This window comes from Pseudomonas sp. FW305-25 (genome assembly GCF_017351415.1).
GTDB lineage: Bacteria > Pseudomonadota > Gammaproteobacteria > Pseudomonadales > Pseudomonadaceae > Aquipseudomonas > Aquipseudomonas chlororaphis.
This window is the reverse complement of the sequence record NZ_JACNDE010000045.1, coordinates 1-48,510: the sequence shown is the minus strand read 5'-3', so window position 1 is coordinate 48,510 and position 48,510 is coordinate 1. Positions and strand designations below refer to the sequence as shown.

The following is a 48,510-nucleotide window of genomic DNA, read 5'->3' as shown; positions in this document are numbered from 1 at the left end:
AGCGACGGGAACACCGCGCGGGTGAAGTCCGAGGTCTGCGCCAGGCTGGCGGCGATCATCGCCGACAGCGCCAGCACCGAGCCGGACGACAGGTCGATGCCGGTGGTGATGATCACCTGGGTCACGCCGATGGCCAGCAGGCCGATGATCGACACCTGCAGGATCATCAGCACCAGGCGCTGGGAATTCATCAGGAAGCTCTGGTCGCGCACGATCCAGCCGAACAGCTCGAACACCAGGCCGATGCCGATCAGCACCAGGAAGATGCTCAGCTCGGTGGGCAGGCGCCGGCGCGTTCTGGCTGGCGCCGCCGCGGGTTTGTTTTCCAGTATCGCGTTCATAAGCCTTCACCTTCTTCTTGTATGGCCGGCGGCGAACACACCTCGCCGATGGCCTTGATACGTTTGCCGGCTAGTGGACCAGGGACATCCCCGAAGCCAGTTGCATGACCTTCTCCTGGGTCGCTTCAGCGCGGTCGAGGGTGCCCATCAGCTCACCCTCATGCATGACCATCACCCGGTCGCTCATGCCCAGCACTTCCGGCAGCTCCGAAGAAATCATGATCACCGCCATGCCTTCGCCGGCGAGGTAGGCGATCAGCCGGTAGATCTCGGCCTTGGCGCCGACGTCGATGCCGCGGGTCGGTTCGTCGAGGATCAGCACCCGCGGGTTGGTCATCAGCCAGCGCGCGAGCAAGGCCTTCTGCTGGTTGCCGCCGGACAGGGTGTCGATGCACTGCTCCAGGGACGGGGTCTTGACCCGCAGCTTCTTGCACATGTCCTCGCACAGGGCGCGCAGGGCCTTCTGCTGGATGAAACCGTTGCCGGCATAGTGCGGCAGCACCGCCATCTCCATGTTTTCCAGGACCGACAGGCAGGGAAACAGGCCGCTGAGCTTGCGGTCCTCGGTCAACAGGGCAAACCCCTTCTCGATCGCCATGTGCGGATCACTGATGCGCACCGGCTGGCCGTCAAGGCGGATCTCGCCGCCGTCGCTGGGGGTGATGCCGAAAATCGTCTCGGCCACGTTGGTGCGGCCCGAGCCCATCAGCCCGGCGATGCCGAGGATCTCCCCGGCGTGCAGGTCGAAGGACACGCCCTCGAACACCCCGTCCAGGCGCAGGTCGCGCACCGACATCAGCAGCTCGCCTATGGGCTTCTCGCGCACCGGGAACAACTGGCTCAGTTCGCGGCCGACCATCATCGAGATCAGGCTGTCGCCGTCCATGCTGTCGGCCCGTTGCAGGCCAATGTAGGCGCCGTCGCGGAACACCGCCACTTCATCGGCGATGGCGAACACTTCGTTCATCTTGTGGGTGATATAGATGATGCCCTTACCCTGGGCCTTGAGGTCGGCGATGATCGAGAACAGGTGCGCCACCTCTTTCTCGGTAATGGCCGAGGTCGGCTCGTCCATGATCAGGATGTCGGAGTCGTAGGACACCGCCTTGGCGATCTCCACCATCTGCCGCTCGGCGATGCTCAGGTTGCCCACCTGCTCCTCGGGGTCGAGGTTGATCCGCAGGCGTTCCAGCAGCAGTGCGGTGCAGCGGTGCATCTCGCGGTGATCGACCATGTGCAGGCCGTTGAGCTGCTCGCGGCCGATCCAGATGTTCTCGGCGATGCTCATGTGCGGCATCAGGTTGAGTTCCTGGTGGATCATCGCGATCCCCGCCTGCAAGGCCGCCAGCGGCGTCTCGAAACTCACCCGCTGGCCCTTGAGGCGCAGCTCGCCGGCGTCCGGCTGGTAGATCCCGGCGATGATTTTCATCAGGGTCGACTTGCCCGCGCCGTTCTCCCCCATCAGCGCCAGCACCGTGCCGGGGCGCACCCGCAGCTGCACATCGGACAGGGCGACAACCCCGGGGAAACCCTTGCTGACGTTGATGACTTCCAGCAGGTAAGGCTGCTGCTCGGACACAGACTGGGCAGACTGAGCGGCGGGCTGCACAGCCGTCGTCGGGATGCTCGAAGCAGTCGCTGAAGCGAACATGATCAGGTACTCCATCCGCGGGGCAGCTGGGCCACCCCGCCGGCTTATGGTTGTTGATGGAACGGACGGGCTATTTGAACCGGGCTTATTTGAACTGGGCGACGTTTTCCGGGGTGATCAGGCGATACGGCACCCACACCGCCTGCTCCACCGGCTCGTGCTTGGCCATCTTCACCGCGGTGTCGATCGAGCCGTCGGCCTGGCCCTTGGCATCCTGGAACACCGAGACCGCCAGGTCGCCCTTCTGCACCGCGCGCAGGCCATCGGGCGTGCCGTCGACCCCGGCGATCAGCACGCTGCCCTTCTCCACCCCGGCCTGTTTCAGCGCCATGGCGGCGCCAATGGCCATTTCATCGTTGTTGGCCACCACCGCATCGAACTGGCGGCCCTGGGTCAGCCAGTCGTTGACCAGGGTCATGGCCTTGTCCCGCAGCCAGATCCCGGTCTGTTCCTGCTCGACCTTGATCCCCGGGTACTTGGCCAGCACTTCCTTGACGCCCTTGGTGCGGTTGGTGGTGGAGTTGTTCGCCAAGTCGCCCAGCAGGATCACCACCTCGCCCTTGCCGCCCATCTTGTCGGCCAGGTACTGCATCTGCATCTGCCCGGCCTCCAGGTCGTTGGAGGCCACGGTGACCACGCCCTTGGGCAGGTTCAGGTCGTCCGGCCGGCGGTTGACGTAGACCAGCGGAATCCCGGCCTTGACCGCCGCTTCGGTGATCTTGCGGGTCGCCGCGGTGTCCACCGGGTTGACCACGATGGCGTCGACCTTCTGGCTGATAAAGCTTTCCACTTGGCTCAGCTGCTTGACCACGTCGGCCCGGGCGTCCTCGAACTGCAGCGTGACGCCGTCCGGCAGCGACTTGGCTTTGTGGTCCATGGATTCACGCAGGTAGGTCAGCCAGGTGTCGTCGAACTGCGACATGCTCACGCCGATCTTCAGGTCGGCGAACGCCGTGCCGCTGCCCAGCAGCAGGGACAGGGCAAGCGTGGCGAAACGGGTCTTGGTCTTCATGAAAGGTCTTTCTCCACATTCTTGTAGGTTTTATGGATAAGGCGCAGAAACCACTCAGTGAGGCAGACGCACGATCGGCGCGCCGGGCATGCAGCACACCAGCGCGCCCTTGCGTTCGACGCAAAGCAGGCGGACCAGGGACTGGACGACAAAGGCATGCCGGGGTGTTTGGCGAGGTGTTCGACTGGACAATGGATGGCGGCGCGGCAATGCGCGGCGAAGCAGGTGCACAACGGAACTGAAGGTTTTCATCGACGGTACCTGTTTTGTTTTTGTTGGCGGGTTTCACTCGGTTCAAGGCGGATCTGAAATCGGCCTGTGACGCTGGCGAAACCCTGCTAGTCGGCAACCTGGAAATGACTTTATTGGAAAATAATTTCTATATCAACTCATTTTAGAATTTTATTCCAAATTCATTCTGCAACCGGAAATCGGCCATTTCCACCACCTGGCGCTGGCGCCAGCTCAGGCGCGCGGCGTCCAGCACGCGGGTGGTGGCCAGGGCCTCGGCCGCGGTCACCGGCAGCGGCCCCTGCCCTTGCAGCGCCGCCTGCCACTGTTTATAGAACTGCAACCAGTCGCCCCGCTCGGAAGCCACCCGCTCACGGATCTCGCCCTGCTCGAACCAGCCCCAGCGACGGTGTTCCTCGACGCCCCAGCGCTCGCCCTCGGTCTGCGGCGACAGGCCGGCGACCAGCGCCTGCTCCTGGCCATCCAGGCCCTCGACCGTATAGCTTCCGGCCGAACCGCTGACCCGGAACCGTGGCCCCTGGCAGTTCTGCAGACAACTACCGGATAAATGTGAAACCACGCCATTGGCATGGCTCAGGGCGAGAAAAAAACCGTAGTCGCAGGTCGGCGCCTGGGGGGCGTACTGCAATTCGGCGTAGACCCGGGTCACCGGGCCGAACAGCTGCAAGGCCTGGTCCACCAGATGGCTGCCGAGGTCGCGCAGGAACCCGCCGCCGCTGGTATTGCCCACGGCCTGCGGCACATAGCGCTCGACCCGCGACTCGAAGCGGCTGACGCTGCCCAGGGCGCCGCTGGCGATCAGCTTGCGCAGGGTGAGGAAGTCCGAGTCCCAGCGCCGGTTCATGTACACGCTCAGCGGCACCCGACGGGTTTGCGCGGCCTCGATCAGCACCTTGGCCTGTTCGAGGTCGCTGGCGAAGGGTTTGTCGCTGACCACCGGGACACCGCGCTCGATGGCTTCCAGCACCAGCGCCGCACGACCCTCCAGCGGGGTGGAAATCACCAGCCCGTCGATCCCGGCCGCGACCAGTTGCTCGATGCTGTCGAAGGCCCGCACCCCGGGGTGCTCCGCCGCCAGCAACTGCCGGCGCTCGGCCGACAGGGTGACCACGCCGACGAAGGTCGCGCCGGGCAGGCTGGCAATCAGCGGCGCGTGAAAATGTCGGCCACCATGGCCGTAACCCACCAAACCAATGCGCATCGCAAAGCCCTCCTTATATAGAACCCGCCGTATTGCTGTAGGAGCGAAGCTTGCTCGCGATGAACCCGAGGGCGCCGCGTTTCGTCAGAAAATACGTGTCATCGTTAACGTCCATCGCGAGCAAGCTTCGCTCCTACAAAGGGCGGTATGTGAAATACCGGCCGCCTTGGCTCGTCAGGCCACAGGGCTCGTTTCAACGGCACAGCTCGCTGCTGACCCGCTCCAGCATCATCCGGTTGGATTCGTCCGGGCGGTCTTCCCAGGCGAACACCGAGACCGTGGCGATGCCGTCGAACTGGATCTCGCGCAGGGTATCGAAGAACGCCGTCCAGTCCACCTCGCCCTGGCCGATGTCCAGGTGCTGGTGCACGGTGGCGGTGACGCCCGGCGGGTTGACGATATAGCGCAGGCTCGACGACGCCTTGTGGTTGTAGGTGTCGGCGATGATCAGGTGGCTGAGCTTGCTGCCCGCGTACTTGAGCATCGAGGCGATGTCGCCCTTGCCGTCGTCGTAAAAGAAGGTGTGCGGCGCCGCGTACAGGTAGTTGATCCAGTCCCGGTCGAAGCCGCGGATGATGTCCACCGACTCGTTGTTGCGCTCGCAGAAATCATAGGGGTGGGCCTGGATATCGAGCTTGATGCCCTCGCGCTCGAACTCCGGGATCAACTCGTCCATGGAGCGCATGAACTGGTTCTCGCACACCAGCGGGTTGTCCGACTGGCCGGTGAACTCGCTGTTGACCAGCTCGCAGTCCATTTCCACGGCGATCTGGATCGCCCGCTTCCAGTTGCGCACCGCCGCCACGCGCAAACCTTCGTCGGCGGCGGCCCAGTGGTACATCGGCAACAGCGAAGAGAGCTGCACCCCGCTGTCGCCGAGGGCCTTGCGAAACGCCTTGATCCGCGCCCGGTCGACCCGGGGCGCCTTGTAGAACGGCAGGAAATCCTCACGCGGCGACAGCTCGATGTACTGATAGCCCAGTTCGGCGGCCTTGTCGGTCATCTGGCCCAGCGGCAGGTGGCGGTACATGTAGGGGTCCAGTGCGATGCGCATTTTAGTGTTCTCCCCGAATCTGAAGTGGTGACCTGTAGCCGCTGCCGCAGGCTGCGATAAGGCCGAAGGCCTTCAGCGATCTTGAGGCCTTGCGCGCCCTTCGGTCGGGATCGCAGCCTTCGGCAGCGGCTACAAAGTTGCTGTGTCCCTTGTAGGAGCGAAGCTTGCTCGCGATGGAGTCGGATGCGCCGCGTTGTTCCAGACAGACCGCATCATCGTTAACGTCCATCGCGGGCAACCGGCCGCTCCTACAGAATCAGCCATAGAACGCCGGGCGCGGCGGTTGCTCGACCTTGACGATCCGCCCGCTGTTCTGCGCCTCGATGCAGGCATCGGCGGCCACCGCCGCGGCATAGCCGTCCCAGGCCGAAGGGCCACCGACCTGCCCGGCCCGCACTCCGTCGATAAAGGCCTGCAGCTCGACGTCATAGGCGGCGATAAAGCGGTCCTTCCAGTCCATCAGGATCGTGTTGGACAGCTTGGCCTCGCTGCGCAGCTGCACCTGGGACGGCTCCGGCAACTTGGCGATGCCGGTCTCGCCCACCACTTCGCACTGGATGTCGTAGCCGTACTGGCAGTTGACGAACACCTCGACGTCGATGCGCGTGCCCTTGGCGGTTTCCAGCAGCACCACTTGCGGATCGCGCAGGTGCGCCAATGCCTTGCTCGACTTGCGCGGGAACACCACCTGCACCGACACATAGTCGTCGGCCAGCAGCCAGCGCAGCACGTCCAGCTCATGGATCAGCGTGTCGGTGATCGCCATGTCGGTCTTGTAGTTCTCGCCGACCCGCGGGTTGCGGTGGGCGCAGTGCAGCATCAGTGGCTCGCCGATCCGGCCGCTGTCGATCACCGCCTTCAGGGCGCGGTAGCCGGCATCGTAGGGGCGCATGAAGCCCACCTGGACCAGGCGCTTGCCGTGGGCCATCTCGGCCTCGACTATCTTGCGGCAGCCGGCGGCGGTCACCGCCAGCGGCTTCTCGCAGAACACCGGCTTGCCGGCGGCGATGGCGGCCAGCACGAACTCTTCATGGCTCGGCCCCCAGGAGGTAACCAGCACCGCCTCGACTTCCGGCGCCTTGATCAGCGCATGCCCGTCGGGATACACCTCGGCGGCGATCTTCAGCTCGGCCACCACCTTCGCCGCCTGCGCAAGATTGATATCGGTGACCGCCACCACCTGGCTGCCCAGCAGGGTCTGGCTGCAACGACGGATATGGTCCTGGCCGATGGCCCCGGTACCGATGACGCCCAGTTTCAAAGACATGAATGCACTCCTGTTTTTTGTTCGAGCAATAGGTTGTTCGAGCCTGTTGTTATTCGAGCGATCAGTACTGCCGGGCCTTGGCCAGGCGTTCGTTGAGTTGTTTGGCCACCGCGTCGGTACGGGCGCTGGTGGACACCTGCGCCACCCCGACCCGCCACCAGGACAGGTACTTGTGGATCATGGTCTTGGGCAGGACCTTGATATCGATCAGGGTCGACACCGTCTGGGTCCGCGCATCGGCCAGGGCCGCCTGCAGCTCTGCCACGGTCTTGACCTTGTAGGTCTTGCAGCCATAGGCCGCCGCGCTCATGGCGAAATCCACCGGCACGAAGCCGCCGTCGAGCTTGCCGGTCTCGGGGTTGCGGAAACGGAACTCGGTGCCGAAGCTGTCCATGCCGTGTTCCATCTGCAGGTTGTTGATGCAGCCGAAGGTCATGTTGTCCAGCAGCACCACGTTGATCTTGCGCCGCTCCTGGATCGAGGTGGCCAGCTCCGAATGCAGCATCAGGTAGGAGCCGTCGCCCACCAGGGCGTAGACCTCGCGCTGGGGTTCGGCGAGCTTGACCCCCAGGGCCGCGTTGACCTCGTAGCCCATGCAGGAATAGCCGTACTCGACGTGGTAGGTGTTGACCCCCTTGCTGCGCCAGCTGCGTTGCAGGTCGCCGGGCAGGCTGCCGGCGGCGGCGACGATCACCGCATCGTCGGCCAGGGTCTGGTTGAGCACCCCCAGCACCCGGCTCTGGGTCAGGCAGGAACCGGTCAGCTCGATGAATTCGCGCAGCACCGCCGGGTCCATATGGTCGTTAATCTCCGGGACAAAGCCGTCGGCGTGGTATTCGACCTGATAGACCCGGTCCACCTCCACGTCCAGCTGCGCCCGCGCCTGGTCGATCTGTTCGCCCCAGGCGGCCTGGTAGTCGCTGCGCGCCAGGGCTTCGGCCAACCCGTTCAGGCCTTCCCGGGCATCCGCCAGCAGCTGCACGCCGTCGAGCTTCAGCGCATCGCAGGGGCTGATATTGAGGTTGAGAAACTGCGCATCGGCGCGGAACAGCGACTTCGAGGCGGTGGTGAAATCGCTGTAGCGGGTGCCGATGCCGATGATCAGGTCCGCCTCTTTCGCCAGCAGGTTGGCCGCCAGGCAACCGGTCTCGCCGATGCCGCCGACATTCAGCGGGTGGCTGGAGACCACCGCGCTCTTGCCGGCCTGAGTCTCGGCGAAGGGAATGCCGAAGCTTTCGGCAAACGCCAGCAGCGCCTGGTTGGCCCCGGAGTACTTGACCCCGCCGCCACAGACGATCAGCGGCTTGCGCTTGCCGGCAAAGGCCGCCACGGCATCCTCGAGCATGGCCGTGGTGGCCGGCCGGCGCTCGATGCGGTGCACGCGTTTCTGCAGGAAGTAATCCGGGTAATCGTAGGCCTCGGCCTGCACATCCTGGGGCAAGGCCAGGGTCACCGCGCCGGTTTCCGCCGGGTCGGTGAGCACACGCATGGCGTGGATCGCCGCGGTCATCAACTGCTCGGGACGGTTGATGCGGTCCCAGTATTTGCTCACCGCCTTGAAGGCATCGTTGGTGCTGATGCTCAGGTCGTGGAACTGCTCGATCTGTTGCAGCACCGGGTCGGGCTGGCGGCTGGCGTAGACATCGCCGGGCAGCAGCAACAAGGGAATGCGGTTGGCGGTGGCAGTTGCCGCGGCAGTCAGCATGTTCGCCGCCCCCGGGCCCACCGACGAGGTGCAGGCGTAGATCTTGCGCCGCAGGTGCTGCTTGGCGAAACCGATGGCGGCGTGGGCCATGCCCTGCTCGTTGCGGCCCTGATGCACCAGCAGCTCGCCGCTGTCCTGCTCCAGGGCCTGGCCCAGGCCGAGCACGTTGCCGTGGCCGAAAATGGTGAAGATCCCGGCGACGAACTTGCTCTGCACCCCATCGATCTCGACGTACTGGTTGTCGAGGAATTTCACCAGGGCCTGGGCCATGGTCAGTCGTGTCGTAGTCATATCTGCACCTTTGAATAGGGTGAAGGTTGCTGCTCTGTAGCCGCTGCCGCAGGCTGCGATAAGGTCCGCAGGACCTTCGGCGATCTTGAAGAGCGCGCCCGCTACGCGGTCGATCGCAGCCTGCGGCAGCGGCTACAGGGAACGGTGTTATGCCAGGGCCTGCTTGAGGTGGTCGATGCTGGCGCCGATCGCCCGCTGGATATCCGCCAGCCCATGCACGCTGTCGGCGAAGGGTTCGAACGACAGGTGGCCGCTGTAGCCGCGCTCGAGCAGGGTCTCGATCTGCGCCGCGTTGCCGAGGATGTCGCCCTCGCCCACCAGCACCCGGTGGCCGTCGCGGATGCTCGCCAGGGGCGCCTCGCGGTCCTCGACCCCGGAGATATGCACCAGCCCGGTCAGCTCGGGGAAGAATTCCTGCTCGCCGGCCAGGTGATGGTGAAAGGTGTCGTGCACCAGGCGAAACACATCCAGCCCGCCGATGGCGCGGATCGCCTCCACCGCGGTGCGCTTGCGCCGCAGAGAACATTCCTCGAAACCCAGGGGCTCGATAAAACCGAGAATCCCATGCTCGCGCAGGATCGGCGCCAACTCCGTCAAGGCGGTGCGCAAACCGGCGCCGCGCTCGGCGTCGCTGCGCGCATCGGCGCGGTCGTTCAGCGGGCACATCACCAGGCCGCGGGCGCCACAGTCGCGGGCATAGGCGGCGAGCTTCAGGGCCTGGGCGCGACGCTCGGCGTTCCAGACATCGAAGGGGTACAGCGCATTGATCGACAGCACCTGGATGCCGTGGGTCGCGCACAACTGGCGCACCTGTTGCGGCGGTGTGCCGTCTTCGATCTCCACGCCCGCAAGGTCATTGCGGATCTCGATGGCATCGGCTTTCAGGGCCACCGCCAGCTCGATGAACGCCGGCAGGCTCAAACGTGGGGCAACCATACGATTCAGGGCGAAACGCAGGGGCTGGCTCATTATTCTTGTTCTCCAGGGCAACGGGTTGAAGGGCTTTACTTGGCGGTCGGCATGCTGAACTCGGGGCCCTTGGCGATGCTGTCCGGCCAGCGTTGCATCACGCTCTTGTAGCGGCTGTAGAAGCGCAGGCCTTCCTCGCCGTAGGCATGGTGGTCGCCGAACAGCGAACGCTTCCAGCCACCGAAGGAATGCCAGGCCATGGGCACCGGAATCGGCACGTTGATGCCGACCATGCCGACCTTGATGCCGCGGGCGAAGGCCCGGGCCACGCCGCCGTCGCGGGTGAAGCAGGACACGCCGTTGCCGAATTCATGGGCGTTGATCAGCGCCACCGCGCTGGCGAAATCCGGCACCCGGACGATGCCCAGCACCGGGCCGAAGATTTCCTCCTGGTAGATGCTCATCTCCGTGGTCACGCCGTCGAACAGGGTGGCGCCGACAAAAAAGCCCTGCTCCGCCCCCGGCACCTTGAAGCCGCGGCCGTCCACCAGCAGTTGCGCGCCCTGGGCCACGCCCTGGTCGATGAAACCTTCGACCTTGGCCTTGTGCTCGGCGGTCACCAGCGGCCCCATGTCGCTGTCGCCCTGCATGCCGTTGCCGATTTTCAGCTGGTCGATGCGCGGCCGTAGTTTCTCGATCAGCCGGTCGCCCACCTCGCCCACCGCCACAGCGATGGAGATCGCCATGCAGCGCTCGCCGGCCGAGCCGTAGGCCGCGCCGATCAGCGCATCGGCGGCCTGGTCCAGATCGGCATCGGGCATCACGATCATATGGTTCTTCGCCCCGCCCAGGGCCTGCACGCGCTTGCCGCGGGACGTGGCCTGGCGGTGGATGTACTCGGCGATCGGCGTCGAACCGACAAAGGAAATCGCTTCGATGTCCGGGTGCTGCAACAGCCCGTCCACCGCCGCCTTGTCGCCCTGGACCACGTTGAACACGCCATCGGGCAGCCCGGCTTGCGTCAGCAGGCGCGCCATCAGCAGGCTGGCGGACGGGTCGCGCTCCGACGGCTTGAGGATGAAGCAGTTACCGCTGACCAGGGCCAGCGGGATCATCCACAGCGGCACCATCACCGGGAAGTTGAACGGGGTGACCCCGGCGCACACGCCCAGGGGCTGGCGCAGGTTCCAGTTGTCGATGCCGCCGCCGATGTTGTCGCTGAAGTCGGTTTTCAGCAGGCTCGGCGCGCCACAGGCGAACTCGACGATCTCGATGCCGCGGGTCACTTCGCCATGGGCGTCGGACAGCACCTTGCCGTGCTCGCGGGTGATGATCTCGGCCAGCTCGTTGTGGTGTTGGTCCAGCAGTTCCTTGAACTTGAACATCACCCGCGAACGGCGCAGCGCCGACTGCTCGGACCAGGCCGGGAAGGCTTTCATTGCCGAAGCGACGGCCTCGTCCACGGTCTTCTGGCTGGCCAGGGCGACCTGGGCCTGCAAGCGGCCGGTGGCCGGGTTGAACACGTTGGCGAAGCGCTCGCCGCTGTCTTGCACCTGACCGTCGATGTAATGGCCGATTACCGGGGCGTCACTCATTGTTCTTGTTCTCCGTTCGAATGTTGGAATTGAGATGCTGGAAATCACAGATCCAGCAGCCAGCTGTGCCGCGGATCGTTATGGAACTGCCAGACCCGCTTGGGCCCGGCCATGACGTTCAGGTAATAGGACTCGTAGCCATAGGGCACGCTGACCGGGTGGTAACCCTTGGGCACCACCACCAGGTCGCCGTGCTCCACGGCCATGGCCTCGTCGAGGCTGCGGTCGTCGGTGTAGACGCGCTGGAACACGAAGCCCTGGGGCGGGTTGACCTGGTGGTAATAGGTCTCTTCGAGAAAGCTCTGGTGCGGCAGGTCGTCGGTGTCGTGCTTGTGCGGCGGGTAGCTGGAGGAATGCCCGGACGGCGTGCGCACCTCCACCACCAGCAGCGAATGGGCCGGCTCGCTGTCCGGCAGGATGTCGCAGACATAGCGGGTGTTGGCGCCCTTGCCGCGCACGCTGCGCTTCATGCTCTCGGGAAGGATCAGCCGGGGGCCGAGGCCGTTGGTGGCGGAGCTTTTTACAGTAGCGCCGGGCGCGGCGCAGACGGCGATCTGCACATCGCTCAGGGCCGTGACCTGGGCCTGGCTGCCGGGCGGCAGGTAGACGGCGAAGGGCGACTTGTCCTCGAACACCGATTGCCGGTCGCCGAGGTTGTCCCAGCCGAACGCGCCCTGCCCCGGCGCCTCGCCCTGGATGCCGATGCGCCCGCTGAGCAGTACCAGGCACAACTCCCGGTCGCCGGCATTGACCGGCAGGCTTTCGCCGAGGCTCAGGCGGTAGGCGGCGAACCCGACGTACTGCAACCGGCCCTCGGCCAACTGCACCATGGTCCGGCCCTTGGCCGCGCTTTTTACCAGCAGGCTCATTGTCCAGTCCTCTCGTTAAGCAGCGCGCGCAAGGTGTCATAACCCTTCTTCGCGTAGACATAACTCGGTGCCACCGCCGGGTCCTGCTCGGCCTCCACCACCAGCCAGCCCTGGTAATCGGCGGCCAGCAGCTCGTCCAGCAGCGCGGCGAAATCGATGTCGCCATCCCCCGGCACGGTGAAGGTGCCGTTGATGATGCAGTCGGGGAAACTCCACAGGTGGTTGCGCGCCAGCTGCACCACCGGCTTGCGCACATCCTTGAAGTGCACGTGGCAGATGCGCCCGATGTGCTTGCGCAGCACGTCCAGCGGTTCGCCGCCGCCCATGTAGCAGTGGCCCGAATCGAACAGCAGGCCGACTTCGCTGCCGGTCAGGCTCATCAACTGGTCGATGTCCGCCGGCGATTCGACGTAGGCGCCCATATGGTGGTGGTACGCCAGGCGCACGCCCTGGGACAGGGTGAAACGCGCAAGCTCGGTGAGCTTGTCGGCGTATTCCTGCCAGGCCTGCTGGCTGTGAAAACGCGGGCGCTCCACCAGGGGAATGCGCTGGCCCTGGATCGAGTCGGCGACCTCGCCGTAGACCAGCACGGTGGCGCCGTTCTGCGCCAGCAACTGCACATGGCTGGCGATGGCGTCGATCTCCTCGGCCACCGAGCGCCGGGCCAGGCGGCTGGAATACCAGCCCGAGACCAGCGCCAGGTCATAAGGCCGCAGCACATCGCCGACGCCCTTGGCATCCTTGGGGAACTTGCCGTTGAGCTCGAAACCTTCGTAGCCGATCTCCTTGCCCTCGCTCAGCGCGGTGCTCAACGGCGTTTCGCCGCCGAGGGACGGCAGGTCGTCGTTGCTCCAGGAGATCGGGTTGATGCCAATTCGGATTGCGGGCATGGCTGCACCTTTTATTGTTTTCTAAAGCAGTTCTGAAAAATTCCCGGCCTCGTACCTACTGCTGTAGCCGCTGCCGAGCCTGCGAGGCTGCGATCGGTGGCGCAGCCACCGCAAGCGTTGTACCTGACACTACGCGTTGTCAGGTTTTGCGAGCGCTACGCGCTCGATCGCAGCCTCGCTACGCTCGGCAGCGGCTACAGGGATTTGTGCCAGGTTTACGTTCGGATTTGCGTTTGGGGTCGGGCCGTGCGCCAGGCATCGATCAGCTCGACGAAGGTCGCCTGCACCCGGCGGATCAGGGTTTCGTCGTCGATCTCGCTGGCCAGCCAGGCCCGGCTCGGTTCATGGAAAATCGTGCGGCCCACGGCGAAGCCGCGGCAGGTGCGGCTGTTACCGGCCTGACGGAAACCCTCGGCCAGGGTCGCCGCCGGGGCGTTGAGGCCCAGCAGCACCACGCCACGGCAATAGGGATCGCGCTCCTCGATCAGCTCGTCGAGCCGCTGCCACTGCTCGGCGCTCTGCGCCTCGATCTTCCACCAGGCCGGGAAGATGCCCAGGTTGTACAGGCGCTTGAGGGCGCGGTAGAGCACGTCCGGGTGAGTCGAGGGGTGGTCCTTGGGCGGAATGATTTCCAGCAGCAGCTCATGGCCGCTGACCTGGGACGCCTGGTACAGGCCCTTGATCTGCGCTTCCTGCTCCAGGCGCAGCAACGGCTCGTCGTCCGGGTGGTATTGCACCAGGCACTTGATGATCTGCTCCTGGGGCCAGGCGATCAGGTTGCTGCCGATCGAACGCCCGTGTTCGAAAGCCAGCGGCCGCGAGCCCTGGACTTCCACCGGCCGCGCCACCCACCAGCCACGGCCGGTGGCGGCGTTCAGCGAATCCTGGCCGAAACGCTGATCGGCCAGCAGGCCGACATCGGCTTCGACGCCCTGCGCGCGCAAGTCCGCCTCGACCCGCTCCACGGCCTGGATAAACAGCTGCTTGAGCTGGCCGATGGCCCTGAGCTCGCGCCCGCCCTTCTGCGCCAGTTCCACCAACTGCCCGCGGTGGTCGAAGGCGAAGATGAACAGCTGCTTCCAGGCCTTGCGCGGCACGCTGACCTGATGCAGGCGCTGCAGGGTGCTGTCCTGGTCCGGCCGGGTGATGGGCACCGGGCTGTTGAACAGGTAGTCCAGCTCGGCGCGGGTCGGCATCGCCGGCGCGCAGGCATGGCGCGACACCACCAGGCCGCCGCAGGCATTGGCCAGCTGGCAGCAGCGCTCGTCACTGGCGTCCTCCAGCCAGCCACTGAGGAAGCCGGACATAAAGGCATCGCCCGCCCCCAGCACATTGAGCACTTCGACCCGCACCCCGGGGTAGATCGCGCCGTCCTCCAGGCGCGCCGGGATCGCCCCGTGGATCACCGTGCAGCCCTGGGGGCCGAGCTTGACCACCAGGGTCGCGGCGGTCAGCGAGCGCACGGTGCGCAAGGCGCTGAGTAGATCGTCGCTGCCGCCAGCGATGAGGAACTCTTCTTCGGTGCCGACGATCAGGTCGAAGCGAGGCAGGATCTTCTGCACATGGGCGCTGACGTTCTGGTCGGCGACAAACCGGGTCTCGCCGTCGGCCTTGCCCGCCAGGCCCCAGAGCACCGGGCGGTAGTCGATGTCGAGCACGCGCTTGACGTCGTGCCGCTCGGCGTACTCCAGGGCCTGCAGGCTGGCCTGGTACACGCCGTCGGTGGAGAAATGGGTGCCAGTGATCAGCAAGGCCTTGCTGGAGGCGATAAAGGCTTCATTGATGTCCTCGGCGCGCAGGGCCATGTCGGCGCAGTTCTCGCGATAGAACACCAGGGGGAAGGTCTCGCGGTCCTTGAGCCCGAGCAGGACCAGGGCGGTCAGGCGCTGCGGGTCGACCTTGATCGCGCTGACGTCGCAGCCTTCGCGGGCCAGGGACTCCACCAGGAAACGCCCCATGTGATCGTCGCCGACCCGGCTCAGCATCGCCGAGCGCAAGCCCAGGCGCGCGGTGCCGAAGGCGATGTTGGCAGAGGAGCCGCCGAGGTATTTGGCGAAGCTTGTGACATCCTCCAGCCGGGCCCCGACCTGCTGTGCGTAAAGGTCGACGCCCAGGCGTCCGAGGCAAATCAGATCCAATTGACGCCCACTGGCAAAACGAGTCTGGCCCATGCTGGCTCCTGTTATTTTTATCAGCCTGCGCGTGGCACCGAGGAAGGCGCCGAACGCTCTTGGTGGATGCAGACTAAAACGTTCACCGTCGCCAATCAATATTTTTTCTATAAATTTTTTACGTGGAATATTTTTTCCAATAAACTTTTTCAAGGCCGCTCCAGGCAGCCTGCATCGTTTCAGCAAGCGTCCCGTGGCCGCGCGGCTCAAGATTTTCCCCGCGCCGACCCTGTAGACTGCGCACAGCCCACCTATTGTCAGGGAGTGGATCAACCAGCCCGCTCCCATTAAGTACAAGCCAGTAAGCACAGAAGGATTGCCTATGTCCCGCACCGATCAGCCGGCCACGACCGAGAGCCCGCAAGACAGCGACCTCGCCAGCCCCCCGATCAATGCCGAGCGCCTGCTGCAGCTGATCACCCAGGAATACGAAAGCCTGCCGCGCCAGCTCAAGCGCATCGCCAGCTACATGAGCCAGCAGAGCGACCGGATCATGGTCGACCGCATCAGCGACATCGCCGGCGAATGCGAGGTGCACCCCTCGGCCATCGTGCGCTTCTCCCAGCGCTTCGGCTTCAGCGGCTTCAGCGAAATGCAGGCGCTGTTTCGCGAGGCCTACACCCACAAGACCACCCCGGTACAGAACTACCAGCAGCGCATCCGCAGCATGATCGCCAACAAGTCGCAGAAGGCCAGCGGCGGCGACCTGGCGCGCGAGTGCATCAACGCCACCCTGTCGGGCATCGAGCGCCTGGGCCTGGAGCTGGACGACGCGGCCTTCGACAAGGCCGTGGACCTGGTGGTCAACGCCGACAACATCTACGTGGTCGGGGTGCGCCGCTCCTTCGCCGTGGCCGACTACCTGGTGTACAACCTGCAGCACACCAACAAGCGCATCCACCTGGTGTCGGGCCTGGGCGGCAGCTACCGCGAGCAGATGCGCAGCATCCGCCCCAACGACCTGGTGATCGCCATCAGCTTCACCCCCTATGCCAAGGAAACCCAGCACTGCCTGCGGATCGCCCAGCACCACCAGGCCAAGACGCTGATCATCACCGACAGCAACCTGTCGCCCCTGGCCAAGCGTGCCAACAGCGTGCTGCTGGTCAACGAAGGCAGCTCCTTCGCCTTCCGTTCTTTGAGCGCGACCTTGTGCCTGTGCCAGGCGCTGTTCATCGCCGTGGCCTACCGCCTGGAACTGAAGGTCGACGAGATTCACGAGCAGGCGGGGTTCGAGGACTGACCCTCACCCCGCCGCGTGCGTATGCGCCTGCAACGCCCCCGGCACGCCGGTACGCAGCAGGCCGCCCTCTTCGACCCAGGCCAGGGTCTGCTGGTGGGCCCGTTGCAGCAGTTGCTCGGTCTGGCTGAAGTCGAACACCGAAATGCCCAGCGGGCACAAGGGCGCGACCACATGGATCGCCGCCTGTGGCGAATACAGCTCAATGTCCCGCACCAGCTGGCGCATGCTCATCAGGTTCAGGGTGTGCAAGGCCAGGGCGATCAAGCCGCTCGGCGGTTGTGGGCAGGCGCAACCGAATCCGGTCGGCACCACGATGACCCGGGTCGCGCCCAGCGACACCGCCGCGGCGATCGGGGTGTTGCTGGCGACACCACCGTCGACCAGCAGCTTGTCGCCGATCTGCACCCACGGAAACACCAGCGGAATCGCGGCACTGGCCAGCAGGGCCTGCTCGACGCTGCCGCTGGACAACAGCTCCTCGGCGCCCGTGAGCAGGTTGGTGGTGACGATATGCAGGGGCAATTCGGTGTCTTCGATGCGGGTCACCGGCAGCACCCGGCGCACCAGGCTCGCCAGCGCCGACGAAGGCAACAGGCAGCCGCGGCGCTTGAGCAGGGAAGACAGCGCGTCAATCAAGGAAAACGGAAACACATCGGCCTTGCGCAAGCCACGCCAGAAATCGGCCAATTCGGCGACCCCGCGGGCATTGGGCCTGGCGGCAAAGTAGGCGCCATTGAGGGCACCGACCGACGCGCCGACCACCAGGTCGAACACCACATGCTTTTCCAGCAGCGCCCGCAGCATCCCCACCTGGACAGCCCCAAGGCTGCCACCACCGGCAAGGACAAGGGCAGTTCGGGTGGGATGCATAGCGCTTCTCCTGCCGATGTTCAGCCATTGCTCCCTAAACAATAGCGCTGCCGCACTCCGCTACGAGTCCGTTTGGCGGCTCCCTCGCCCTGGCCTGCTGTTCATCCGAAAGACCGGCACCGGGTACGTCGCTCACCTACGCTGGGTAACGGATGCTCCACAGCACACTCGTGCTTGCGCCGTTCAATCAAGTGCTGGTCATGGGCATCAGGACAAGTCCCTCGCAGTGCCAGGGAAGTTTGAGGTTCAAACTCACGCAAGGAGCGCATCATGACCGACAAAGCATACGCAATTCTTCTGTATTCCGAAGACGAGGATAATGGCTACCTCTACTTCCCCATTAAACGCGCCAATCTCGTGTATGGCGGCATGCCGCAGTTTTTCGGCGGCACCAAGAATGCGGGAGAAACGGATCACGACACTATCGCCCGAGAGATGAAAGAGGAAAGCGACGGTAAAATCACCTTGGGCGCCGGTGGCTTGACGTCGATATACAAGTCCAGGGTCGGCAACAATAACTACAGCTTTTATGTAGCCGAGAACTACCAGGGAAAGAACTTCCTGGGCAGCCTGACCAACAGCGAGATGAGCAGTATCCAGCAGTTCTTCGTTCAAGTCGGGCAGCAGGACAATGTCGAGGACCTGCTGAAATCACTCAAGATCGTTCCGACCGCGGAGTTTATCGAGTCGGAAACCTATGAGGCGTTCAATAAGGCAATCGCCTGGAGTGAGAAATAAACAAGCGCAGTGAGATGCACGGCGTTTTATCGGGCCTGTCACACTGCAACGATAGAACTCAGCCGATATCGCTTCGTACGCTTAAACCCGCAGTGCAACACTTGGCTGCGGGTTTCCAATCGTTATCGACGATACACAGGTAGCAGTGCCTGGCGGTCCTCTTACAACTTCGTACTCATATAACCGCTCGCATGTTTCAGCCCCCTGCGACAGGCTGCCCGAGAACGTTCACCCTCGCCTCATTACACCTGAAACACAGGTCATCGGTGATTGACAGCAATCACCAGCCCCCGATAGCCAACCCCCAACATTTGCCGCTAAATTAGCCGCGGCCCTCCCCCTGTCTCGTTGTTCCGCACAAGGAAATGCTCAATGAAACTCATCGGTATGCTCGATTCACCCTATGTTCGCCGTGTCGCCATTACCCTCAAGCGCCTGGAGATCCCGTTCGAGCATGAGGCGTTGTCGGTGTTTCGCACTTTCGAGCAGTTCCAGCGCATCAACCCGGTGGTCAAGGCGCCGACCCTGATCTGCGACGACGGCACGGTGCTGATGGATTCGTGCCTGATCATCGACTACCTGGAAGCCCTGGCCGGCCGCAGCCTGTTGCCGGCGGCGCCCCAGGCGCGGGCCCACGACCTGCGGCTGATCGGCCTGGCGCTGGCGGCGTGCGAGAAGTCGGTGCAGATCTACTACGAGTACCAGCTGCGCCCCGCCGAGAAGCGGCACGAACCGTGGCTGGAGCGGGTTCGCGGGCAGCTGGCGGCGGCTTATGGCGAGCTGGAAAAAGAATTGGAGAAACGCCCGCTGGCCACCGATGGCGATATCGATCAGGCCGGTATCAGCCTGGCCGTGGCCTGGAGCTTTACCCAGCTGCTGGTGGCCGAGCACCTGGATGCCGCGCGGTTTCCAAGGGTCAAGGCGTTTGCGGAGTATGCCGAAGGGTTGGCGTTGTTTGTCAGTACGCCGATGGTTTGAGGCCACCAGGCGGCGCGGTGTTACCGCAGCACCGCGTCACCGTTCAGGTTCATCGCGAGCAAGCTCGCTCCTACAGAGGACTGCGTCGTTCTCGACTTCATGTACAACGCGACCTTTGTAGGAGCGAGCTTGCTCGCGAAAAACTTCAGGGAGACGCGATGCCTCAGGCCAGCGCCACCTGCAACGGCGCCACCGCCTGCAAGCCGAAACGCTCGGCGAGGAACGGCGTGATGTCCAGCGGCAACGGCTCCTCATTCACCAACCGGTCCAGCAGCACCCCGGTGATCGCCGAGGTCAGGATGCCGGTGCGGAAGTGCCCGCAGGCATTGAGGTAACCCTCTACCCCGCACATTGGCCCGAGGATCGGCAGTTCATCCGGCGAGCCCGGGCGCAGGCCGGCCCAGCAACGCTTGAGGTTGACCTGTTCGAGCTGCGGCACGCAGCGCACCGCGCCCTGCACCAGGCCCTGGATTTCCCGGTAGGTGGTGCTGATGTCGAAGCCCTTGTCCTCGGTGGTGCTGCCGATCAGGATCTCGCCGTTGTCCTTCTGCGCCATGTAGCAGTCGCTGGTGGTCAGGCAACCGTTGAGCAGTTGCGGCATGCGCTCGGTGAGCAGGATCTGGCCCTTGACCGGTTTTACCGGAATGCTCGCGCCGGTGGCTTGCAGGCTCAGCTCGGCGGCCCAGGCGCCGGCGGCGTTGATCAGGGTGTCGCAATGGAACAGCCCCGCCTCCGCCGTCTGCACCCCGCTGATCCGGCTGCCCTGGTGCAGCACTCCGGTGACGTTGGTGTTGAAGTACATGTCCACGCCGTTCTGCCGCGCGCCTTCGGTGTAGGCGTCGGCCAGGCGGAACGGGTTGACCTGGTGGTCGCAGAGGAATTCCAGGGCACCCTGGGCGTGATGGCTGACATTCGGTTCCGCCTGGCGCAGCGCCGCCTGGTCGAGCCAGCGCACCTGATGGGACAGGTGCGGGATGCAGGCCACGATGTGCTCGGCGTAGAGCCGGTCCTCGTCGTCGTAGATCACGAACTTCAGCCCGGTGCGCTCGAACTTGAAGTCCATGCCGTGGCGCTCGCGCAGTTCTTCATGCAACTGCGGGTACAAGCCGTTGGATTGCAGGGCGAAGTCGAAGAACGACTGCGGCAGGATATGCGGCGTGCTGGAGTCCACCAGCACCGCCGAACCCTGGGCCTGGTGCTTGTTGCGCGCCGACATCATGCGAAAGAAGATCACCCCGCAGCCCAGCCCCACCGACTCGCCGATGGCCCACAGGCCGCCGGCCGAGGCACGGGTGGCATTGCCCGGACGCTTGGCGTCGATCAACGCCACCCGCAGGTTCTTGCGCTTGGACAACTGGTACGCGCAGGAAGCGCCGATCACACCGCCGCCGGCGATGACCACGTCGTAGAACTTACTCATGATTCACAGCATCCTTGCTCGGTTGAGGGAAGGCGGAAAAAGGAATCGGGTCCAGGGGGAAACGCGGGCGCAGCCAGCCCACGTCCTGGCGCCCGGTGGCCTGGCGCAGGCGGTCGCTGCAATAGCCCACGCACATGCGGCCCTGGCAGTCGCCCATGCTCACCCGGGTGCGCATCTTCAGGCTGGCCATGTCCTGCACGCCCTGCTCCAGGGCGCGGTCGATATCGCCACGGGTGGCGTGTTCGCAACGGCAGATCAGGGTGTCGGCGGCCGGCAGTTCGATCTGCCCGGTGCCGCGTTCGGTGTAGCGGTCTACCGCGGCGCGGAAACGGGTGATGGAGGCCAGTTTGTTCTGGTACTTCTGGCGCCGCGCCAGGGCCTCCTCGTTGCTCAGCACATCGCGCTGCATCAGGATCGACAGCGCGGCGATGCGCCCGGTGAGCATCGCCGCCTCGCCGCCGCGAATCCCGCCCATGTCGCCGGCCAGGTGAATGTGCGGCTCGCTGCTTTGCTGCCAGACGTTGGCCGTGGCGCGCAGGTAGCCGTCATGGCTGAAGCCGTGGTTGAGGCCCATCTGCTGGCTGAGCTGGGTGCGCGGGATAAAGCCGTAGCCCACCGCCAGGGTCTGCGCGGCGACCTGTTGCAGGCGGCTCAGGTCCGGCTCCCAGCGCGCCGAGTACGGCGCCACGCTGACGCTTTCCAGCCCGCCCGCGCCCTGGGCCTCGACCACGCCCCAGCCGTAATGCACGGGAATGCGGTGCAGCTTGAGGTAGGCGAGCATGCTCAGGCCGTCGAGGAACAGCTGCGGCTTGTTCAGCAGCGCCAGGCTTTCCTTGGCGATCCGGCCAAAGGTGCAGGCCTCGTAGACCGCCGCCACGTTCGCGCCGCTGGCGTGCAGTTGGCAGGCCACCAGCGGCAGCAACGGCCCGCTGCCGGCGATCACCACCGGCCCGCGCGGCTTGACCACGCCGCTCTTGATCTGCAACTGCAAGCCGCCCAGCAGCATCACCCCGGGCAAGGTCCAGCCGGGAAACGGCACGCTGCGTTCATGGCAACCGGCGGCCAGCAGCAACTGCGGATAGGCCACTTCCTGCAGTTGCTCGTCGGCATCCAGCAGGACCAGGCTGCCCTTGCCTTCGGCCCCCACCACCCGGTGGTTGAGGCGCACATCGATCATCTGTTCGCAGTCGGAAAAGGCGCCGTGCAGTTTCGCCAGGGCTTCGCAATAACGCGGCCCCAGATAGTCCAACTGCACGCCGTCGCGCAGCGGTCCGCGATAGACCACGCCGCCCAGGCGCGAGGCCTCGTCGATCAGGGTACTGCGCACCCCGTGCTCGGCCAGTTCGATGGCCGCGGCCATGCCCGCGGGGCCGCCGCCGACGATCAGTGGATTGAGGCTCATAGCACCTCCTGCGCGGCAATGATGCGGTTGACTTCGGTCTGTACCTGCATGCCTGGCCGCACCTGGGTCTGGCAGGCCCGGCGCTTGTGCCGGCCGTCGATCTGCACCAGGCAGCAATGGCACACGCCCATGCCGCAATAGGCGCCGGCCAGCTGGCCGTGGTCGTTGCGCGCCACCTGACGCAGCCCGAGGGACTGGATGACGCTGAGTACGGTTTCACCAATCGCCGCCGTCACCGGCTGGCCATTGAGGCTGATGGTCATATCCGCCTGTTGCAGCGGCTGGATATCGAAGGTTCGTTCGGTATGGCGCATCAGGAAATTCGTCCTTGAGTGAAGAGGAATGCCAGCGTCCTGCTGTGCATCGCCGTGAACCTGGTCATCGACCCTGATCACGGTTGCGCGACGCCAGCTCCTCGGGGCTGAACACCGGGCCAATCTAGTAGGTTTGTCGAACAACAACATTGATCTGGGCCAAGCAAAGCGCAAGGCTCTGGAATGCGCCTTGCGCCGCCCTGCCCTAACTGGAAAACACGTAGCGGCCCTTGACCTTGCGCGGCCCGATAAAAGCGAAATCCGGAAAGATCAGGCTGCGCACGTACATCGCGAAAAACACCACCCCCAAGGTAATGGCCGCGCCGATCAGGGTCCCCAACGGGTCCTCGGCATAACCTTCGAACAACCGCGGGAATTGTGACAGGGTCAGAAGGGCATAGAAGGTGTAGGCGTTCGCCGAAGGTTTATGGAAGCCCCAGGCAAACAGCAGCGGCACCAGGCCACCCAAGAGCGCGAATACCCAGGCAGCCTTGGGGCCGATGACCGAGCCGAGGAAGAACCCGGCCACCGCGCCGACCACCGCCTGCAGCAACATCACCGCCAGCAGGAGCTGGATTTTGCGCCGGTGCCGGGCATAGAGCGCGGGGTCGGAATAGGCCGCGATCCAGAACGCCAGCAGCCGCTCCTTGATCCCGCTGCCGGCGAACGCGGCAAAGGTTTCGCCCTTGGAGCGCCCGGCCTCGAGGCTGGCGATGACTTGGCGCTTGGCTTGCTGTTTGTCCATCCGTGTTGTCCCCGAAAGCGGCCCCCGGCGGCGCCGTGCCGGCAACGCTAGTAGAGGCGCCCGGGGCTGTCCAATCGGTGTCAGCGCGGGTTATTTGCGCTTGTAGCTTTTGCTGCCGCTCGGGGTCAGGCAATAGACCCCGCCCCGTGGCCCGGTGCAGAAACTGCCACTGCCACAGGAGCAGCCGTCGCTGCTGCGCAACAGGCTTTGCGGACGCGCGGCCTGGCCTGGGTTGCCGTAGCGCGCGGAACAGTTTTGCTTGGAGCCGCTGATGGAGCCGTCGTTGCACAAAAACAGCTCGCCGTCGCAACCGGCGATCCCGCCCTTCTTGCCGGAGCAGGGTTGATTGGCGGCGAACGCCGGGGCCGCCGCCAGCAGTAACAGGCAGACGCCCAGGGTTTTCCAGTCGAGGTCATGAGGTCGGTGCATTGCGTAGCGTCCCTGCCAGCCAGTAATAGCTGGATGATATCAACGATCGGCCGACCCGGCCCGCCTGCTACCCTGCGTTGGCCAGGGCACTGGCGCGAAGATGAAAGATTTTTTAGAAAGCCCGCGGCCATTTCTTGGCAAAATGCCGGCCTGTGTCATGAAATCCCAATCAGGTAAGCCCCTATGACCCGCATTCTGACCATCGAAGACGATGCCGTAACAGCCCGCGAAATCGTGGCCGAACTGAGCAGCCACGGGCTGGACGTGGATTGGGTCGACAACGGTCGCGAAGGCCTGGTGCGCGCCGTCAGCGGCGACTACGACCTGATCACCCTCGACCGCATGCTGCCGGAGCTGGACGGCCTGGCCATCGTCACCACCCTGCGCACCATCGGCGTGTCGACGCCGATCCTGATGATCAGCGCCCTGTCCGACGTCGACGAGCGCGTGCGTGGCCTGCGCGCCGGCGGCGACGACTACCTGACCAAACCCTTCGCCTCCGACGAAATGGCGGCCCGGGTCGAAGTGCTGCTGCGGCGCAAGAGCACGGTGCAGGAATTCGAAACCAGCCTGCGGGTCGCCGACCTGGAGCTGAACCTGATCAGCCGCGAAGCGACCCGCGCCGACCAGTTGCTGAGCCTGTTGCCCACCGAATACAAGCTGCTGGAATTCCTCATGCGCAACACCGGCCAGATCCTCTCGCGGATGATGATTTTCGAGGAGGTCTGGGGCTATCACTTCGACCCGGGCACCAACCTGATCGACGTGCATATCGGCCGCCTGCGCAAGAAGATCGATCCGCCCGGCATGACCCCGCTGATCCGCACCGTGCGAGGCTCGGGTTATGTCATTGCTGAACCCCTCTAAGGGCTGGCGCTCCTCCAGCAGCCGCCTGCTGGCGCTCTACAGCTCACTGTTCGTGGCCTGGAGCTGCATCCTCATGGGCGTCATGTACTACGAGGTGTCCGGCTACCTGGAAAGCCTGGCCAAGCACTCGCTGATGCAGCGCCAGCACCTGTTCGCGCGCTTCCAGGGCGAGCAGCTGGAAGAGGCCCTGACCACCAGCATGACCTTCGACATGCGCGCCATCGACGCCTACGGCCTGTTCGACGAGCGGCGGCGCTACCTCAGCGGGCCGATCCGCGAGATCCCCGACGACCTGCCGCTGGACGGGCAGATCCACGAGCTCAAGAGCTGCATCGACTCCGACGACCCCAACCTGCCCCGCGACAGTTGCGATGCGGTGGCCACCTACACCCGCGATGGCCGCTGGCTGATCCTGGTGCGCGACAACGGCTCGCTGTTCGCGGTGACGCGGATCATCCTCCACGCGCTGCTGTGGGGCGTGTCGCTGACCATCATTCCCGGGGCCGCCGGCTGGCACCTTCTCCGGCGCCGACCGCTGCGGCGCATTCGCGCCCTGCAGGCCAGCGCCGAGGCGATAGTCGCCGGCGACATGACCCACCGCCTGCCGCTGTCCAACCGCCGCGACGAGCTGGACATGCTGGCGGCCATTGTCAACGCCATGCTCGACCGCATCGAGCGGCTGATGAACGAGGTCAAGGGCGTGTGCGACAACATCGCCCACGACCTGCGCACCCCGCTGACCCGCCTGCGCGCCCAGCTGTACCGCATGCAGCAACAGGCGGTCGAGGGCACGCCGGAAGCCTTGCAACTGGACCAGGTGCTGGCCGAGGCCGACCGGTTGATGGCGCGTTTTCGCGGCTTGCTGCGGATTTCCGAGATCGAGGATCACCAGCGCCGCTCGGGGTTTGTCGAACTCGATCCGCTGCCGCTGCTGCGCGAGCTGTATGACTTTTATTTGCCTCTGGCCGAGGAAGGCCAGCTGACCCTGACCCTGGATGTGCCCGCCGCGCTGCCGAGCCTGACCGGCGACCGCGCCCTGCTGTTCGAGGCCCTGGCCAATCTGTTGAGCAACTCGATCAAGTTCACCCCGCCGGGCGGCGAGGTGATTCTGCGCGGTATCGAGGATGGCGGCTGTACGCGCCTGGAAGTCCTCGACTCCGGCCCCGGCATTCCCGAGGCCGAGCGCAAGGCGGTGTTCCAGCGCTTCTACCGGGTCGACGACAGCAACTCCCACGGCGGCTTTGGCCTGGGCCTGTCCATCGTCGCCGCCATCGTCAGCCTGCACGGCTTCAAGCTCGACGTCGGCAGCAGCGACCGCGGCGGCGCGCGCCTGAGCCTCGATTGCCGGCCGAGCCTGATCGCCAAGACCTGAAACGCGGGCCCTGCTCCGTTGAACGCAACCTCCTGTAGGAGCGAGCTTGCTCGCGATGGAGGCCAACGATAACGCAGCATGTCTGAAGCACCGCAGTGTCTTGAGTTTTTTCGCGAGCAAGCTCGCTCCTACAAGGGACCGGGTGAACTTCAGGACAGATGCAGCAGGCTGATGGAGTTGCTGCGCAACTCGTACCGCAGCTCCTCGATCATCGCCAGCACGTCCGCCTCAGTCTCAAGCAGCCGCGGGTCGATGCCGGTGACCACCAGGTCGACCCGGCCGCTTTGCGGTTCGTAGATCCGCAGGGTGAAGGTGGAGTCGGAGCCGGTGCTGAAGGCACAGGCCAGGGGCGCGAAGCCCTGTTCGATGTAGCGGCGCAACTGCGCCCGGGAAATCACCCAGGCCTTCCTCAGCGGCGACGCCATAACAGGCCGGCCAGCAGGCCGATCCCGGCGAGGATGGCGACGCTGGCCAAGGGTTTGTCACGGACAAAGCGGGAGACTCTGTCCAGCGCATCGCCATAGGTTTCCTGCAATTGCCCGGCGGCCTGGCGGGCCGCCCCCTCCAGGCGCATCTGCTGATCGTCCAGCAGCTCGCCTACTGCACCCTGGGCCTTGCCGGCCGCCGTGCCCACCGCACCTTTGATCTGTTCGCTACGCATCGTGCATTCCTTCAGCTGATAATTTTCGGTGCATGGCCCGTGTCAGCCACGGCATCGCACATCACCCAGCCTAAGAAACCCCGTGACGCCGCAAAAGCGCCATTTGTACTGGTGGCACTGGTGCATTTGCACCTGTCAGCGCTGCACCTGTCAGCGCTGAGCCTTGCCACGCCGCTCGCCGCTGAACAGCCCGCGCTCGCGAGCCCAGACAATGGCCTCGGCACGGCTGTGCACCGCCAGCTTGGAATACACCGTGGCCACGTGATTGCGCACCGTGCTGGGCGCCAGCTGCAGGCGCGCGGCGATCTCCTTGTCGGCCAGGCCCTCGCAGATCAGCCCCAGCACATCGCGCTCGCGGGCGGTCAGGTCGGTAAAGGACGCACTCGGCTGCTCGGCCTGGTTGGCGCTGCGCACATTGGCCAGCTTTTCGATCAGGGTCTGGCTGAACCACGAGGCATCGCGCATCACCTCTTCGATCGCCGACACCAGCTCCAGCTCGGAGCGCTTGCGCTCGGTGATGTCCATCAGCACCAGCAGGTAGCTGGGCTTGCCCTGGATATCCACGGTGTCGGCCGAGACCACGCAGTCGAGCAGTTCGCCGCCCTTCTTCGCCACCCGAAGGTCGACGTTGCGCACATCGGCGCTTTTCTCCAGGGCGCCGAACAGGCTGGCACAGGCCTGCGGGCTGGCGATGAAACCGACTTCTTCCACGGTCTTGCCCAGCAGCTCTTCGGCGGTATAACCGGTGCTGTCGAGAAAAGCCTCGTTGACGTCGACGATCTGCTGGCTGTCGGCGCCGCAGACCAGGGTCGGCACCGGCGTCAGGCGAAACGCCTTGGCAAAGCGCTCCTCGCTCTGGCGCAGGGCCGTCTCGGCCTTGCGCCGCGGCTCCAGGTCCATGAAGGAAAACAGCATGCAGTCTTCTTCGTTGATATCCAGCGGCTGGCCAGCGACGATCACCAGCTTGCTGCCGCCTTCGGGCAGGCGCAGTTCGGCCTGCATCTGCGGGATGGTCGCGCCCTGGTTCAGGCGTTCGATGGCCAGGTCCTTGCGCTCGGCGCCCTCCAGCACATCCACTTCGTACACCGAGCGGCCGATCACCTGATCGCGGGCATAACCGGTCATTTCCAGGAAGCCCTGGTTGACCTTGATGTAGCGCAGGTCGCTGAGGCGGCAGATCACCGCCGGCGCCGGGTTGGAATTGAAGGTCTTCTCGAAGCGCTGTTCGGCGCTGGCCCACTCGGTGGCATCGCTGAGGATCAGCACCAGGGATTCCACCTCGCCGGCGCGGTCGGTGAGGATCATGCTGCGCACCCGATGCACCCAGGTGCGTTCTTCCTCGCCCTCGCCGCTGCGCACCTCCACCACCACGTCGCTGAAGGTTTCCCCGGCGGCGACTCGGTTGATCGGGTAGCTGTCCAGCGCCAGCGGGTGGTTGTTGCGATAACGCAAGGCGAAACGCTCGGCGTACTGACGGTCATCGGCGCCCAGCTCGGCGATCTCCTCGACCCCGTGCATGGCCAGCGCCGCCTCGTTGGCCCAGACGATGCGCCGGTCCGCCTCGAGCAGGATGACCCCGTCGGACAGTCCGGAAATGATCTGCTGCAACTGCCGGCGATTGGTTTCGGTGGCGAGTAGATCCTGGCTCATGGCAACTCCTCAAAGGCCCGGCGCCACTGGCGTGACGTCGAAAAAAGGCGGGCAAAAACTACGACCACGGCGCATCGCCATCGTGCCCTGGAGCCGATGCGCCAATGCCAGCGGAGTACTGGAGCCTCGCCTGCGCAAAGGCTAAGCTGCCGCACCCGGCCCAATCCGCCAATGCCATCAAGGAGTGAAGCATGATCACCATCCGTGAAGCTGACAGCCGCGATATCGATGCCCTCCAAGCCATCGGATGCGCCACCTACCGCGAGCATTTCTCCTCGATCTGGACCGCTGAAGGCATACAGCAGTTTCTCGACCAGGACTTCTCCCTCCATACCCTGCGAGACTCTCTTGCCGCCAAGAGCGAGCATCTGTGGCTGCTGGCCCTGGACGAGCAACAGCACCCCATAGGTTTCGCCAAACTCAACTGGGCGCGGCCCACTCCGGGCAGCGGCATTCCCGGTGCCGAGTTGCAGAAGATCTATCTGCTCAAATCCCAGGCCGGCAAGGGGCACGGTCGCCGCTTGCTTGAGCATGTGCTGCAGCGCGCCACCGATGCCGGTGAACCCTGCCTGTGGCTGGACGTGCTCAAGAGCAACATTGGCGCCCAGCGTTTTTATGCCAGCGCCGGCCTGCGTCAGGTAGGCGAGGTGCCCTTCAACACCGACCTGGAGCAGATAGGGATGTGGGTGATGGCTTGCGACCTGCCCGGCCGCAGCAACCGCTTGTCACCCCGCTCGCCCCTGTAGCCGCTGGCGCAGCCTGCGATAGACCCGAAGGGGCTCCGGCGCCAGCAGGATCGCCGCGAGCGTGCCGCTCGATTGCAGCCTTCGGCAGCGGCTACACAGGCATTGAGCAGGGCCGGAATATCGAGGGGATCGCAGCAACCCTGTAGCCGCTGGCGCAGCCTGCGATAGACCCGAAGGGTCTCCGGCGCCGGCAAGATCGCCGCGAGCGTGCCGCTCGATCGCAGCCTTCGGCAGCGGCTACACAGGCATTGAGCAGGAGCGGAATATCGAGGGGATCGCAACATCCCTGTAGCCGCTGGCGCAGCCTGCGATAGACCCGCAGGGTCTCCGGCGCCGGCAAGATCGCCACGAGCGTGCCGCTCGATCGCAGCCTTCGGCAGCGGCTACACAGGCCTTGAGCAGGACCGAAATATCGAGGGGATCGCAGCATCCCTGTAGCCGCTGGCGCAGCCTGCGATAGACCCGAAGGGTCTCCGGCGCCGGCAAGATCGCCGCGAGCGTGCCGCTCGATCGCAGCCTGCGGCAGCGGCTACACAGGCATTGCGCGGGAGCGGAATGTCGAGGGGGGCGATATGCCGTGGCTCAGGAAATGCCCAGGGCCTTCAGGCGTCGGTACAGGGTGCGTTCGCTCAGGCCCAGGGCCTTGGCCAGTTCGCTGCGCGAGCCTTCGAACACTTCCAGGGCGTGGGCCAATTGTTCCAGGTCCTTGCCCACGCGGCGCCGGCTCGGCGGCGTTGTGGCGGCGGCGCTGCCGGCGCGCAATTCCTCGGGCAGGTCCTCGACGCGGATCACCCCGTCGTCGCTGAACAGCCGTGCCCGTTCGAGGATATTGCGCAGCTCGCGGATATTGCCCGGGTAGGCATACAGGCCCAGGCGCTCCAGGGCCTGCGGCGCGACCCGCGGCACCGCGCCCGGCGCCAGGCGTTGCAGCAGGCTGTCGATCAGCAGCGGCAGGTCGTCGCCGCGCTCGCGCAGGGCCGGCAGGCGGATCGGGAAGGCGCTGATGCGGTAGTACAGGTCCTGGCGGAAAGTGCCGGCGGCGACCATTTCCTTGAGCGGCTTGTGGGTCGCCGAGACCAGGCGGAAATCCGAATGCACGGTGCGCAGGCTGCCCACCGGACGAAAGCTGCCGGACTCGATCAGCCGCAGCAGCTTGACCTGCATCGCCAGCGGCACTTCACCGATCTCGTCGAGAAACAGGGTGCCGCCATGGGCCGCCTCGGCCAGGCCGATCTTGCGTTGCAGGGCGCCGGTGAAAGCGCCCTTCTCGTAGCCGAACAGCTCGCTCTCCAGCAGCGACTCGGTCAGGCCGGTGCAATCGACCACCACCAGCGGCCCGCCGGCACGTGGGCTGCCGTCATGCAGGGCGCGAGCGAACAGCTCCTTGCCGGTGCCGGATTCGCCCTGCAACAGCACCGGGATCTGCGACGGCGCCGCCCGCTGCAGGGCACTCAAGGCCGCATTGAAGGCCGGCGAACGCCCCACCAGCCCCTTCTGCTGCGGTTGCACCGAGGCCACCGCCACCGAACTCAGGCGCTCGACATAGGCCACCACCAGCCCCGTGTCGCCGAGGATCGGCCGCAACTCGACGTCCACATGCTCCGGCCCGCGCGGGGTGTGATGGATATGCAGCAGGCGCTCCGGCAGGCGGGTCTCGAAGGCCTTGCGCATCGGGCAATGTTCGCCGGCCTGGTCGCAAGGCACCGCGAACTGGTGGGACACCCGGTAGCACTTGGCGCCGACATGGGGCTTGCCCTCGACGCCGAACTGGCGCTGGTAGGCGGTGTTGGCGGCGAGGATGTTGTAGTCGGTGTCCAGCAGGATCGTCGGCTGCGCGTCATGCTCCAGATAGGACATCAGGGCTAACATTTCAGGATTGGCGAGGGCATTCGGGGACTGGGGCATGGCAACTCCTGGGCGTTGCGCGGCAGCTTAAACCATGGGCCCGGCTTCTGCCATTTTCTGCCAGAAACTGCCAATCGACTGCCACCTACAATTAACAATGACAGCCAGAACGCCCACCCCAGGCCTTTGAATTCAATGAATGGGCGGTAAAAACAGCGCGCGCCGGTTGGCACGCTTATTGACAGTCCAAGGGACGATTGCCCGCCTTGGCCGGCGTCACCCTATTGTTCGGAGAACCCCATGATCATCGGCGCATCGCTGTGCGTAGAAGCCTTTTTTGACAGCCAGACGTGGACCATCAGCTACCTGGTGATGGACCTCGAGACCCGGCGCTGCGCGCTGATCGATAGCGTGCTGGACTACGACCCCAAGTCCGGCCGCACCCGCACCGAGTCCGCCGACAAGCTGATTGCCCGAGTGCGCGAACTGGACGCCCAGGTCGACTGGATTCTCGAAACCCACGTGCACGCCGATCACCTGTCCGCCGCGGCCTACCTCAAGGCGCAGCTCGGCGCCCGGGTGGCGATCGGCAACCAGATCACCGTGGTGCAGCAGGTGTTTGGCCAGCTGTTCAACGAAGGCCAGGGCTTTGCCCGTGACGGCAGCCAGTTCGACGTGCTGCTCGAAGACGACAGCCGCTTCGCCATCGGCAACCTCCAGGCCCGCGCCCTGCACACCCCCGGCCATACCCCGGCGTGCATGACCTACCTGGTACAGGTTGGTGAAGAGACCGTGGCCTTTGTCGGCGACACCCTGTTCATGCCCGACTACGGCACTGCCCGCTGCGACTTCCCCGGCGCCGACGCGCGCACCCTGTACCGCTCCATCGGCAAGATCCTCGCCCTGCCGGCGCAGACCCGGCTGTTCATGTGCCACGACTACCTGCCCAACGGCCGCGAGCTGCAATACATGACCACGGTCGCCGAACAGCGCGCCCACAATATCCATATCCACGAAGGGATCGACGAAGACGCCTTTGTGCGCATGCGCGAAGCCCGCGACGCCACCCTGGAAATGCCGGTGCTGATCCTGCCGTCGGTGCAGGTCAACATGCGCAGCGGCCAGTTCCCCGAGCCCGACGACAACGGCGTGAGCTACCTGAAGATCCCGCTGAACGCCCTTTAACACCTATAACGCCACTCCACCAGGAGACGCTGCCATGCGCCCCATTTCCCCCATCCCACGAGCCGTCAACGGCAGCCACCAGGTGCTGATCGTCGGTGGCGGCGCGGCCGGCATTGCCACCGCGTCCAGCCTGATCAGCCGCGAACCGCACCTGGACGTCGCCATCATCGACCCGGCCGACACTCACTATTACCAGCCCGGCTGGACCCTGGTCGGCGCCGGGGTGTTCCGCGCCGAAGACACAGCCCGCAGCATGGCCTCGCTGATCCCCAAGGGGGTGAAGTGGATTCAGGCGGCGGTGAGCAGCTTCGAGCCGGAGCACAACGCCCTGCTGCTCAACGACGGGCGCGTGCTGGGTTATGACCAGTTGATCGTCTGCCCGGGCCTCAAGCTCGACTGGAACGCCATCGACGGCCTGAACGAAACCCTGGGCAAGCACGGCGTGACCTCCAACTACCGCTACGATCTGGCGCCCTACACCTGGCAACTGGCGCAGAACCTCAAGCAGGGCCAGGCGCTGTTCAGCCAGCCGCCGATGCCGATCAAATGCGCCGGCGCGCCGCAGAAGGCCATGTACCTGTCCTGCGATCACTGGCTGCGCAACGGCCGGCTGGGGCAGATCAACACGCGTTTCTTGAATGCCGGCGGCGTGCTGTTCGGCGTACCGGACTATGTGCCGGCGCTGATGGAGTACGTGAAGAAATACGACATCGCCCTGGATTTCGGCCACAACCTGGTGGCGGTGGACGGCCCCGGTAAGCGGGCGACCTTCGTGCGCAACAACGCCGACGGCCAGCAGGAACGCGTCGAGCTGCCCTTCGACATGCTGCACGTGGTGCCGCCGCAGACCGCCCCGGACTTTATCCGCAACAGCCCGCTGGCCGACGCCGCCGGCTGGATCGATGTCGACCCGCACAGCCTGCGGCACAAGCGCTACAGCAACATCCACGGCCTGGGCGACGGGACCAATACCAGCAACGCGAAAACCGCCGCGGCGGCGCGCAAGCAGGCACCGGTGGTGGCCACCAACGTGCTGGTGAACCTCAAGCGCCTGCCGACCCGGGCACAGTACGACGGCTACGGCTCCTGCCCGCTGACCGTGGAGCGCGGCAAGATCGTCCTCGCCGAATTCACCTACGGCGGCAAGGTCGCGCCGAGCTTTCCGGCCTGGCTGCTGGACGGTCGCCAGCCGACCCGCCGCGCCTGGTGGCTGAAGGAACGCCTCCTGCCGCCGCTGTACTGGCGCGGCATGCTCAAGGGCCATGAGTGGCTGGCGCGGCCGAGCCTGGTGACGGACCTGCCGGAATCATGAGTGAGTACAGCTTGCTGGGCGCCGGCCTCGGCGCACTGATCGGAGCGATCCTGGCATTGACCGGGGCCGGCGGCGGGATTCTCGCAGTGCCGCTGCTGGTGTTCGGCCTGGGCCTGAGCATGGTCGAGGCCGCGCCCATCGGCCTGCTCGCGGTGGGCCTGGCGGCCGCCGTGGGCGCGGTGCTGGGGCTGCGCGAAGGCATCGTGCGTTACCGCGCCGCCGGCTTTGTCGCCGCCATTGGCATCCTCATGGCGCCCGTGGGCCTGTGGCTGGCCCACCGCCTGCCGAACCTGCCGCTGGCCCTGCTGTTTTCCGCGGTGCTGCTGTACGCCTGCGGGCGCATCCTGCTCAAGGCCACCCGTGAACTGCGCCACGGCCAACCGGCGCCCCGCGCGGCCTTCCAGCCCTGCGTGCTCAACCCCTTGCAGGGCCGGCTGCGCTGGACCCTGCCCTGCGCCCGCGCGCTGACCGTCACCGGCCTGCTCTCGGGGCTGCTCTCCGGGTTGCTCGGGGTCGGCGGCGGCTTCGTGATCATCCCGGCGCTGACCCGCTACACCAACCTGGACAGCAAAAGCATCGTCGCCACCTCCCTGGCGGTGATCGCCCTGGTGTCCGCCGGCAGCGTGCTCACCGCCAGCCTCAGCGGCGTGATGCACTGGGCGGTGGGCGCGCCCTTCGCCATTGGCGCGGTGCTGGGGTTGATCGCCGGCCGGCAGGTCGCCCGCTACCTGGCCGGGCCGCGCTTGCAGCAGCTGTTTGCCTTGGTGGGGATGCTGGCAGCCGTCATGCTCAGCCTCGGCGCGCTCGGCGCCTGGCACTGAGCTCATGAACTCGCTCCCACTGTGGGAGCGAGCTTGCTCGCGATAGCGTCCACTCAAACGACAAAAACACCCCGGCAATAAACCGTTCCTACAACCAAATCAGCCACTGCGTCGCCGCTTGCAGAATCCTCCTAAATCCCTGTCCCGCCATTCCCGGTACGGTTTCCAGCGCCCCTTTCGCCTGAACCAGGACCACCCATGGCCAGCAACGGACCCGGGCCGATGCCCAATCTTCTACGGCCCGCCAATCCCAACCAAAGCCCCGCCGAACGCGCCGCTGAAACCGAAGAGCCCAGCTACGGCGAACAGCTCTGGGCGCAGTATGAGAAATACGCCAAAGAGCCTGCGCCACCGCCTGAAAAGATTCAGGTGGCGCTGCGCATTGGAGTGTTCTTTGACGGTACCGGTAACAACGCCAGCAACTCGGTCATGGGCCAGCTTTGTGGCGCGCAGCATGCCATTGAAACCAGGGATATCGATGGCAGTTGCAAGCCGTATATGAGGGATCCGGAGAGTAGTTATGGGAATGATGTGAGCAATGTTAAGCGGTTGAGTGAGTTGTACTTTTCCAAACAGAAAGTTGAAAGTGAGGGGCTACAAAGACGGGCCTTTCGCTCCATCTATATCGAGGGTATCGGCACGCAAGCTGGCGAAAAAGATAGCGTGATCACCTCGGGAACGGGGCGTGGCGGCACGGGAGTCTTAGGGTGTGTGCACAAGGCATTTATCGAGATCAAGCAACGTATTGGTCTTTTCTTCGAACAGAACCCCGACAGCGAAATCTTATCCCTGACCTTTGACACTTTCGGTTTTAGTCGAGGCGCCGCAGCGGCTCGGCACTTTGCCAATGAAGTCGTGCGCTGGCTCGGGCCGCTTGAACTGATTCTGCACGACCACTCCAATGCCTTCAGCCCCCGTTTCAACCGGCAGTACGGCCACGATGTTGATATGGGTTTTATCGGCCTGTTCGATACGGTGCCGTCGGTTGCCGGCCTGAGTAATCTGGGTAACGTGCGCAGCGCCATTGCTCCGGGTATCAAGCTGCACCTCGACCGTCGCTACTTTCGCTCGGTGGTTCAACTGGTCGCCCGCGACGAGTACCGCGCCAACTTTGCCCTGAGCCGGGTCAAACCCGACCACGCGGAGATCACCCTACCCGGCGCGCATTCAGATATCGGTGGAGGTTATCTGGAGGAGATGCAGGAGTGTGTACTGGTCAGTCCGATGCAGGCGCTGGAGGTGCCGATCACTACCGATGTGATCCACACCTCGATTTATCGGGAGGCGGTCCAGACGAGAAAACGCTGGCTGGCCGAGGGCTGGCCCGCACAATGGCTAGAGATCGTCACGCCGGAACCGCTGTTGCTACCGCTGGACTCACAGGACCGCCTCGGCTTACGGCAAAAGCGGGTGTATGTCGGCGTACAGCTCAAGAGGCCAATGAGCAACAAACTGGCGAAAGTATATCTGCGTGTCATGTATGAACTGGCCAAGGAGAATGGCGTGTGCTTCAAAGCCATCGACGAACAAGATCCGGACTACGCCATCCCGCAAGAGCTACAGGCCCTTTGTGACAGGTTTGTCGCTGGTGACTACAGTACGACTCCAGCCGAGGAAACCATGCTCAAGCTGCGTTATATCCATCTCTCTGCCCACTGGAACCACCCACTTGGCAAACAGGATGGCGGTAGCCTTAAAGTCGCCTACATCAACGCTCCCACGGCAGATGCCGTGCGTGTGCAACACCCTCACGTACCTGACTGGACGCTTTGGTAATGAGAGCATTCATCGCCCTGCTGGGCACACTGCTGTTGACTGGCTGCCTGGCCAGCGATCCGCTTTCCGCAAAAAACGATCCCAAAAGCCCCTGGTGGGAACTTGGCTTTACCGAACCCTACTACATGGAAGTCTGGGTTGAAGACAGCGCGGTAGAAGACATCAACGGAAAACTGTTTCGCCGCACCGGCCGAGGGACTGCATCAGGTGGCGACCTTGGTTATAAAAAGGAATGGGCCAGAGGTTGGAGCGAGGTTGGTGGTGATGGCAGATCGGTGATCGGTGCCGACCTGCCCAAACGCATTTTCGTGCGCTGGCAATCGGTGGTTGAACCGCAAACCTATCGGGTATGGATCGATATCCCGGAAGAGGCCCGACAGATCATGCGCAAGACCACAGCCCGTCGTTGCCCGGAAACGCCACAGCAAACCGCCAGCTATATGGCCTCGGTCAATCTGGGGCTGGCTCCTGGCGGCATTGTCCAGGTTTGGGTAAGAGATGAATGTCATCACCCGATCAAAGTCGCTCGTGCACAAGCTGAAATTGAACCGCTGGGACCGCACCTCGGTAAATCAAACGGGCACTATTACCCGCTACCCGAGAACTCCAAGCGCTATATCGAGAAATACGGCATTCCCTATGGCAGTTGGTAGGCAGAGCCCTTCTGGTATCGAAGTGCGCTGCTCAACAATCACGTCCCCTCACGTACCTGACTGGACGCTTTGGTAATGAGAGTATTCATCGCCCTGCTCGGCGCACTGCTGTTGACTGGTTGCTGGACCAGTGATCCGCTATCTGGAAAAAACGACCCCAAGGCACCTTGGTGGCAACTTGGCTTCAGCGAGCCGTTCTATATGAAAGTTTGGGTCGAAGACAGCACTGTTGAAGATATCAACGGCAAGCTATTCCTTCGCACTGGCGGTGGCTCCGCTGCGGGTGGTGATATGGGTTACGACAAAGAGTGGGCCAGAGGATGGGGCGGGAAGGGAGTTGGAGGTAGCGGTAAGTCAGTGGTTGGCGCTGACCTGCCCAAGCGCATTTTCGTGCGCTGGCAATCGGTCGTAGAGCCACAGACCTATCGAGCATGGGTGGATATCCCGGAAGAGGCCCGGAAAATAATGACCACCTCGACTAACCGACGCTGCCCAGAAACTCCGCATCAGACCGCTCGCTATATGGCATCGGTCTATTTAGGTCTAACTCCGGGTGGCATCGTGCAAGTCTGGGTCAGAGATGAATGCCGCAACACGGTCAAGGTAGCTCGTGCACAAGCTGAAATTGAACCGTTGGGGCCGCACCTGGGTAAATCAAATGGGCACTATTACCCGCTACCCGAGAGCTCCAAGCGCTACATAGAGAAATACGGAATTCCCTATGGCAGTTGGTAAACACCCCCTAGCGAACAATCCCCACCAAGGCTAGTGTCCAGACCTACCCCTCAAAGGACGCCCCACATGGACTGTGAAATCCGCCCCGCCCACGCGCAGGACGTCGACGCCATCAGCCGCCTGATCATCGCCGCCCTGCAGACCAGCAACGCCCAGGATTACCCCGCCGCGGTAATCGCCCAGGTGCAGGAAAACTTCAGCCCGCACGCCGTGCGCCAGCTATTGAGCAAACGCCAGGTATTCGTAGCCCAGGCCGCCGGTGAAATCGTCGGCACCGCCAGCCTCGACGGCCATGTAGTGCGCTCGGTCTTCGTCGCCCCGGATAGACAAGGCCAGGGCATCGGCCGCCAACTGATGGCCGAGCTCGAACGCCAGGCCCTGGGCGCCGGCCTCACCCAGCTGACGGTGCCCGCCTCGATCACCGCCGAAGGCTTCTACGCCAACCTGGGCTTTCACACCCTGCGCGAGCAACACCACGGCGAAGAACGCACCCTGATCATGCAACGCGAACTGACACCGACCCCGTAGCCGCTGCCGAGCCCGCGAGGCTGCGACGACCGATCCGCGCTCGGGCGCAGCAGTCGCAAAACCTGCAAATACGATCTATCTGAATAGACACCAGGCCGACCGACAACACCTCAGGGCAAAGCCTCAAACCGCCCACTCCCCTCATTCCACTGAAACCCCGGCAACTTGCAGTCGCTCAAACTGAGCCGCAGGCTCTGCCCCTCCGCCTGCACCTGCAACATATCCACCCCTTGATACAGACAACCCGGCGCCGCCAGCGTCAGGGTCTGCAGCGGTTTGCCGCTGGCCTTGTCCACCACCTCGATCGCCGTTATCCGCTGATCATTACCCTGCATCGGCACCTGGAAATACCAGCGTTTGGTCGACGCGCTCTGCAACAGCGTGGTGTTCGGCTGCGGCCACGAACGGTCCGAGTCCACCAGCGCCACCAGCTTCAGGCTGATGGGCAAGGTCTTGCCGGTGCGATAACTGGTCCAAGTGCCGCGCACCTGCTCCTGCTGGCGGTAATTCATCAAGTCATTGAACTGCAGACGCGCCACCGGCAACCCCTGCTCGTCCAGCTCGTCCATGGCCAGCACCTTGTTGCTGAAGCTGAAGGTCGGCTTGAGGCGGATCGGCGTGCGATAGCGCTGGTAGGCATAGGTCCCCTGGTACAGCGCGTTCTGGCTGCCTAGCGTCAGCACAATGGCCTGCTTGCCCAAGGTGCCCTGGTACACCCCGTGGGCCGCTTGCGCCGGCACTAGCCACGACACCAGCAACACCGCCACCAACCCACGAAAAACATTAACCCGCCGCATCAGAAACGCCCCTCGAGAGACTGAATGAATTCCAGCCGGTCAGGGCTGATCACGCGGTAATAGTCCCTACGCTGGGTGCCCGCACTGAAGTTGATAAAGTCCTGCTTGCTGAACTCCATCTGCCCGCCGGCAAAGCGCACAGTGCCCTCGGCGGCCAACTGCTCCAGCTGCGGATGGCGCAGATACGCCTGGGTCTGTGGGTGGTACAGGTAATACTGGGTCGGCGCGCACAGCACACTGCCGTACGGGCCGTTCAAGCTGTAGCCCTGCACCTGGAAATCGAGGGTGGAATCGGCATCGAAATGCTCGAAGGTCAGGGTGCGGGTCCCGGTCGGAGCCATGCACCACTGCCCGCCCACCTCCTGCACCACCTCGCCGGTGGCCCGGCTCAGCACCCGGATGTTGTCCACCCGCCCCCTGTCCTCCCCGGCATTGCGCACGGCATGCACACTGAAATAGAACTGCTGGTCGGCCGCCGGCTGCAACAACTCACCGTCAAAGGCCTCGCGCTGACTCCCGCCAAAACGCATCACCCGCTGCAACCGCAACGGCTGCTGCACCCCCGTGCGCAAATCGACCAAGGCCCCCTGCAACGCCTCGGCCCCCTCGGCAAAGGGCTGCAACGACACAGCCGCCGCCGGCAAGGTCGGGTTATCCATGATATTGATCAACAGCCCCCTGTCCGGCCAAAACGGCGTGAGCTCCAAAGGCATCGGCAAGCGCTCGGCCCCTCTAAACCAATAGCCGGACATCCCGCCGCCATATTGCGAGTCATACACCAGCGCCAGCTCCACCGGCGTATCGCCGAGCGTGCCGCGATAAGTGGTGACCGGGTTGGCGCTGGCCGTGGGCACACTCAGCGCCAAACCCACAAACAGCGCCGGCGCCAACCGAAATAGAAAATGCCCCAGGCGAGACACACCACCCCGCGTCCCTGCCCCTACTCGCCTCCCGCCACCAACGGACTGGGTCATGCCTGCGCTCCTTGCAATGGGTAAAAGGCGCGCAGGATAGCAAAGTCTTACGCCCTGTAGCCGCTGCCGAGCCCGCGAGGCTGCGATGGGGCGCGCAGCGCCCCCAAACCGGCACACCCCGATTATCCAGCTACACCTCAACAGCTGAATGGCGCCACGGCCTGGACCTGCGGTAACCGCTACGGAGTGTTAGCAACCATCCTGCTTGCGACAAGGATCAACGACTCAGCCTCGCCCTACCCACAATCGAGACCTTTCCTACAGCCCTGCCGTTGTTCCTAAAGCAGCCCAGACCTATAGTTTTCAGGTCTGCTGCTTTCGGTCAGCGACAGGGGTTTCGCAGCCCAACAGAAAAGTCGAACTACACCGCCAATGACAACTCAGGCACACTCCCGCCTGCGTTTCGCTTCATGGCGGCTGTACGTGGGAGACCTTCGGGTCTGCCGGGTTTCTTCTTTTCCTCGGTCTGCGAACCCGCGTACAGCTGCCACCCAATTGATTCGCAGCAATCAGGTGGCAACTTTTTCATTCTTGAAAAGGACGACACCATGAAAACTCAAGATTCATCCGAACGCTTTATCCCCCTGACGCCAATTGCCAGCGATGGACCGGTGCTGTTTATTGACAGCCATGCGCCGTTGGTGGATTTGCATGCGTGCGCTAGCGAACGCCTTCTCACCACCCTTAACTACCTAAACCTTATGGCCTGCATGACCTTAAATGACTCTAGCGATAAGGACATCGGCACAGTGGTCAATACCGCCAGATTGCTGTTGCAAGATGTACGAGATGTGTTGGTGGTGATTGAAACGCAGGCTTTTAGAGCGTGACCTAAAATGCAGAAAGCCGGTGGCACCACGGCTTTCCATAGGCATGTTCCAAACTCTGTAGACACGCCCCATTTAAGGGCTATCGCGTCTGCTCCAAAATACGCGGACACCATCGCCCTTAATTGGGGCGGGTGTTTTTGCCTGTTTGCTTAAGGATTACGAACGTATTCAGGGGAATATTTTAATTATCTGTTGGCGGTGATGCCTGAGTTTGGATTGAGTTTGTATCAGCAGCCTGTGGGAATGATATACGGGCGGGGATATTGCCGGCAGTGTTGGGGGCGAGTCATTTACCTGAACCGGAGAAAAGTCTGATGTGGCACTACGATTGAATATACGGTCAGGGGTAAGGAAAGAGTTCTCTTACCCCCAAATGCCATATATGAGGGATAAGCCTTCATTGGGCTTGGACAAACAGGTTCAGCAAATCCTGCGGAAAGATCTCGTCTGGACAAGCTGCTAATTCACTTTCTGACCACCACTTCACGTCACAAACAGCTTCGCGCTCTTGGTCACTCCATCGCACCCTAGAACACCGTTCTTCCCTCACTCGAACCACGTAGTAGTTTTCAACTGCGAGTACTTGCTCACCATCGGGCATCTGCCAAGGGAACTCCCTATGTGCAACGCATTGTCCGACGGACTGAATCTCGACGCCAGCCTCCTCGTAAAGTTCACGAATGGCCGCTGCCTCGAAAGACTCATTGTCTTGCAGCTTTCCGCCAGGGGTGGCCCAATAGCACCTTCCCGCCAAGGCACCACTGCCGTAACGAATGTTGAAGAGCAGTAGCCGTTGGGAGTCACTGATCAGCAATATACGGGAAGCTAAACGGCGTCGCTGCATCCCCCCCCAACCTTTATGTGATTACACTTAAGACTTCACTACCCCTCATCCGCCGGACTTCTACTACAAAGTCAACGATGTTGGGGACGGCATAATCGACTACCAACTCCACGACATTTTTCACCGGTTTTCCTGAACGTTTCACGGGGTAATCTGGAACTCTACGAAAGACATCCCTACCGCGACGATGTGGCATGGGCCAAGTATTGCCCGAATTCATGTGGCATAGCCAAATACCCTCCGCGTAAGCCGGGATGAATGCCGCCGAGTCCAACGTCAGAACATCGTGTTCGAGCTTGCGGTAATCGCGGGCGCCGAGCAGACGATGCAGCCTTTTCTCTTGAGCCCAGAAGAAGACTTTGTTGTTGATCAGTTCATACCATTGCCGTGGTGTCGTCCCATCCGTGAGAGCCTGCAGCAACCGTCCCTCAGGCATGGGTTTCTGATCACGAAGCACAATATCGGAAGGGTCACCCGCCCTTACATTCATCTTCTGACTGCGGTGCTCGCTCTCGAATTGGGCGCGCTCACCACCTTCGACTGCAAGATGGTCAAGGACTGCCGTCGCGCTCATCAATCCGCGCGTACGAATACTGTCCCAGGCTCCGCGCTCTGCCATGTGATAGACCCGAGGGTAAAGCTCAATCAGCATTTCTAGATCCATCTGTCATCTCCTCCCTGAACGGGCAGTCCAGTTGCGCCGGTCAATCAAAGATCGTAAATCGCTGGGATCTGGCTCTCGGGTAAACCTAGTGTTTATCAGCGATACAGGCGCCTGCGAAACTCTCTCAAGCTCCTCCACAAATTTGATCGTGTCAGGATCAAGTTGCTCGAACCGCCTCGCGTTGCGATTAGTCGCCTTAAGGTAATCCGCAAAGGTAAGGACTATGTCGGTGGGCGTATTGAGCGCGCATGCTTTCCGGAATTGGTCCCATTCGAACCATCCGACCCGCCGGTGACGATGAGTAGTTGACGTCTTCTCCGCTGTGTTCAAGGCCTGAGCATCGAGACCCGCTAGATTTGCGATTTCATCAAAAGTCGTCGCATGTTTGAGCGTCCCGGAGGTGTGGCCTGCGTCTCCATCCGGATCGCCAACACGGATAGGCATCGGTCGAATAACCATAAGGATTTTCCGGATCCTGCTGGGTGATATACCCGCCTCCGCTAAGCATCCCGCGACGTTCGTATCTCTAGAGGTAACATGCGGGTAATCACCGTGAAAAATGCTCAAGCCGCCGCCTTGGGTACCTTCCAGTAGAATGGAGTGACCGCATCGATAGGCCTCCTCCAAGCGGTCAGATGTGCATCCGTGATAGTTTCCTGGGACACCTACATAAGGACGGAGCTCATCCACATCCCGTGCGAGCCTGATCCCTTTACCTCTATTCAAAATACGCCGCGCTGCCGCAGCCCCGCTTCCACTTCCAGTGGAGGCTATGGTCGAAACCAAGTGTCCTTTCTTCTCCGTATCGATGTCCTCGTCCTCGATAATGATGGCTTGAGGATCGATGAACAACCGGTCTTCACCGATAGCGCACTGTTCGATTTCCTTCAGAAGTCCAGGTAGGTGGATGGTCATGCCTGGCCCAAGAAGTAACCTCGCGGTCACGTCACGCGACCCAGAGGGCAAATGGTGGTAGGTATACGGGCCGGCAATACTGGCCACGGTATGACCAGCATTGGGCCCACCAACACGAACCATCACGTCGTACTCGCGAGCCAGGTAGGAAACGATATTGCCTTTCCCCTCACTCCCATACTGCCCACCGATGAGCACATCTACACATCTGATTTCGGGCGGCGTGTACAGGTGCAAACGAGCGGCAACTCGTACGAGCGTGTCCTTGGAATCGGAGCGCTCGGTGTAAATGCGTACATCCGCATCGGCCTTGAGCGCGCTGATTTCCGACTGATCCTTGAGCTTATTGACCTCATCGTAAGACAAAGTAAAGGCTTTACCCTCAACACGCGCTGCGTAACGCTCTCGAAGAGTGGGCTCACTTGCATAGAGATGGACATGTACTAGGTTTCCACCGAAGGTCTGGCGAAACTGTAGTACCTGATCTAGCGAGTCCAGATGATCAACGACCAACGGTCGATCATCATCTCCATCCTCACAAATCGCCTTTGTTGCGAGCAACATCCACTGTGCATGCTCGGCGTCTTTCAACTCTCGCCTCCGATCAATTAACGTTGACTGAGGCATGCTGAGACTCCACTCGGTCTCCTGGGAAACGCGACGATCGCGAACCACCGAGAAGCCAAACTCCTTTTCGAGCAAGCGGGCTAACCCACTTTTTCCGCTACACGCCTTGCCACTGATCACTACGATCTGCCGACTTTCCATGCGCTAATTCTCCCAGAGTTTCACTATTTGATTTGCGATACCGAAAAGAGTGAGTTCCTCAGTGTTCACAACCTTGTCAGCAAGACTTGCGAGCGAACGCGCGCTCTGCTCGTTGGGGTGCGAAACACTGGCTTGGTACTGCGCAAGGTGATCGGCACCGCGCTCAAGGTATCTGCACTGAAGTACGGACTCAGGGGCGACTATGTGCACGTGCCTGACCGAATCTGCGAAATGGAGTCTAAAAAGCTCTACCTGACGGGGCTTACGCACAGCATCCAATAACCAACTGTGAGTGTGTGGCCGAGCATCAATCGTTGGCTTGGCTACCGACTCGATCAGCCAGGAAAAATCGGTAGCCCTATCCAACGCGTCACCGAGTTCTTGAAGGTGAAGGCGGTCAATCGGCTCGTTTCGGACAACCAGTTGCTCGCGAAGAAAGCTACCACTGCTTATTGCCTCAAACCCATAGCGTTCTTTCAAAAATTCAGAAACGGAGGTCTTGCCGCTGGCCATCGGGCCACTCAAAAGAAGTAGTCGCTTCACCGTGAGGACAATCCCTGAGATTCAATATCACGCTAAAGCGTAGCTGGTTTGCCAGCACATGATGGCTTTCTGATATGTAAAACACTGCCGTGTCCTTGGAACCTCTCCTTAGGGTGTACGGATTTTGATCTTAAGATGGATGAGCATCGAAAAGTAACTGTCACACCATCAATGACGGCACTCCGACATACTGGCTTTGCCTATAGCATCAGACAGGGAAGTACCATGCTGAACAACATCCGATTTGATCTCTCCGACTACCTCATCCATTTTTTCCGGGACAAGCCCCCGGCACTTCTATGTTCTCTGTTTTGGTTCCGGCTTCGGCTGTGGCGTCGGTTCGCTGGTGGGTGATTGCTGGCTTGCAGGGGCTTGAGCTGGAGGTGCACAAGGAACTGGTGGTGTAGCCGCAGTCGGAGTGGTGTGAACGAAAGCGAAAATTGCAATCCCCAGCGCCGTGGCACCGAGCATTGTCAGACCTTGATAACTGACCCTATAGAAGAAGCCCTCGGCTTGCTCAATGGGATCACCTACCATTTTTTTGAATTCAGCTTCGGAGAGGAAGCGATAAAGTTTCGATTGCCAGTCCTGACGTAGCTTTCGCTGAATGTTTATGAATTTACGACCGGACATGACGTTCAGTGTCGTGTAGCCAAATGCAACCGCCATCACGAGTGAAATGAGGTACGGGTTGATCTGCAGAGTGAGCCGCGCAACGATCAAGCCCAAGCCCACAGTCAGTGCAGTCGAGATTGCCGCGATCGCTTGGCGAGTAGCATCTGTCGCCTTCGAGGTTTCCTCAGTGACGGCCTTACGAAGATCTCCTAAAGATTTGAGAGTGTCCTTGGTAATCTCCGAGACCGCCATTTGATAGGCGATCTTCGCGCAATCCAATGCTGCGGCAAGATTCTCCTTGAAGTACTGCAGTGCCTCTCCATCCGCTCTACCTGATCGAGCAATTTCAGCGGACAGCAGAATATGCTTTACCTCGGCTTCCCGTGCGTTGTCGAACACCCAAGCTGCGGCGTCCTGAACGACCTCGAAGTCCTTCATCGCTAGCTGGCCGCCACCATCGACCACTTCCGTAAGCGTCAGATTGAGCTTGGGTGGCCCTTTGAAACTGAGCTTGCTTCCGGTAGGGTCAATTTCGTTCGCAAAACAACGACTCAACACGTCAAAGGTCTGCGTTGCCCAAGCCATGTGCAAAGGGTCAGCCTCATCGAGGCCATGGCCCTCTGCGAGCAACCAATAGCGAACGTCTTCGGGCACAGTCCGGACGTTAGCTGCCTCTTTCACTAAAAGTCGGGGTGATTTCGTCGCCTGCGACTCGATGTAGGGCTCTTCTTGACCCCAATCGGTATACACCCTTGCCCGAGTATTGAAGGGTTTGATCAGACCTAGCACATACCAGCGTGGCGCAGCATGGCCGGTGTCGAGGAAGGCCTTAAAGCCCGCCTCTGTAGCCACATACAACGCATCAGTCTGGTCATGCCCCTCCGGGAGTGGCTTCACGAGCTCAGCGCGAAACGGTCCGAAAGCCTCGTCACCCTCTTCGACCTCGGTTTCGCCACCTGCGCTGTCAAACATCGTGATCGACCAGGCAGCAGCATAGGCGGCCTGAGCGATTGACCGAGCTGCATCAGCTTGTAGGTCAGACACAATGAGAGTGGTATTTCCCTCAGTGATCAGCGCCTGACGCTTGCGTGCAAGGTCGTTAAGAAGGCTGGCCAGGCTTTGGTGTGACAACGCTGTCCTCCGTGACCCTATCTGTATCCACGATGATCTGCTTCTTGTCCCCTTTCAGATCTACCACCTTCACATTGGGGTTCTCCGTCCTGTCAGGGAACAGGATGGTGACGCCTTCGGTCGTGACGATCTTGCGCATGTAGGGCTGGCGGAGGATCCGGCGATCAGGCTTGAAGCTGAGCTCGTGCAATTTGCTCTTTCTGACCCGGCTGCGCGTCTCACGCTCTAAGCGATTGGCTACTTTTTCATCTTCAGGGTGACCAGCAGCGAGCATTACAGCTTCGACGATCGCCTCTTCATCGATCCGTCTGCGGGTGCCGAGGTTGGCCTGGGCTTTCTTCAGGGCCTTTGCCACATCCTGACCAGGCAGATGTTCTATGCAGGTCTGGAGCGCGGCCTTGAGCACTTTGCGAGTGATTTCGCTCAGTTCCGTGTCCGAGACCGTCCTGCTCACCGACAAGAAGTCGGCGAAATAGTCTGCAAGATCTACACCCTGCTTGGTACGGTCAGTGGCCGAAATATTCTGGTCAGCAACACCATTGATCACTCGGATGAGGGCCGTTTTCTGAATGGCCTTCTTTTCGTCAACCAGGGCATTCACGATACGACGCAGCTTTTTCCCAGGAGCGCCGTCGTTCTGTTCCAGGGCCAGCTTGTAGTCGTATTTGATCAAGCTATAGATCTTCACATCGGGGTCGTTGACAGCCAATTCGAACATCAACAGAACCCCATCAGCGCTACCGCCCACGTGTTGCCGGTTGAAGCTGGCTGCGAGACTTTGTGCACCATCGACGAACGAAGTGTCCCCGGCGGCAATGGATTCAATTTCATTCCGGGTCGTAGAGGCAGCCTTGAACATGAAGACCGGCGCAGTAGCCATGTCCACAATTTTACCGATAAAGAATGCTTCCTCCTCCAAGGCCCGCTCCGGCAGTGCCTCGAAGTTCTTGGTACCCACCACGTGCAGGATCATCCGAGTGATCTTGAGTGAATCTATCTCTTCGTCCGAAAAAAAACTCATGCGATCTCCATATAAGCAGCACCCTCCTGCGCGGCAAGAGGAACCACTTGCCTCGGCAGGTACCTAGGCGACAATGACGCATCAACTGCAGCCTTACGGAGGCCGACCCCATCCCCCGTAAACGTCAGATTGGGCGTGATGCTGTGGTCGGAGCATATCCGGAAAGACCGGCAAGGAGCCAGTATGTCAGGCCTCCGGGATCGCATAGCTTGGATTGCACGAACGGCGGCGCTGGTCTGGAGACTGCATGAAGTCCATTCGGGGTAAAAAAACGGACATTGAGATACACCGCTGAAGGCCAGTGTTTATGGGGTTTCAGGTGTCCATTTGTCCATCTAAGTCACTATTACCTTCTTTCTCGTCATCTAGACACAACGAATTTTTAAAATTCAATATCACCGTCCATTTCCAAATCTTCAGAATGGTCGGTCACAATGGTTTGAGGTGTTCTAGCACGCTTGGCGATTTGCGTAAAAACAGGTGTAACTTATTAAAAACATTAGTGCTGGAGAACATACCATTACCTACCGAACTTGCCCTATCGACTATCGTAGGCGTGGCAAGAAAGACTCCAAAGCCCTTGATGGCACGTAGCATGAAAGGTTGCTACCTGAACTGTACCGATCCAGAGACTGCGCAATATTTTGCAAGTCGGCTAGCTGAGCAAAGCAACAATTAATCGATGGTACTAATCCGAGCACAGCACTCAAGGAAGCGGCTGTGTTCGGGAAGCACCTATCAGGGCGTCCCCCTCCAGCGAACATCATTCGCACACCGCATGATTCCCAAACGCTATCAGACGAGAATATTCTTACTGAATATTGCGTTTCTTCCCACAAAGAAACGGGAAACCTACGGATAGCCCGATGCCCTCCTCACCCACCAGTAATCAATCCAATCCCCCTTGGAGTCGTGACGAACTTGTCCTGGCCCTGGACCTCTACCTGCGCCATCGCGATGGTTTGCCCGGGAAGAACCACCCGGAGGTCCAAGCCTTATCACAGAGCCTCAACCTCATTGGCAACGCCACTGGCGTGAGTAAGAACCAGAGCTTTCGCAACGCCAATGGTGTTTACATGAAGCTCAACAATTTTCGGCGCTGGGACCCGAGCTACACCCACTCCGGTCGGACTGGCCTTGCGAAAGGCAACAAGGATGAAGAGTTGGTATGGCTGGAGTTCGCTAACAACCCCAAACGACTCGCCGAAGTCGTGGCCGCCATCAACGCCAACGTCGAGTCCGACACGACTACAGCCATAAATTTAAATGAAGAGGAAGAACCGGGCTTCTTCGAGGCAGAGGAAGGCAAGGTGCTTACCCGAGTGCATCGGGTACGGGAAAGGGACAAAAAGCTCGTCAAACACAAAAAGGACGAAGCCCTCAAGAAACACGGTGAACTCAAGTGCGAAGCCTGCGGCTTCAACTTCAGCAAAACCTATGGTGCGGACATCGAGGGCATCATCGATATTCACCACACTAAGCCACTGCACACGCTCCAGCCCGGCGACAAAACCAAGCTCACTGACCTGGCGTTGCTATGTGCTAATTGTCATCGCGTGGTGCATTCGCGACGTAAGTGGCTGAGCGTGGCTGAGGTGAAGGCACGCTACCAAACCAATTGCGAGTGAGCGGTATTTTTACATCGCCCGTTTGCTAGTGGTTTCAGGTTGGGTCATCTCATTGTTGGCCAGCCACCTCGCCCCTTGTGCAGCGGGCTACTTGGTCGCTTACTTGATCGCCTACTTGGTCGCTTTGGCAGAGATCGGCCGAGGCTCCTACAAGGGATTACCTTCGCCTAGCTGATCGGCAGTAGTGATCCAGGTTTGCCAATCCGCAGCACTCAGGGCGGCGCGATACAAACATCACGCCAACGAACCACTCCCCAACAACCCCAACTTCTCCGGATTACG

General features: G+C 62.3%; 46 protein-coding genes and 2 pseudogenes. 17 read left to right on the top strand and 31 right to left on the bottom strand.

Annotation, left to right across the window (positions count from 1 at the left end; all coding sequences use genetic code 11):
* From J4E58_RS28355 to iolC, 13 genes and pseudogenes are all read right to left on the bottom strand, one after another.
* Positions 1-341, bottom strand: a pseudogene (locus J4E58_RS28355) (ABC transporter permease); the annotation flags it as partial.
* Positions 342-411: 70 nt separating this feature from the next.
* Positions 412-1,992 carry a sugar ABC transporter ATP-binding protein gene (locus tag J4E58_RS28350; RefSeq protein ID WP_087089287.1) on the bottom strand — a complete coding sequence of 527 codons (1,581 nt, stop codon included), beginning with the start codon at positions 1,990-1,992 and terminating at the stop codon, positions 412-414.
* Positions 1,993-2,077: 85 nt separating this feature from the next.
* Positions 2,078-3,004 carry a sugar ABC transporter substrate-binding protein gene (locus J4E58_RS28345; protein ID WP_007923640.1) on the bottom strand — a complete coding sequence of 309 codons (927 nt, stop codon included), beginning with the start codon at positions 3,002-3,004 and terminating at the stop codon, positions 2,078-2,080.
* Between the two features lie 54 nt (positions 3,005-3,058).
* Positions 3,059-3,256, bottom strand: coding sequence for a hypothetical protein (locus J4E58_RS28340; protein WP_009043385.1), 198 nt, complete (start codon positions 3,254-3,256; stop codon positions 3,059-3,061).
* A gap of 142 nt (positions 3,257-3,398) precedes the next feature.
* Entirely contained in the window at positions 3,399-4,457 is a 1,059-nt protein-coding gene (locus J4E58_RS28335) for a Gfo/Idh/MocA family oxidoreductase (protein ID WP_087087926.1), read from the bottom strand.
* 193 nt (positions 4,458-4,650) lie between these two features.
* The gene (locus J4E58_RS28330; RefSeq protein WP_087087928.1) at positions 4,651-5,511 is read right to left on the bottom strand and encodes a sugar phosphate isomerase/epimerase family protein; all 861 of its coding nucleotides are present in this window, start codon (positions 5,509-5,511) and stop codon (positions 4,651-4,653) included.
* Between the two features lie 256 nt (positions 5,512-5,767).
* Positions 5,768-6,778 (bottom strand): Gfo/Idh/MocA family protein, encoded by a 1,011-nt coding sequence (locus J4E58_RS28325; protein WP_087087932.1) that lies wholly within the window; start codon positions 6,776-6,778, stop codon positions 5,768-5,770.
* 61 nt (positions 6,779-6,839) lie between these two features.
* Positions 6,840-8,774, bottom strand: a complete 1,935-nt coding sequence (iolD, locus tag J4E58_RS28320) for a 3D-(3,5/4)-trihydroxycyclohexane-1,2-dione acylhydrolase (decyclizing) (RefSeq protein ID WP_087087934.1) — start codon at positions 8,772-8,774, stop codon at positions 6,840-6,842.
* A 147-nt stretch (positions 8,775-8,921) separates the two neighbouring features.
* Positions 8,922-9,743, bottom strand: a complete 822-nt coding sequence (locus tag J4E58_RS28315) for a TIM barrel protein (protein WP_087087936.1) — start codon at positions 9,741-9,743, stop codon at positions 8,922-8,924.
* A 35-nt stretch (positions 9,744-9,778) separates the two neighbouring features.
* Positions 9,779-11,278 (bottom strand): CoA-acylating methylmalonate-semialdehyde dehydrogenase, encoded by a 1,500-nt coding sequence (locus J4E58_RS28310; protein ID WP_087087938.1) that lies wholly within the window; start codon positions 11,276-11,278, stop codon positions 9,779-9,781.
* Between the two features lie 44 nt (positions 11,279-11,322).
* Positions 11,323-12,147, bottom strand: coding sequence for a 5-deoxy-glucuronate isomerase (gene iolB, locus J4E58_RS28305; protein WP_087087940.1), 825 nt, complete (start codon positions 12,145-12,147; stop codon positions 11,323-11,325).
* Positions 12,144-13,037 carry a myo-inosose-2 dehydratase gene (gene iolE, locus J4E58_RS28300; protein ID WP_087087942.1) on the bottom strand — a complete coding sequence of 298 codons (894 nt, stop codon included), beginning with the start codon at positions 13,035-13,037 and terminating at the stop codon, positions 12,144-12,146. The genes iolB and iolE overlap by 4 nt, the downstream gene beginning before the upstream one ends.
* 215 nt (positions 13,038-13,252) lie before the next feature.
* Complete coding sequence (gene iolC, locus J4E58_RS28295; protein ID WP_087087944.1) at positions 13,253-15,208, bottom strand: 5-dehydro-2-deoxygluconokinase; 1,956 nt, start codon at positions 15,206-15,208, stop codon at positions 13,253-13,255.
* On the opposite strand from iolC, the gene J4E58_RS28290 reads away from it, so the two are divergent.
* Positions 15,207-15,443, top strand: coding sequence for a hypothetical protein (locus J4E58_RS28290; protein ID WP_143481866.1), 237 nt, complete (start codon positions 15,207-15,209; stop codon positions 15,441-15,443). The genes iolC and J4E58_RS28290 overlap by 2 nt on opposite strands.
* An 87-nt stretch (positions 15,444-15,530) precedes the next feature.
* The gene (locus J4E58_RS28285) at positions 15,531-16,451 is read left to right on the top strand and encodes a MurR/RpiR family transcriptional regulator (RefSeq protein ID WP_053260725.1); all 921 of its coding nucleotides are present in this window, start codon (positions 15,531-15,533) and stop codon (positions 16,449-16,451) included.
* 3 nt (positions 16,452-16,454) lie between these two features.
* Here J4E58_RS28285 and J4E58_RS28280 read toward each other — a convergent pair whose 3' ends face one another.
* Positions 16,455-17,321: a patatin-like phospholipase family protein gene (locus J4E58_RS28280; RefSeq protein ID WP_087087946.1), complete on the bottom strand. Its 867-nt coding sequence runs from the start codon at positions 17,319-17,321 to the stop codon at positions 16,455-16,457.
* A 270-nt stretch (positions 17,322-17,591) separates the two neighbouring features.
* Between J4E58_RS28280 and J4E58_RS28275 the strand changes: the two genes are divergently transcribed.
* Positions 17,592-18,059, top strand: a complete 468-nt coding sequence (locus J4E58_RS28275) for an NUDIX hydrolase (RefSeq protein WP_087087948.1) — start codon at positions 17,592-17,594, stop codon at positions 18,057-18,059.
* Positions 18,060-18,431: 372 nt separating this feature from the next.
* A complete protein-coding gene (locus tag J4E58_RS28270; protein WP_087087950.1) occupies positions 18,432-19,037 on the top strand; it encodes a glutathione S-transferase in 606 nt (201 codons plus the stop codon).
* A 163-nt stretch (positions 19,038-19,200) separates the two neighbouring features.
* Here the strand turns inward: J4E58_RS28270 and hcnC are convergent, their stop codons facing one another.
* The 5 genes from hcnC to J4E58_RS28245 form a co-directional block, all read right to left on the bottom strand.
* Entirely contained in the window at positions 19,201-20,457 is a 1,257-nt protein-coding gene (hcnC, locus tag J4E58_RS28265; protein WP_087087952.1) for a cyanide-forming glycine dehydrogenase subunit HcnC, read from the bottom strand.
* Positions 20,450-21,859: a cyanide-forming glycine dehydrogenase subunit HcnB gene (gene hcnB / locus J4E58_RS28260; protein ID WP_053260721.1), complete on the bottom strand. Its 1,410-nt coding sequence runs from the start codon at positions 21,857-21,859 to the stop codon at positions 20,450-20,452. Before hcnB ends, hcnC begins: the two co-directional genes overlap by 8 nt.
* The gene (gene hcnA / locus J4E58_RS28255) at positions 21,856-22,173 is read right to left on the bottom strand and encodes a cyanide-forming glycine dehydrogenase subunit HcnA (protein ID WP_007930720.1); all 318 of its coding nucleotides are present in this window, start codon (positions 22,171-22,173) and stop codon (positions 21,856-21,858) included. The genes hcnB and hcnA overlap by 4 nt, the downstream gene beginning before the upstream one ends.
* 205 nt (positions 22,174-22,378) lie before the next feature.
* Positions 22,379-22,918, bottom strand: a complete 540-nt coding sequence (locus J4E58_RS28250) for a hypothetical protein (RefSeq protein ID WP_087087954.1) — start codon at positions 22,916-22,918, stop codon at positions 22,379-22,381.
* Positions 22,919-23,008: 90 nt separating this feature from the next.
* On the bottom strand, positions 23,009-23,347 hold the full coding sequence (locus tag J4E58_RS28245) for a hypothetical protein (protein ID WP_087087956.1): 339 nt from the start codon (positions 23,345-23,347) through the stop codon (positions 23,009-23,011).
* Positions 23,348-23,530: 183 nt separating this feature from the next.
* On the opposite strand from J4E58_RS28245, the gene J4E58_RS28240 reads away from it, so the two are divergent.
* Both J4E58_RS28240 and J4E58_RS28235 read left to right on the top strand, forming a co-directional pair.
* A complete protein-coding gene (locus J4E58_RS28240; protein ID WP_007930717.1) occupies positions 23,531-24,214 on the top strand; it encodes a response regulator transcription factor in 684 nt (227 codons plus the stop codon).
* Positions 24,192-25,586, top strand: a complete 1,395-nt coding sequence (locus J4E58_RS28235; RefSeq protein WP_087087958.1) for a HAMP domain-containing sensor histidine kinase — start codon at positions 24,192-24,194, stop codon at positions 25,584-25,586. Before J4E58_RS28240 ends, J4E58_RS28235 begins: the two co-directional genes overlap by 23 nt.
* 149 nt (positions 25,587-25,735) lie before the next feature.
* Here the strand turns inward: J4E58_RS28235 and J4E58_RS28230 are convergent, their stop codons facing one another.
* The 3 genes from J4E58_RS28230 to J4E58_RS28220 all read right to left on the bottom strand — a co-directional run bounded on the left by J4E58_RS28230 (position 25,736) and on the right by J4E58_RS28220 (position 27,897).
* Positions 25,736-25,984, bottom strand: coding sequence for a DUF1652 domain-containing protein (locus J4E58_RS28230; RefSeq protein WP_081002271.1), 249 nt, complete (start codon positions 25,982-25,984; stop codon positions 25,736-25,738).
* Between the two features lie 11 nt (positions 25,985-25,995).
* Entirely contained in the window at positions 25,996-26,247 is a 252-nt protein-coding gene (locus J4E58_RS28225) for a CsbD family protein (RefSeq protein WP_087087960.1), read from the bottom strand.
* 150 nt (positions 26,248-26,397) lie between these two features.
* Positions 26,398-27,897, bottom strand: coding sequence for a helix-turn-helix transcriptional regulator (locus J4E58_RS28220; RefSeq protein WP_087087962.1), 1,500 nt, complete (start codon positions 27,895-27,897; stop codon positions 26,398-26,400).
* A gap of 191 nt (positions 27,898-28,088) precedes the next feature.
* Between J4E58_RS28220 and J4E58_RS28215 the strand changes: the two genes are divergently transcribed.
* A complete protein-coding gene (locus J4E58_RS28215; protein ID WP_009043361.1) occupies positions 28,089-28,643 on the top strand; it encodes a GNAT family N-acetyltransferase in 555 nt (184 codons plus the stop codon).
* Between the two features lie 582 nt (positions 28,644-29,225).
* On the opposite strand, the gene J4E58_RS28210 is transcribed toward J4E58_RS28215, so the two are convergent.
* Positions 29,226-30,548 (bottom strand): sigma-54-dependent Fis family transcriptional regulator, encoded by a 1,323-nt coding sequence (locus J4E58_RS28210; protein WP_087087964.1) that lies wholly within the window; start codon positions 30,546-30,548, stop codon positions 29,226-29,228.
* 240 nt (positions 30,549-30,788) lie between these two features.
* On the opposite strand from J4E58_RS28210, the gene J4E58_RS28205 reads away from it, so the two are divergent.
* The 7 genes from J4E58_RS28205 to J4E58_RS28175 all read left to right on the top strand — a co-directional run bounded on the left by J4E58_RS28205 (position 30,789) and on the right by J4E58_RS28175 (position 37,498).
* A complete protein-coding gene (locus tag J4E58_RS28205) occupies positions 30,789-31,673 on the top strand; it encodes an MBL fold metallo-hydrolase (protein WP_087087966.1) in 885 nt (294 codons plus the stop codon).
* A gap of 34 nt (positions 31,674-31,707) precedes the next feature.
* Positions 31,708-32,985, top strand: coding sequence for an FAD/NAD(P)-binding oxidoreductase (locus J4E58_RS28200; protein ID WP_087087968.1), 1,278 nt, complete (start codon positions 31,708-31,710; stop codon positions 32,983-32,985).
* Complete coding sequence (locus tag J4E58_RS28195) at positions 32,982-33,806, top strand: sulfite exporter TauE/SafE family protein (protein ID WP_087087970.1); 825 nt, start codon at positions 32,982-32,984, stop codon at positions 33,804-33,806. Before J4E58_RS28200 ends, J4E58_RS28195 begins: the two co-directional genes overlap by 4 nt.
* A gap of 198 nt (positions 33,807-34,004) precedes the next feature.
* Entirely contained in the window at positions 34,005-35,582 is a 1,578-nt protein-coding gene (locus J4E58_RS28190; RefSeq protein WP_087087972.1) for a phospholipase effector Tle1 domain-containing protein, read from the top strand.
* A complete protein-coding gene (locus tag J4E58_RS28185; RefSeq protein WP_087087974.1) occupies positions 35,582-36,235 on the top strand; it encodes a DUF2931 family protein in 654 nt (217 codons plus the stop codon). Before J4E58_RS28190 ends, J4E58_RS28185 begins: the two co-directional genes overlap by 1 nt.
* A gap of 75 nt (positions 36,236-36,310) precedes the next feature.
* Positions 36,311-36,970: a DUF2931 family protein gene (locus J4E58_RS28180; RefSeq protein ID WP_087087976.1), complete on the top strand. Its 660-nt coding sequence runs from the start codon at positions 36,311-36,313 to the stop codon at positions 36,968-36,970.
* A gap of 66 nt (positions 36,971-37,036) precedes the next feature.
* A complete protein-coding gene (locus tag J4E58_RS28175; protein ID WP_087087978.1) occupies positions 37,037-37,498 on the top strand; it encodes a GNAT family N-acetyltransferase in 462 nt (153 codons plus the stop codon).
* A gap of 110 nt (positions 37,499-37,608) precedes the next feature.
* Here the strand turns inward: J4E58_RS28175 and J4E58_RS28170 are convergent, their stop codons facing one another.
* Both J4E58_RS28170 and J4E58_RS28165 read right to left on the bottom strand, forming a co-directional pair.
* Positions 37,609-38,295 carry a hypothetical protein gene (locus J4E58_RS28170; protein ID WP_087087980.1) on the bottom strand — a complete coding sequence of 229 codons (687 nt, stop codon included), beginning with the start codon at positions 38,293-38,295 and terminating at the stop codon, positions 37,609-37,611.
* Entirely contained in the window at positions 38,295-39,269 is a 975-nt protein-coding gene (locus J4E58_RS28165) for a hypothetical protein (protein ID WP_087087982.1), read from the bottom strand. Before J4E58_RS28165 ends, J4E58_RS28170 begins: the two co-directional genes overlap by 1 nt.
* A 548-nt stretch (positions 39,270-39,817) precedes the next feature.
* Here J4E58_RS28165 and J4E58_RS28160 point away from each other — a divergent pair.
* Both J4E58_RS28160 and J4E58_RS28155 read left to right on the top strand, forming a co-directional pair.
* Entirely contained in the window at positions 39,818-40,099 is a 282-nt protein-coding gene (locus J4E58_RS28160) for a fructose-bisphosphate aldolase (RefSeq protein WP_087087984.1), read from the top strand.
* Positions 40,100-40,253: 154 nt separating this feature from the next.
* A pseudogene (locus J4E58_RS28155) lies at positions 40,254-40,431 on the top strand (mechanosensitive ion channel family protein); the annotation flags it as partial.
* Positions 40,432-40,496: 65 nt separating this feature from the next.
* On the opposite strand, the gene J4E58_RS28150 reads toward J4E58_RS28155, so the two are convergent.
* The 6 genes from J4E58_RS28150 to J4E58_RS28125 form a co-directional block, all read right to left on the bottom strand.
* Positions 40,497-40,943, bottom strand: a complete 447-nt coding sequence (locus J4E58_RS28150; protein ID WP_087087986.1) for an NUDIX hydrolase — start codon at positions 40,941-40,943, stop codon at positions 40,497-40,499.
* Positions 40,944-40,956: 13 nt separating this feature from the next.
* Positions 40,957-41,607 (bottom strand): DUF7002 family protein, encoded by a 651-nt coding sequence (locus J4E58_RS28145; protein WP_087087988.1) that lies wholly within the window; start codon positions 41,605-41,607, stop codon positions 40,957-40,959.
* Positions 41,608-41,610: 3 nt separating this feature from the next.
* Positions 41,611-43,290 (bottom strand): adenylosuccinate synthetase, encoded by a 1,680-nt coding sequence (locus J4E58_RS28140; RefSeq protein WP_087087990.1) that lies wholly within the window; start codon positions 43,288-43,290, stop codon positions 41,611-41,613.
* Between the two features lie 3 nt (positions 43,291-43,293).
* Positions 43,294-43,833 (bottom strand): AAA family ATPase, encoded by a 540-nt coding sequence (locus J4E58_RS28135; RefSeq protein ID WP_331459955.1) that lies wholly within the window; start codon positions 43,831-43,833, stop codon positions 43,294-43,296.
* Positions 43,834-44,130: 297 nt separating this feature from the next.
* Positions 44,131-45,579 carry a hypothetical protein gene (locus J4E58_RS28130; protein ID WP_087087994.1) on the bottom strand — a complete coding sequence of 483 codons (1,449 nt, stop codon included), beginning with the start codon at positions 45,577-45,579 and terminating at the stop codon, positions 44,131-44,133.
* Complete coding sequence (locus J4E58_RS28125; protein ID WP_087087996.1) at positions 45,548-46,600, bottom strand: nucleoid-associated protein; 1,053 nt, start codon at positions 46,598-46,600, stop codon at positions 45,548-45,550. Before J4E58_RS28125 ends, J4E58_RS28130 begins: the two co-directional genes overlap by 32 nt.
* A gap of 866 nt (positions 46,601-47,466) precedes the next feature.
* On the opposite strand from J4E58_RS28125, the gene J4E58_RS28120 reads away from it, so the two are divergent.
* Complete coding sequence (locus tag J4E58_RS28120; protein WP_087087998.1) at positions 47,467-48,228, top strand: HNH endonuclease; 762 nt, start codon at positions 47,467-47,469, stop codon at positions 48,226-48,228.
* The last annotated feature ends 282 nt before the right edge of the window (positions 48,229-48,510 follow it).

What these genes read in the sequence shown, in the direction of transcription:
- J4E58_RS28140 (WP_087087990.1), bottom strand. Translation starts at nt 43,290, where the DNA reads ATGGAAAGTCGGCAGATCGTAGTGATCAGTGGCAAGGCGTGTAGCGGA.
- J4E58_RS28175 (WP_087087978.1), top strand. Translation starts at nt 37,037, where the DNA reads ATGGACTGTGAAATCCGCCCCGCCCACGCGCAGGACGTCGACGCCATC.
- J4E58_RS28125 (WP_087087996.1), bottom strand. Translation starts at nt 46,600, where the DNA reads ATGAGTTTTTTTTCGGACGAAGAGATAGATTCACTCAAGATCACTCGG.
- J4E58_RS28290 (WP_143481866.1), top strand. Translation starts at nt 15,207, where the DNA reads ATGCTGGCTCCTGTTATTTTTATCAGCCTGCGCGTGGCACCGAGGAAG.
- J4E58_RS28280 (WP_087087946.1), bottom strand. Translation starts at nt 17,321, where the DNA reads ATGCATCCCACCCGAACTGCCCTTGTCCTTGCCGGTGGTGGCAGCCTT.
- J4E58_RS28205 (WP_087087966.1), top strand. Translation starts at nt 30,789, where the DNA reads ATGATCATCGGCGCATCGCTGTGCGTAGAAGCCTTTTTTGACAGCCAG.
- hcnA (WP_007930720.1), bottom strand. Translation starts at nt 22,173, where the DNA reads ATGCGCCATACCGAACGAACCTTCGATATCCAGCCGCTGCAACAGGCG.
- J4E58_RS28345 (WP_007923640.1), bottom strand. Translation starts at nt 3,004, where the DNA reads ATGAAGACCAAGACCCGTTTCGCCACGCTTGCCCTGTCCCTGCTGCTG.
- J4E58_RS28350 (WP_087089287.1), bottom strand. Translation starts at nt 1,992, where the DNA reads ATGTTCGCTTCAGCGACTGCTTCGAGCATCCCGACGACGGCTGTGCAG.
- J4E58_RS28195 (WP_087087970.1), top strand. Translation starts at nt 32,982, where the DNA reads ATGAGTGAGTACAGCTTGCTGGGCGCCGGCCTCGGCGCACTGATCGGA.
- iolE (WP_087087942.1), bottom strand. Translation starts at nt 13,037, where the DNA reads ATGCCCGCAATCCGAATTGGCATCAACCCGATCTCCTGGAGCAACGAC.
- J4E58_RS28120 (WP_087087998.1), top strand. Translation starts at nt 47,467, where the DNA reads ATGCCCTCCTCACCCACCAGTAATCAATCCAATCCCCCTTGGAGTCGT.
- J4E58_RS28165 (WP_087087982.1), bottom strand. Translation starts at nt 39,269, where the DNA reads ATGACCCAGTCCGTTGGTGGCGGGAGGCGAGTAGGGGCAGGGACGCGG.
- J4E58_RS28215 (WP_009043361.1), top strand. Translation starts at nt 28,089, where the DNA reads ATGATCACCATCCGTGAAGCTGACAGCCGCGATATCGATGCCCTCCAA.
- J4E58_RS28160 (WP_087087984.1), top strand. Translation starts at nt 39,818, where the DNA reads ATGAAAACTCAAGATTCATCCGAACGCTTTATCCCCCTGACGCCAATT.
- J4E58_RS28250 (WP_087087954.1), bottom strand. Translation starts at nt 22,918, where the DNA reads ATGGACAAACAGCAAGCCAAGCGCCAAGTCATCGCCAGCCTCGAGGCC.
- hcnC (WP_087087952.1), bottom strand. Translation starts at nt 20,457, where the DNA reads ATGAGTAAGTTCTACGACGTGGTCATCGCCGGCGGCGGTGTGATCGGC.
- J4E58_RS28325 (WP_087087932.1), bottom strand. Translation starts at nt 6,778, where the DNA reads ATGTCTTTGAAACTGGGCGTCATCGGTACCGGGGCCATCGGCCAGGAC.
- J4E58_RS28310 (WP_087087938.1), bottom strand. Translation starts at nt 11,278, where the DNA reads ATGAGTGACGCCCCGGTAATCGGCCATTACATCGACGGTCAGGTGCAA.
- J4E58_RS28210 (WP_087087964.1), bottom strand. Translation starts at nt 30,548, where the DNA reads ATGCCCCAGTCCCCGAATGCCCTCGCCAATCCTGAAATGTTAGCCCTG.
- J4E58_RS28245 (WP_087087956.1), bottom strand. Translation starts at nt 23,347, where the DNA reads ATGCACCGACCTCATGACCTCGACTGGAAAACCCTGGGCGTCTGCCTG.
- hcnB (WP_053260721.1), bottom strand. Translation starts at nt 21,859, where the DNA reads ATGAGCCTCAATCCACTGATCGTCGGCGGCGGCCCCGCGGGCATGGCC.
- J4E58_RS28185 (WP_087087974.1), top strand. Translation starts at nt 35,582, where the DNA reads ATGAGAGCATTCATCGCCCTGCTGGGCACACTGCTGTTGACTGGCTGC.
- J4E58_RS28225 (WP_087087960.1), bottom strand. Translation starts at nt 26,247, where the DNA reads ATGCGTAGCGAACAGATCAAAGGTGCGGTGGGCACGGCGGCCGGCAAG.
- iolD (WP_087087934.1), bottom strand. Translation starts at nt 8,774, where the DNA reads ATGACTACGACACGACTGACCATGGCCCAGGCCCTGGTGAAATTCCTC.
- J4E58_RS28270 (WP_087087950.1), top strand. Translation starts at nt 18,432, where the DNA reads ATGAAACTCATCGGTATGCTCGATTCACCCTATGTTCGCCGTGTCGCC.
- J4E58_RS28145 (WP_087087988.1), bottom strand. Translation starts at nt 41,607, where the DNA reads ATGGATCTAGAAATGCTGATTGAGCTTTACCCTCGGGTCTATCACATG.
- J4E58_RS28180 (WP_087087976.1), top strand. Translation starts at nt 36,311, where the DNA reads ATGAGAGTATTCATCGCCCTGCTCGGCGCACTGCTGTTGACTGGTTGC.
- J4E58_RS28240 (WP_007930717.1), top strand. Translation starts at nt 23,531, where the DNA reads ATGACCCGCATTCTGACCATCGAAGACGATGCCGTAACAGCCCGCGAA.
- J4E58_RS28235 (WP_087087958.1), top strand. Translation starts at nt 24,192, where the DNA reads ATGTCATTGCTGAACCCCTCTAAGGGCTGGCGCTCCTCCAGCAGCCGC.
- J4E58_RS28150 (WP_087087986.1), bottom strand. Translation starts at nt 40,943, where the DNA reads ATGCAGCGACGCCGTTTAGCTTCCCGTATATTGCTGATCAGTGACTCC.
- J4E58_RS28190 (WP_087087972.1), top strand. Translation starts at nt 34,005, where the DNA reads ATGGCCAGCAACGGACCCGGGCCGATGCCCAATCTTCTACGGCCCGCC.
- J4E58_RS28220 (WP_087087962.1), bottom strand. Translation starts at nt 27,897, where the DNA reads ATGAGCCAGGATCTACTCGCCACCGAAACCAATCGCCGGCAGTTGCAG.
- J4E58_RS28330 (WP_087087928.1), bottom strand. Translation starts at nt 5,511, where the DNA reads ATGCGCATCGCACTGGACCCCTACATGTACCGCCACCTGCCGCTGGGC.
- J4E58_RS28340 (WP_009043385.1), bottom strand. Translation starts at nt 3,256, where the DNA reads ATGAAAACCTTCAGTTCCGTTGTGCACCTGCTTCGCCGCGCATTGCCG.
- iolB (WP_087087940.1), bottom strand. Translation starts at nt 12,147, where the DNA reads ATGAGCCTGCTGGTAAAAAGCGCGGCCAAGGGCCGGACCATGGTGCAG.
- J4E58_RS28335 (WP_087087926.1), bottom strand. Translation starts at nt 4,457, where the DNA reads ATGCGCATTGGTTTGGTGGGTTACGGCCATGGTGGCCGACATTTTCAC.
- J4E58_RS28170 (WP_087087980.1), bottom strand. Translation starts at nt 38,295, where the DNA reads ATGCGGCGGGTTAATGTTTTTCGTGGGTTGGTGGCGGTGTTGCTGGTG.
- iolC (WP_087087944.1), bottom strand. Translation starts at nt 15,208, where the DNA reads ATGGGCCAGACTCGTTTTGCCAGTGGGCGTCAATTGGATCTGATTTGC.
- J4E58_RS28200 (WP_087087968.1), top strand. Translation starts at nt 31,708, where the DNA reads ATGCGCCCCATTTCCCCCATCCCACGAGCCGTCAACGGCAGCCACCAG.
- J4E58_RS28275 (WP_087087948.1), top strand. Translation starts at nt 17,592, where the DNA reads ATGACCGACAAAGCATACGCAATTCTTCTGTATTCCGAAGACGAGGAT.
- J4E58_RS28315 (WP_087087936.1), bottom strand. Translation starts at nt 9,743, where the DNA reads ATGAGCCAGCCCCTGCGTTTCGCCCTGAATCGTATGGTTGCCCCACGT.
- J4E58_RS28285 (WP_053260725.1), top strand. Translation starts at nt 15,531, where the DNA reads ATGTCCCGCACCGATCAGCCGGCCACGACCGAGAGCCCGCAAGACAGC.